At 64.5% G+C, this 45,599-nt stretch carries 55 protein-coding genes, 4 tRNA genes and 2 pseudogenes; 34 read left to right on the top strand and 27 right to left on the bottom strand.

Going from position 1 to position 45,599, the window contains the following annotated elements; translation table 11 throughout:
• Positions 1-28 precede the first annotated feature (28 nt).
• The 5 genes from M1248_RS31170 to M1248_RS31190 all read right to left on the bottom strand — a co-directional run bounded on the left by M1248_RS31170 (position 29) and on the right by M1248_RS31190 (position 3,990).
• Positions 29-793 (bottom strand): DUF222 domain-containing protein, encoded by a 765-nt coding sequence (locus tag M1248_RS31170; protein ID WP_317150694.1) that lies wholly within the window; start codon positions 791-793, stop codon positions 29-31.
• Positions 794-907: 114 nt separating this feature from the next.
• Complete coding sequence (locus M1248_RS31175) at positions 908-1,738, bottom strand: ABC transporter permease (protein ID WP_163732132.1); 831 nt, start codon at positions 1,736-1,738, stop codon at positions 908-910.
• Entirely contained in the window at positions 1,735-2,637 is a 903-nt protein-coding gene (locus M1248_RS31180; protein ID WP_317150695.1) for a glycosyltransferase family 2 protein, read from the bottom strand. The genes M1248_RS31175 and M1248_RS31180 overlap by 4 nt, the downstream gene beginning before the upstream one ends.
• The gene (locus tag M1248_RS31185; protein ID WP_163732126.1) at positions 2,630-3,478 is read right to left on the bottom strand and encodes an ABC transporter ATP-binding protein; all 849 of its coding nucleotides are present in this window, start codon (positions 3,476-3,478) and stop codon (positions 2,630-2,632) included. The genes M1248_RS31180 and M1248_RS31185 overlap by 8 nt, the downstream gene beginning before the upstream one ends.
• An 11-nt stretch (positions 3,479-3,489) precedes the next feature.
• Positions 3,490-3,990, bottom strand: a complete 501-nt coding sequence (locus M1248_RS31190; RefSeq protein WP_163732123.1) for a bacterial proteasome activator family protein — start codon at positions 3,988-3,990, stop codon at positions 3,490-3,492.
• Between the two features lie 318 nt (positions 3,991-4,308).
• Between M1248_RS31190 and M1248_RS31195 the strand changes: the two genes are divergently transcribed.
• The gene (locus M1248_RS31195; RefSeq protein WP_163732120.1) at positions 4,309-5,505 is read left to right on the top strand and encodes a cysteine desulfurase-like protein; all 1,197 of its coding nucleotides are present in this window, start codon (positions 4,309-4,311) and stop codon (positions 5,503-5,505) included.
• 12 nt (positions 5,506-5,517) lie between these two features.
• Here M1248_RS31195 and M1248_RS31200 read toward each other — a convergent pair whose 3' ends face one another.
• A complete protein-coding gene (locus tag M1248_RS31200; protein WP_163732118.1) occupies positions 5,518-6,501 on the bottom strand; it encodes an NAD(P)H-quinone oxidoreductase in 984 nt (327 codons plus the stop codon).
• 79 nt (positions 6,502-6,580) lie between these two features.
• Between M1248_RS31200 and M1248_RS31205 the strand changes: the two genes are divergently transcribed.
• The 3 genes from M1248_RS31205 to M1248_RS31215 all read left to right on the top strand — a co-directional run bounded on the left by M1248_RS31205 (position 6,581) and on the right by M1248_RS31215 (position 7,663).
• The gene (locus M1248_RS31205; RefSeq protein ID WP_163732112.1) at positions 6,581-7,093 is read left to right on the top strand and encodes a MarR family winged helix-turn-helix transcriptional regulator; all 513 of its coding nucleotides are present in this window, start codon (positions 6,581-6,583) and stop codon (positions 7,091-7,093) included.
• Between the two features lie 31 nt (positions 7,094-7,124).
• Positions 7,125-7,214 (top strand) — tRNA-Ser (locus M1248_RS31210).
• Between the two features lie 134 nt (positions 7,215-7,348).
• Positions 7,349-7,663, top strand: coding sequence for a hypothetical protein (locus M1248_RS31215; protein WP_317150696.1), 315 nt, complete (start codon positions 7,349-7,351; stop codon positions 7,661-7,663).
• Here M1248_RS31215 and M1248_RS31220 read toward each other — a convergent pair.
• Positions 7,660-9,042: a PLP-dependent aminotransferase family protein gene (locus M1248_RS31220; RefSeq protein ID WP_317150697.1), complete on the bottom strand. Its 1,383-nt coding sequence runs from the start codon at positions 9,040-9,042 to the stop codon at positions 7,660-7,662. The genes M1248_RS31215 and M1248_RS31220 overlap by 4 nt on opposite strands.
• A gap of 46 nt (positions 9,043-9,088) precedes the next feature.
• Here M1248_RS31220 and M1248_RS31225 point away from each other — a divergent pair, with 46 nt between their 5' ends.
• Both M1248_RS31225 and M1248_RS31230 read left to right on the top strand, forming a co-directional pair.
• Entirely contained in the window at positions 9,089-9,502 is a 414-nt protein-coding gene (locus M1248_RS31225) for a hypothetical protein (protein WP_163732107.1), read from the top strand.
• Entirely contained in the window at positions 9,502-10,410 is a 909-nt protein-coding gene (locus M1248_RS31230; RefSeq protein WP_317150698.1) for an NAD(P)-dependent oxidoreductase, read from the top strand. The genes M1248_RS31225 and M1248_RS31230 overlap by 1 nt, the downstream gene beginning before the upstream one ends.
• Here M1248_RS31230 and M1248_RS31235 read toward each other — a convergent pair.
• Positions 10,397-11,221, bottom strand: a complete 825-nt coding sequence (locus M1248_RS31235; protein WP_163732101.1) for a crotonase/enoyl-CoA hydratase family protein — start codon at positions 11,219-11,221, stop codon at positions 10,397-10,399. The genes M1248_RS31230 and M1248_RS31235 overlap by 14 nt on opposite strands.
• 17 nt (positions 11,222-11,238) lie before the next feature.
• On the bottom strand, positions 11,239-11,676 hold the full coding sequence (locus M1248_RS31240; protein ID WP_163732098.1) for a hypothetical protein: 438 nt from the start codon (positions 11,674-11,676) through the stop codon (positions 11,239-11,241).
• Positions 11,677-11,717: 41 nt separating this feature from the next.
• On the opposite strand from M1248_RS31240, the gene M1248_RS31245 reads away from it, so the two are divergent.
• Complete coding sequence (locus tag M1248_RS31245) at positions 11,718-12,299, top strand: TIGR03086 family metal-binding protein (RefSeq protein ID WP_163732095.1); 582 nt, start codon at positions 11,718-11,720, stop codon at positions 12,297-12,299.
• Here M1248_RS31245 and M1248_RS31250 read toward each other — a convergent pair.
• From M1248_RS31250 to hisC, 3 genes are read right to left on the bottom strand one after another with little or no spacing between them, the layout of a single operon-like run.
• Complete coding sequence (locus M1248_RS31250) at positions 12,296-12,796, bottom strand: DUF4334 domain-containing protein (RefSeq protein ID WP_317150699.1); 501 nt, start codon at positions 12,794-12,796, stop codon at positions 12,296-12,298. The two genes, M1248_RS31245 and M1248_RS31250, sit on opposite strands and share 4 nt — an antisense overlap.
• On the bottom strand, positions 12,756-13,220 hold the full coding sequence (locus tag M1248_RS31255) for a DUF4334 domain-containing protein (protein WP_317150700.1): 465 nt from the start codon (positions 13,218-13,220) through the stop codon (positions 12,756-12,758). The genes M1248_RS31250 and M1248_RS31255 overlap by 41 nt, the downstream gene beginning before the upstream one ends.
• Positions 13,217-14,272 carry a histidinol-phosphate transaminase gene (gene hisC / locus M1248_RS31260; RefSeq protein WP_163688602.1) on the bottom strand — a complete coding sequence of 352 codons (1,056 nt, stop codon included), beginning with the start codon at positions 14,270-14,272 and terminating at the stop codon, positions 13,217-13,219. The genes M1248_RS31255 and hisC overlap by 4 nt, the downstream gene beginning before the upstream one ends.
• Positions 14,273-14,366: 94 nt before the next feature.
• Between hisC and M1248_RS31265 the strand changes: the two genes are divergently transcribed.
• The 6 genes from M1248_RS31265 to M1248_RS31285 all read left to right on the top strand — a co-directional run bounded on the left by M1248_RS31265 (position 14,367) and on the right by M1248_RS31285 (position 17,689).
• Positions 14,367-14,458: transfer RNA gene (locus tag M1248_RS31265), tRNA-Ser, on the top strand.
• A gap of 16 nt (positions 14,459-14,474) precedes the next feature.
• Positions 14,475-14,547: transfer RNA gene (locus tag M1248_RS31270), tRNA-Arg, on the top strand.
• Between the two features lie 93 nt (positions 14,548-14,640).
• Entirely contained in the window at positions 14,641-16,107 is a 1,467-nt protein-coding gene (tnpB, locus tag M1248_RS33485; protein WP_410506769.1) for an IS607 family element RNA-guided endonuclease TnpB, read from the top strand.
• 102 nt (positions 16,108-16,209) lie between these two features.
• Positions 16,210-16,770 (top strand): DUF664 domain-containing protein, encoded by a 561-nt coding sequence (locus M1248_RS31275; protein WP_163688592.1) that lies wholly within the window; start codon positions 16,210-16,212, stop codon positions 16,768-16,770.
• A gap of 9 nt (positions 16,771-16,779) precedes the next feature.
• Complete coding sequence (locus M1248_RS31280) at positions 16,780-17,283, top strand: metallophosphoesterase family protein (RefSeq protein WP_163688591.1); 504 nt, start codon at positions 16,780-16,782, stop codon at positions 17,281-17,283.
• Positions 17,276-17,689 carry a hypothetical protein gene (locus tag M1248_RS31285; RefSeq protein ID WP_317150701.1) on the top strand — a complete coding sequence of 138 codons (414 nt, stop codon included), beginning with the start codon at positions 17,276-17,278 and terminating at the stop codon, positions 17,687-17,689. The genes M1248_RS31280 and M1248_RS31285 overlap by 8 nt, the downstream gene beginning before the upstream one ends.
• Position 17,690: 1 nt before the next feature.
• On the opposite strand, the gene M1248_RS31290 is transcribed toward M1248_RS31285, so the two are convergent.
• Positions 17,691-18,029 (bottom strand): winged helix-turn-helix transcriptional regulator, encoded by a 339-nt coding sequence (locus tag M1248_RS31290; protein WP_083126376.1) that lies wholly within the window; start codon positions 18,027-18,029, stop codon positions 17,691-17,693.
• Positions 18,030-18,118: 89 nt separating this feature from the next.
• On the opposite strand from M1248_RS31290, the gene M1248_RS31295 reads away from it, so the two are divergent.
• The 4 genes from M1248_RS31295 to M1248_RS31310 are packed head-to-tail and all read left to right on the top strand — an operon-like array spanning position 18,119 to position 22,608.
• Positions 18,119-18,985 (top strand): NAD(P)-dependent oxidoreductase, encoded by an 867-nt coding sequence (locus M1248_RS31295; protein ID WP_163688589.1) that lies wholly within the window; start codon positions 18,119-18,121, stop codon positions 18,983-18,985.
• The gene (locus M1248_RS31300; RefSeq protein ID WP_163688588.1) at positions 18,982-19,839 is read left to right on the top strand and encodes an NAD(P)-dependent oxidoreductase; all 858 of its coding nucleotides are present in this window, start codon (positions 18,982-18,984) and stop codon (positions 19,837-19,839) included. The genes M1248_RS31295 and M1248_RS31300 overlap by 4 nt, the downstream gene beginning before the upstream one ends.
• Before the next feature lie 37 nt (positions 19,840-19,876).
• Positions 19,877-20,710, top strand: a complete 834-nt coding sequence (locus M1248_RS31305; RefSeq protein WP_163688587.1) for an SDR family oxidoreductase — start codon at positions 19,877-19,879, stop codon at positions 20,708-20,710.
• Between the two features lie 20 nt (positions 20,711-20,730).
• Positions 20,731-22,608, top strand: a complete 1,878-nt coding sequence (locus tag M1248_RS31310; RefSeq protein ID WP_317150702.1) for an alkyl/aryl-sulfatase — start codon at positions 20,731-20,733, stop codon at positions 22,606-22,608.
• A 25-nt stretch (positions 22,609-22,633) separates the two neighbouring features.
• Here the strand turns inward: M1248_RS31310 and M1248_RS31315 are convergent, their stop codons facing one another.
• Positions 22,634-23,407 carry an SDR family NAD(P)-dependent oxidoreductase gene (locus tag M1248_RS31315; protein ID WP_163688585.1) on the bottom strand — a complete coding sequence of 258 codons (774 nt, stop codon included), beginning with the start codon at positions 23,405-23,407 and terminating at the stop codon, positions 22,634-22,636.
• 17 nt (positions 23,408-23,424) lie between these two features.
• On the opposite strand from M1248_RS31315, the gene M1248_RS31320 reads away from it, so the two are divergent.
• Both M1248_RS31320 and M1248_RS31325 read left to right on the top strand, forming a co-directional pair.
• Complete coding sequence (locus M1248_RS31320) at positions 23,425-24,027, top strand: histidine phosphatase family protein (RefSeq protein ID WP_317150703.1); 603 nt, start codon at positions 23,425-23,427, stop codon at positions 24,025-24,027.
• A 9-nt stretch (positions 24,028-24,036) separates the two neighbouring features.
• Complete coding sequence (locus M1248_RS31325; protein ID WP_317150704.1) at positions 24,037-25,065, top strand: phosphotransferase family protein; 1,029 nt, start codon at positions 24,037-24,039, stop codon at positions 25,063-25,065.
• 1 nt (position 25,066) lies between these two features.
• Here the strand turns inward: M1248_RS31325 and M1248_RS31330 are convergent, their stop codons facing one another.
• Positions 25,067-25,441 carry a lipopolysaccharide assembly LapA domain-containing protein gene (locus tag M1248_RS31330; RefSeq protein ID WP_163732048.1) on the bottom strand — a complete coding sequence of 125 codons (375 nt, stop codon included), beginning with the start codon at positions 25,439-25,441 and terminating at the stop codon, positions 25,067-25,069.
• A gap of 211 nt (positions 25,442-25,652) precedes the next feature.
• Here M1248_RS31330 and M1248_RS31335 point away from each other — a divergent pair, with 211 nt between their 5' ends.
• From M1248_RS31335 to M1248_RS31355, 5 genes are read left to right on the top strand one after another with little or no spacing between them, the layout of a single operon-like run.
• Positions 25,653-26,549, top strand: coding sequence for an ABC transporter substrate-binding protein (locus M1248_RS31335; protein WP_317150721.1), 897 nt, complete (start codon positions 25,653-25,655; stop codon positions 26,547-26,549).
• Between the two features lie 28 nt (positions 26,550-26,577).
• Positions 26,578-27,684 carry an ABC transporter ATP-binding protein gene (locus M1248_RS31340; protein WP_317150705.1) on the top strand — a complete coding sequence of 369 codons (1,107 nt, stop codon included), beginning with the start codon at positions 26,578-26,580 and terminating at the stop codon, positions 27,682-27,684.
• Positions 27,685-28,350: an ABC transporter permease gene (locus M1248_RS31345; RefSeq protein ID WP_163732041.1), complete on the top strand. Its 666-nt coding sequence runs from the start codon at positions 27,685-27,687 to the stop codon at positions 28,348-28,350. It abuts the gene before it with no gap.
• 5 nt (positions 28,351-28,355) lie between these two features.
• On the top strand, positions 28,356-29,117 hold the full coding sequence (locus tag M1248_RS31350) for an ABC transporter permease (RefSeq protein WP_317150722.1): 762 nt from the start codon (positions 28,356-28,358) through the stop codon (positions 29,115-29,117).
• 23 nt (positions 29,118-29,140) lie between these two features.
• Positions 29,141-29,740 (top strand): putative glycolipid-binding domain-containing protein, encoded by a 600-nt coding sequence (locus M1248_RS31355; protein WP_163732038.1) that lies wholly within the window; start codon positions 29,141-29,143, stop codon positions 29,738-29,740.
• Here M1248_RS31355 and M1248_RS31360 read toward each other — a convergent pair.
• The gene (locus tag M1248_RS31360; RefSeq protein ID WP_163732035.1) at positions 29,703-30,662 is read right to left on the bottom strand and encodes a prephenate dehydrogenase; all 960 of its coding nucleotides are present in this window, start codon (positions 30,660-30,662) and stop codon (positions 29,703-29,705) included. The genes M1248_RS31355 and M1248_RS31360 overlap by 38 nt on opposite strands.
• 93 nt (positions 30,663-30,755) lie before the next feature.
• Between M1248_RS31360 and M1248_RS31365 the strand changes: the two genes are divergently transcribed.
• Both M1248_RS31365 and M1248_RS31370 read left to right on the top strand, forming a co-directional pair.
• A complete protein-coding gene (locus M1248_RS31365; RefSeq protein WP_163732033.1) occupies positions 30,756-31,277 on the top strand; it encodes a tRNA adenosine deaminase-associated protein in 522 nt (173 codons plus the stop codon).
• Positions 31,278-31,299: 22 nt separating this feature from the next.
• Positions 31,300-31,749 (top strand): nucleoside deaminase, encoded by a 450-nt coding sequence (locus tag M1248_RS31370; protein WP_317150706.1) that lies wholly within the window; start codon positions 31,300-31,302, stop codon positions 31,747-31,749.
• A gap of 1 nt (position 31,750) precedes the next feature.
• On the opposite strand, the gene M1248_RS31375 is transcribed toward M1248_RS31370, so the two are convergent.
• On the bottom strand, positions 31,751-32,056 hold the full coding sequence (locus M1248_RS31375) for a DUF732 domain-containing protein (RefSeq protein ID WP_317150723.1): 306 nt from the start codon (positions 32,054-32,056) through the stop codon (positions 31,751-31,753).
• A gap of 182 nt (positions 32,057-32,238) precedes the next feature.
• Between M1248_RS31375 and M1248_RS31380 the strand changes: the two genes are divergently transcribed.
• A tRNA-Ser gene (locus M1248_RS31380) sits at positions 32,239-32,329 on the top strand.
• A gap of 289 nt (positions 32,330-32,618) precedes the next feature.
• Here the strand turns inward: M1248_RS31380 and M1248_RS31385 are convergent.
• Both M1248_RS31385 and M1248_RS31390 read right to left on the bottom strand, forming a co-directional pair.
• A complete protein-coding gene (locus M1248_RS31385) occupies positions 32,619-32,951 on the bottom strand; it encodes a hypothetical protein (protein ID WP_317150707.1) in 333 nt (110 codons plus the stop codon).
• A 56-nt stretch (positions 32,952-33,007) separates the two neighbouring features.
• The gene (locus M1248_RS31390; protein ID WP_317150708.1) at positions 33,008-33,220 is read right to left on the bottom strand and encodes a hypothetical protein; all 213 of its coding nucleotides are present in this window, start codon (positions 33,218-33,220) and stop codon (positions 33,008-33,010) included.
• A 357-nt stretch (positions 33,221-33,577) separates the two neighbouring features.
• Here M1248_RS31390 and M1248_RS31395 point away from each other — a divergent pair, with 357 nt between their 5' ends.
• On the top strand, positions 33,578-33,880 hold the full coding sequence (locus tag M1248_RS31395) for a MarR family transcriptional regulator (RefSeq protein WP_317150709.1): 303 nt from the start codon (positions 33,578-33,580) through the stop codon (positions 33,878-33,880).
• 89 nt (positions 33,881-33,969) lie between these two features.
• Here M1248_RS31395 and M1248_RS31400 read toward each other — a convergent pair.
• From M1248_RS31400 to M1248_RS31410, 3 genes and pseudogenes are all read right to left on the bottom strand, one after another.
• A pseudogene (locus tag M1248_RS31400) lies at positions 33,970-34,128 on the bottom strand (tyrosine-type recombinase/integrase); the annotation flags it as partial.
• On the bottom strand, positions 34,077-35,021 hold the full coding sequence (locus M1248_RS31405; protein ID WP_317150710.1) for an Arm DNA-binding domain-containing protein: 945 nt from the start codon (positions 35,019-35,021) through the stop codon (positions 34,077-34,079). The pseudogene M1248_RS31400 and the gene M1248_RS31405, both read right to left, overlap by 52 nt.
• On the bottom strand, positions 35,005-35,685 hold the full coding sequence (locus M1248_RS31410) for a helix-turn-helix transcriptional regulator (RefSeq protein WP_317150711.1): 681 nt from the start codon (positions 35,683-35,685) through the stop codon (positions 35,005-35,007). The genes M1248_RS31405 and M1248_RS31410 overlap by 17 nt, the downstream gene beginning before the upstream one ends.
• Before the next feature lie 113 nt (positions 35,686-35,798).
• Between M1248_RS31410 and M1248_RS33490 the strand changes: the two genes are divergently transcribed.
• The 3 genes and pseudogenes from M1248_RS33490 (at position 35,799) to M1248_RS31420 (ending at position 36,935) form a co-directional block, all read left to right on the top strand.
• Entirely contained in the window at positions 35,799-35,978 is a 180-nt protein-coding gene (locus M1248_RS33490) for a helix-turn-helix transcriptional regulator (protein ID WP_410506770.1), read from the top strand.
• An 18-nt stretch (positions 35,979-35,996) separates the two neighbouring features.
• Positions 35,997-36,365: pseudogene (locus M1248_RS33495) on the top strand (bifunctional DNA primase/polymerase); the annotation flags it as partial.
• A gap of 381 nt (positions 36,366-36,746) precedes the next feature.
• Entirely contained in the window at positions 36,747-36,935 is a 189-nt protein-coding gene (locus tag M1248_RS31420) for a hypothetical protein (RefSeq protein WP_317150713.1), read from the top strand.
• Between the two features lie 26 nt (positions 36,936-36,961).
• On the opposite strand, the gene M1248_RS31425 is transcribed toward M1248_RS31420, so the two are convergent.
• Both M1248_RS31425 and M1248_RS31430 read right to left on the bottom strand, forming a co-directional pair.
• Positions 36,962-37,780: a lysophospholipid acyltransferase family protein gene (locus M1248_RS31425; protein ID WP_410506771.1), complete on the bottom strand. Its 819-nt coding sequence runs from the start codon at positions 37,778-37,780 to the stop codon at positions 36,962-36,964.
• 20 nt (positions 37,781-37,800) lie between these two features.
• Entirely contained in the window at positions 37,801-39,249 is a 1,449-nt protein-coding gene (locus M1248_RS31430) for a wax ester/triacylglycerol synthase family O-acyltransferase (RefSeq protein WP_317150715.1), read from the bottom strand.
• Between the two features lie 258 nt (positions 39,250-39,507).
• On the opposite strand from M1248_RS31430, the gene M1248_RS31435 reads away from it, so the two are divergent.
• Positions 39,508-40,320, top strand: coding sequence for an SDR family oxidoreductase (locus M1248_RS31435; protein WP_317150716.1), 813 nt, complete (start codon positions 39,508-39,510; stop codon positions 40,318-40,320).
• 81 nt (positions 40,321-40,401) lie between these two features.
• Positions 40,402-42,003: a GMC family oxidoreductase gene (locus M1248_RS31440; protein ID WP_317150717.1), complete on the top strand. Its 1,602-nt coding sequence runs from the start codon at positions 40,402-40,404 to the stop codon at positions 42,001-42,003.
• Here M1248_RS31440 and M1248_RS31445 read toward each other — a convergent pair.
• Both M1248_RS31445 and M1248_RS31450 read right to left on the bottom strand, forming a co-directional pair.
• Complete coding sequence (locus M1248_RS31445) at positions 42,000-42,821, bottom strand: SDR family oxidoreductase (RefSeq protein WP_317150718.1); 822 nt, start codon at positions 42,819-42,821, stop codon at positions 42,000-42,002. The genes M1248_RS31440 and M1248_RS31445 overlap by 4 nt on opposite strands.
• A gap of 19 nt (positions 42,822-42,840) precedes the next feature.
• A complete protein-coding gene (locus M1248_RS31450; protein WP_317150719.1) occupies positions 42,841-44,028 on the bottom strand; it encodes a cytochrome P450 in 1,188 nt (395 codons plus the stop codon).
• A 112-nt stretch (positions 44,029-44,140) separates the two neighbouring features.
• Here M1248_RS31450 and M1248_RS31455 point away from each other — a divergent pair, with 112 nt between their 5' ends.
• On the top strand, positions 44,141-45,205 hold the full coding sequence (locus tag M1248_RS31455) for a hypothetical protein (RefSeq protein WP_317150724.1): 1,065 nt from the start codon (positions 44,141-44,143) through the stop codon (positions 45,203-45,205).
• A gap of 9 nt (positions 45,206-45,214) precedes the next feature.
• Here the strand turns inward: M1248_RS31455 and M1248_RS31460 are convergent.
• A partial coding sequence (locus M1248_RS31460) for a nitroreductase family protein (protein WP_317150720.1) occupies positions 45,215-45,599 on the bottom strand: 385 nt, incomplete at its 5' end.

Genomic DNA, 45,599 nt, shown 5'->3' on the forward strand with positions numbered 1-45,599 from the left:
GGCGGTCCGATGATGGACCACCCCGGACTTACACAGATGGAATGACACGCCCGCAGTCGGGGTTCTCGCATCCACACACCAGCCGGTCAGCTTTGTGCCCCAACGCGCCCAGGGCCGCGGCGCGGCGTTGGTCCAGGGTGCGCGGATCGTTCTCGCACACGGTGCGCGCGATCGCGTCTAACCGTTGGTCGAGCGCTTCGGCGTCGGTGACGATGAGCCGGCCCTCGATGAACGCCACACCTGACCCGTCGTCGGGGTCGTGGATATCGACACCGCAGCCGCGCGCGGAGTATTCGGTGCGCCGCACCGCGGCGGGGTCATACCGGTCGACCCAGTAGTCGATCTGAGTGTCGGTCTTGTGCGCCGAGAGCGATCCCCAGTCTTGGACCTGGGCGGCGATCTCGGTGTCGACTTTGGCCATCGCATCCGGATCACAGATCAGGCGGGTGCGGGCCACGATCGCTGACACCAGCCGGTAGGTGATCGCCCCGGCGGCGAACACCTCACCCACCCGCGGTAGGCGCTGGCGCAGCGCGTCGGCGATCAGCAGTTGATGCGAGGCCACCCCCAACGACACGTTCTGCGCCGCGGCCACCGACGCCGCGACCGCGCCCCAGTTGTCCAGACACCACTGCTCGCGCTCCTCAGAGCCATCGGCGGCCAGCATCCGCTCGAGTTCATCAGCACAGGCGAACAATCGGCGCGCGCAGGCGGCGTTCTCGACCCGCGCCCATGCGCCCACTGCCGCGACACCCCGGCTGCGGGTGGCTGCCTCGACGAGTTGATCGAACATGCATTCGACACTAACCGCGCCCACGACTCCGAACCACCAGCTCAACCCAACCTGTGGACAAAACCGCCATTGGGGATAACTGCCGAGCACGACCGCTCGGCCCGCACCCGAAAGCTAGACCCAGTACGCGACGCGCGACCGATATTGACGCATCGCAAACGCGGCGAGCGTCCACCCGATGATGGTCAGCACAATGACCACGACCCAGTGGTGCACCTCTTGATCCGCGCCGAGCAGTGGCGCCCGTACAATGTCCAGATAGTGCAGCAGCGGATTCAACTCGACGATCCGGGCGTAGTCACCCGCCCCCTGCTGTTGCAGCGTCGACTCGTTCCAGATGATCGGCGTCATGAAGAACAACAACTGGACCAGGCTGACCAGTAGCGGGCTGATATCGCGGTACCGGGTCGCCAGAATGCCGAAGCACAGCGATACCCACACGCAGTTCAAGATGATCAGGAACAAGGCCGGGATGACCGCCAGGTCGGGCCAAGTCCACGGTTTGGGATAGATGAACGCGATGATCACGAAGATGATCATGTTGTGGCCGAACAGGATGATCTGCCGCCACACCAATCGGTACACGTGAACGGACAGCGGCGTCGGAAGCTGTTTGATGAGGCCCTCGTTCGCGATGAAGACCTCCGCGCCTTCGAGAATCGACGCGTTGATGAGGTTCCAGACGATGAGGCCCAGAGTCACATAGGGCAGATGCTCTTCGAGCGGAAGCTTGAACAACTTGGAGTACAACAGCCCCATCGCGACCGCGGTGGCACCCGTCGCAATCGTGATCCAGAACGGCCCGAGCACCGACCGGCGGTAGCGCTGTTTGATGTCCTGCCAGCCCAGATGAAACCAGAGCTCACGCTTGCTGAAGCCCGCGACCAGGTCACCCCAGGCGCGGCCAAACGTCTTCGACTGTGCGGCGGCGTCGGTGAACGTCACTGTGCAGGCCTCCCGAACCTCTCCCTACGACCCATGCGCCGCAACCGAATCCATTCCATCAAAGCTGAAGGGTCGCGCCGGGACACCAGGAAGTACCAGCCGAACCGAACCCACTCCTGGAACACCAGCTTCCGCAGGCCCGGCTGCGACTGCAGGTATCCACGGTTGCGATAGGTGAAGAACCGCTTGGTTTTGTCGTCGGGGTACTGCGTGTGCATCCGTCCGCCCAGGATCGGCTTGAACTCGTCACCGCCCTGCGGGTGCAGATAGACCGCGTCCAGACAGGTGCCGAACGGGAGCCCCGTCCGCACCAGGCGACGGTGCAGTTCTGTCTCGTCGCCGCGCACGAACAGCCGCAGATCCGGTACGCCGGTGGCCTCCAGCGTGGACGCGCGGAACAGTGCGCCGTTGAACAGCGACGCAATGCCCTCAAGCAGATCGGTAGATGTCTCGGTGCGCAGCTCTGAGACCCGGCGTCGCCACACCAACCCGCGGCGCAATGGAAATGCCAGGCGCCCAGGGTCATTCATGTCGCACACCATCGGCGACACCTGGGCCAGCCCGTACTTCTCGGCACATGCCAGAAGTGTCCCGAGCACTTCGGAGTCGGCGGGCCGCCCGTCGTCGTCGGCCAGCCACACCCAGTCGCTACCGAGCGTCAGCGCGTGCAGCATTCCCAGCGCGAAACCTCCGGCGCCGCCGAGGTTCCGCCGGGACCCAATGTAAGTAGTCGGAAGCGGTTGTCCGGCAACGAGTTCACCGACATGCGGATCGTTGTCGTTGTCGATGACGATCAAGTGGTCCGGCGTGCGACTCTGGGTCGCCACCGCTTCCAGCGACTTGGCTAGTTCGTCGGGACGCCGGTGCGTGACCACGACGGCGCACACCGTGTCACTCATCGGACTTTGTTGTCTGCTCTTCGCGCGGGGCGCTCATCGCCGTCGCCGGCCAATCCGCGCGGTGTTCGTCGAGGACTTCGCGCACATGACGGGCGGCGTCCTCGCCCTCGTACGCGCGCACGACCTCCTCGATCCCGCCGGTCATCTTGATGGTGCCGTGGTCGATCCACATCGCGGTCTTGCACAGCCGGGCCAGGAATTCGTTCGAGTGGCTCGCAAACACCAGGATGCCCGAGCGCTCGACAAGGCTCTGCAGCCGCGACTGCGCCTTCTTCAGGAAGTCGGCGTCCACCGCTCCGATGCCCTCGTCGAGCAACAGGATCTCGGGGTCGATGCTTGTCACCACGCCCATCGCCAGGCGTACCCGCATACCGGTCGAGTAGGTACGCAACGGCATGGACAGGTAGTCGCCCAGCTCGGTGAAGTCCGCGATCTCGTCGACCTTGGCCAGCATCTGCTTACGTGTCTGCCCGAGGAACAGTCCGCGGATGATGATGTTCTCGAACCCGGTGATCTCGGGATCCATGCCGACCCCGAGATCGAACACCGGCGCCACCCGGCCGGTCACCGTCGCGACGCCGCGGGTGGGTTCATAGATCCCGGACAGCAGCCGCAGCAGCGTCGACTTCCCCGCGCCGTTGTGTCCGACTAGCCCGACGCGATCGCCGAGTTCCAGCGACATCGTGATGTCGCGCAGCGCCTCGATGACGACGACGTTGGACTCGTTGCGGCCGATCGCGCCGCCGGCCTTCCCGAGGAACGCCTTCTTCAAGGACCGCGACTTGGCGTCGAAGATCGGGAACTCCACCCAGGCGTTGCGCGTCGAGATGTGTGGGGCCACGTGCAGGGCTCCTAGAGGTACTGGCCGGTCCCGGCGCCGCCGCGCGGTCCAGCCATTCCTGGTGGCAGCGCACCCTGGCCCCGCATCTGCTCCAGCTGCTGGCGCGCCGCCATCTGCTGGGCGAACAGCGCCGTCTGGATGCCGTGGAACAGGCCTTCCAGCCAGCCCACCAACTGTGCCTGCGCGATGCGAAGCTCGGCGTCGGACGGGACCCCGTCCTCGGTGAACGGCAGCGTCAGGCGCTCCAGCTCTTCGCGCAGCTCGGGCGCCAGGCCTTCCTCGAGCTCAGCGATGCTGGTCCGGTGGATCTCGCGCAGCCGGGTGCGGCTCGCATCGTCCAGCGGTGCCGCACGCACCTCCTCCAGCAGCTGCTTGATCATCGTGCCGATCCGCATCACCTTCGCGGGCTGCTCGACCAGGTCGGTCAGCGATTTCCCGTCATCGTCCTGCGCGCCGGCGCGCGGATCCTCGCCGATGATCTCGATGCCGTCGTCGTCGTTGTTGGCTGTCATGTTCCTCTCCGCGCCAGTGGTCGCTGCGGTTTCGCCTCGTCGTCGCGGACCTATCGCCACGATCTGACGTACGTAGCGACACTAGCCCGTCAGTCTTGGCGAACCCGCAGTCCGGGCCCTGTGAATGGATTCATTCCGTGCTCCCGCACCCTTGGTCACGAAAGTGCTATGAGCACTCCGAACCCCGATGCCGCTGCACTAGTATGGCTCGCCAGGTGACCCGTTTCGGGCCCGGCTGGGTAGCAACGGGTGGTAAGCCGGGCATCGTGCGAGATCGTGTCCGGTAGTGCAATTCAAGGACGCTTAAGGTGGGCTGGCATGGCATACGACGTCGCCCGGGTGCGCGGACTGCACCCGTCTCTGGGCGACGGTTGGGTGCACTTCGACGCACAGCACGGCATGCTCATTCCCGATGCCGTCGCGAGGGCGGTCTCCACCGCCTTCCGGGGTTCGATGCCGACGTCGACCGGACCACATCCGTCGGCTCAACGCAGCGCCGCGGTGCTCACGGCCGCCCGCCAGGCGGTGGCCGATCTCGTCGGCGCGGACCCCGACGGTGTGGTGCTCGGCTCGGACCGTGCCGTACTGCTCACCAACCTGGCTGACGCCTCCGCCGCCCGCGTGGGTCTCGGCTACGAGATGGTGGTCACCCGGCTGGATGACGAAGCCAACATCGCCCCGTGGCTGCGAGCCGCCAATCGCTATGGCGCCAAGGTCAAGTGGGGCGAGGTCGACATCGAGACCGGCGAACTGCCGAGCTGGCAGTGGGAGGGCCTCATCACTGCGCCCACCCGGCTGGTCGCCATCACGTCGGCCTCGTCGACGTTGGGCACCGTCACCGATTTGCGGCCGGTCACCAAGCTGGTGCACGACAACGGCGGCCTGGTGGTGGTCGACCACTCTGCCGCCGCGCCCTATCGCCTGATCGACATCGACGAGATCGATGCGGACGTGGTCGCCGTGAACGCCCTCGCCTGGGGTGGGCCCCCGATCGGTGCACTGGTGTTCCGCGATCCGTCGATCATCGATTCGTTCGCCTCGGTCTCACTGAACCCGTACGCCCGTGGTCCGGCCCGGCTGGAGGTCGGGTCGCATCAGTTCGGCCTGCTCGCCGGCGTCGTCGCCAGCGTCGAATACCTGGCGTCCCTCGACGAGTCGGCGCAGGGTACCCGTCGTGAAAGACTAGCGACCTCAATGCAATCGGCGTCGTCGTACATGAGCCGGCTGTTCGACTACCTGCAAATGTCCTTGCGGTCGCTGCCCGCGGTCATGGTGATCGGGCAACCCGAAATACGGATCCCCGTCCTCAGTTTCGCGGTCAGCGACGTGCCTGCCGAGCGGGTGGTGCAGCGGCTGGCCGACAATGGCATCCTGGCTATCGCGAACGCGGGCTCGCGGGTGCTCGACGTGATCGGCGTCAACGACATCGGCGGTGCTGTCACCGTCGGCCTGGCCCATTACACGACGACCGCCGAAGTGGACCAGCTCGTCCGCGCGCTGGCGTCGCTGGGCTGACGGTAGCGAACGTCAATCTGCCACGCGCAGAAGGATTTTCCCCGACACATCGCCGGACTCCAGCAACTCGTGCGCTTCGCCGGCCTGCTCGATTCCGAACTCGGCGCCGATGATCGGACGTACCTCGCCGGCGGCGATCAGCGGCCACACGTTGGCGACGACTTCGGTCACGATCTCGCCCTTGCTGGCGGGACCGCTCACCGGACGCGACCGTAGCGCGGTCGCGATCACCCCGGCACGCTTGCCGAGGAGTTTCCCGATGTTCAATTCGCCTTTGACTCCGCCCTGCATACCGATGATCACCAGGCGGCCGTCGGGGGCGAGCGCGTCGACATTGCGGTCGAGATAGGCGGCTCCCATGATGTCGAGAATCACGTCGGCGCCGGCGCCGTCGGTTTCCGCGCGCACACGTTCGACGAAATCCTCGTCGCGGTATCCGATGACAATCTCGGCGCCGAGCTCGGCGCACAGATCCTGCTTGTTCTTCGCTCCGGCCGTCACCGCAACCCGGCAACCGAGCGCGACGCCGACCTGGATCGCGTGGGTGCCGATGCCGCTGGCGCCGCCGTGGACGAGTACGAGCTGACCCGCCGACAGGCCCGCGGTCATCACGAGGTTCGACCACACCGTGCACGCGACCTCGGGCAGCGCAGCCGCGTGCTGCAGTGGCACCGACTCCGGGATGGGCATCACCTGCGGCGCGGGGACCGCGACGTACTCGGCGTAGCCTCCGCCCGCCAGCAGGGCACAGACCGGCTGTCCGACGTCCCAGCCGGTGACCCCATCACCCAGCGCGGCGATGGTCCCTGACACCTCCAGCCCGAGGGTCTCGCTGGCTCCCGGTGGCGGCGGATACTTGCCCGCGGCCTGCAACAGGTCGGCTCGGTTGACCCCCGCGGCGCTGATCTTGATCAAGATCTCGTCTTCGCCGGGTGCAATGTCAGTAACTTCTTGCCAGGTCAACTGACCTTTGCTGGCTACCACGATCGAATGCATTCAAATAAGCCTACTAGCCTGCGATAACGCGTCTGTATGTTCCTGCCCCAGCAACGCATTGGGGATTTACCATTGCCGGATGGAGAGCATCATAGGGGGGCGTACAGCCAGTGATATGCCTGGATTGGACATCGCCGAACAGAGGTCGTGGCAACACTTCCTCGACTCGGCGCTACGGATGTACGCGACCCTCAACAGGTCGCTTTTGGACGAACATCAACTGACCCTCAACGATGTGCGGTTGCTCGACATCTTGGACAAGTCGGCGACGGGGTCATCACGGATGGGAGATCTGGCAGACGCTCTCATGTCGTTGCCCAGCCGCGTCACGCGGCAGATCCGCCGCCTGGAATTGCAGGGGCTGGTGCGGCGCGGTGCGAGTCCCGAAGACGGTCGCGGCGTGCTCGCCACCATCACCGACGAGGGCCGATCCGCGGTACGCGAGGCAATGGCGACGTACGGCGAGGGCGTGCGAGTGCACTTCCTCGGCCGATTGTCGCGTCCGCAGATCGCGGCAATGGGGGAGAACTGCAGGCGCATCAGCGTCGCGCTCAAGACTGCGGCGCCGCCGGCGAAGCTCGGCCGCGTCTGAGCCGTAACCGTCCACCAGTACGCTTGTCGACGGTGGCGTGGCAGAGCGGCCTAATGCACTCGCCTTGAAAGCGAGAGACGGCTAAAACCGTCCGGGGGTTCAAATCCCTCCGCCACCGCCATCTGGCAATCGAACATTCCTCCACCGGCCGCGTCGCAAGTTACAAATGTGTGGTATCGAGTCGAGTCGAGACCTTAACAATCCCATAGCGTTTCCACACTGGGCGAGTGCCGAACACGGCAGTAATCTTCGTCCATGAGCGCAACGGTGGGGGCCGTGATCGGAATCTCGGTGCTGGCCTTGTTATTTGTTGTGGTGGTGAGTTGGCTGATGTGGAGTAGCCGCATCAGCCAGCGCGGTTCGGCCGAGGACAAATATCGCCGAAGCTATATGGAACTGCACAGCCCGCGTAATCGTAAGGCGATGAGAGCGAGGCAGCGCCGCAATATGTGGGCGGCCGGGTCGACCGGCGCCGCCGGAACGGGCTATATCGGCACCGGTGGCTTCGACAACGGCGGTTGTGGCGGTGCCGGATGTGGTGGTGGTGGCTGCGGTGGTGGCGGCAGCTAACGAAGCGCCCGAGCCAATTCGCGCACGCCGCGTTCGATCTGTGACTCCGTGAGGTTCGCGTAGCCGAGCAGCAATCCCGGTGGCGCCGTGTCGGGTTCGGCATAACAGCGTGCCACCGGCTCGACCCTGACGCGGACCTTCTTGGCGTGCGCGACCAGGTCGTCCAGGGGAAAGGCGTCGGGAAACCGGACGGTGAGATGGACGCCGGCCGCGGCGCCCAGCACTGTCGCGTCGGGCAGGTGCCGTGCCAGCGCGTCTAGCAGCGCGGTCCGGCGGGTGTGATAGCGCCTGCGCATCTGCCGCAGGTGCCGGTCGTACTCACCCGATGTCAGGAACTGGGCGAAGGCGACCTGATCCATCACCGAACCTCCAGTGTCGGCAAGCCATTTCGACGAGATGACCGCCTTGGCCAGGTGTGGCGGCAACACCATCCAGCCGATGCGCAGACCGGGAGCCAGCGTCTTACTCGTCGACCCCACGTACACCACGCGATCGGGCGCGATGCCCTGCAATGACCCCACGGGCGCACGGTCGTAACGGTATTCGGCGTCGTAGTCGTCCTCGATTACCAGATGACCGGCACGGGCCCACTCCATCAGCGCGGTCCGCCGTGGTGCCGATAGCACGACGCCCGTCGGTGACTGGTGCGCCGGAGTGGTCAGCACCACTTCCGCACCGCTGCTCGCGAGGGCATCGACATCGAGTCCCTCGCCATCGATGGGGACAGGAATCGGCTCGACACCGTTGTGCCGCAGTATCATTCGATGTTGCCAAAATCCGGGATCCTCCATCGCCAGCGGAGTGGTCCGCAGCGTTTGGCCCAGCAGCGCGATGGCCTGTGTCACGCCGGAGGAGATGACGATGTGTTGCGGATCGGCCAGCACCCCGCGGGTGCGACGCAGATAGTCCGCGATCGCAATGCGTGTCTCGAGCAGACCCTGCGGCGTGACGTAGCCAAAGGCTTCGGACTCGAGACCGGCCAGCCCCTGCCGCAGCGCCCGCAGCCACGAGTGCCGTGGAAAGCTGGACAGGTCAGGCGATCCGGGAAAGAAATCGACGTCGAAGCGCGGTGGTTCCGCGGATCTGTAGGTGGGGGCGGTCGCCACGTCGACGGTGGCGACACGGGTTCCCGAGCCGCGCGTGCTGAGCAGGAAGCCTTCTGCGACCAGTTGGCTATAGGCATCCACGACGAGCCGACGCGACACGTTGAGGTCGGCGGCGAGCACGCGGCTCGAGGGCAGCCGGGTGTGCGGCGTCAGGCGGCCCGTGCGGATCGCGTCGCGCAGGCCGTTGGCGAGCTGGTGATGCAGTGAAGTCGGCGCCGTCCTGTCGATTTCGACCAGCAGCTCCGGACCAGAAGTGGTACCCGAAGTAGTCATCAAAGTGGCACCCATCTTGAGACCAGTCACGTATTAGCGTGACGGTATGACGACGACTCCCACCCGCACAAGAGGCGGCTTCGTCGAGGTGACGCTGATCGTCTTCGGGATCTATGCCCTGGGTATCGGGCTGTTCATGCTGTTCTTCCCGGGTCCGTTCTTCGACACGCTCGGCACCTTCGGCGTGCGCAACGATCACTACATCTTCGACAACGCGACGTTCGAGATCCCCCAGGGTCTGCTGCTGCTCGCCGCGGTGCGCCGGGTGTCGTGGCGGGTTCCTGCCCTGGCATTCGCGACACTGCACTGGGCGTTGCACTCGCTGAGCCACATCATCGACCCCCACCACGGCGCCGGTGACCTGATCGGGTGGATGGAGGCAGGGGGCCTGGTGTTCACGACGGTGATACTCGCCATCGCGTTGCGCGCCGCCATCCGCACGGAGAAGGGCGTGCGCTGATGCGGGTGCTGGTTGCCGGTGCGACGAGCGTGCCCGGTCTTCCGTTGTTGCGGGAGTTGAATTCTCGCGGGCACGAGGTGATCGGTGTGACCCGGACGTCGTCGAAGACGTCGCAGATTGCAGCGACGGGCGGCAAGCCGGTGGTTGCCGACGTGCTCGACGCCGACGAGATCGACAAGGTCGTCGCGGACGTCGGACCGGAGGTGGTGATCTCGCTGCTGACGACCCTGCCGAAGTGGGGCCCCAAGCGCCCCAAGGACTTCGAACCGGCACGCGAACTCTGGGGTGTCGGCGCGCCGAATCTCGTACGAGCCGCGCAACGGGCGGGAGTACGCCGCGTCGTCGCGGAGTCGGTGGTGTTCGCCTACGGCTATCCGAGGTCCGGACCTCGCGTGGTGGACGAAACCGATCTCTATCCGGGTCCGCCGCCGCCGGGCGGTGACGCTATGCTGGCCGCGCTGCGCGGTATGGAGCAGACTGTGCTGACCTCCGGCGAGCACAGCGATACAGAGGGAATTGTGTTGCGCTACGGCATCTTTTACGGGCCAGATGTGCCGCATGACGAACTCTTCGTCAAGCTGGCCAAGTGGTGGGCAATGCCGGCGCTGACGGGCGACGGCGTGGTTTCGTGGATACACATCGACGATGTCGCGAAGACCACCGCAGACGCCGTCACGAAGGGCCGAGGCGGTGAGGTCTACAACATCGTCGACGACCGGCCGCAGTCGTTCGGTGACTACGTGCGGGAGTTGTCGGCGAAGCTGGGCCGGCCGCGGCCGCTGCCGATCTCGCACAAGCTGCTGGGCCTCGTCGCGTCGTATCCGGCGACGGCATTCGGCACGACGTGGCTGCCGCTGTCGAATGCGAAGGCGAAGGCGGAGTTCGGCTGGACCCCTATTCCCCGGTGAAGTTGGGCGGCCGCTTCTCGAACGTCGCCGTGATCCCTTCGCCCAGATCCTTCGACGGCAGAAACGCCGAGTTCCACACCGCGACATAGCGCAGGCTCTCCGAGACCCTGGCGATGCGCTGCTGATCGAGCACGTCCTTGACACCGCTGACGACCAGCGGCGGATTCTCGGCGATCTCGGCGGCGGTCGCATGTGCAGCGGCCAGCGACGCCTCGGCGTCGTCATACACGTCGTTGACAAGACCGATCTTCTCGGCACGGGCCGCGTTGATGTCCTTACCCGTCAGCGCCAGCTCGCGCAGGTGCCCGTCGGACAGGATCAGCGGCAGGCGGGCCAGGCTGCCCACGTCGGCGACGATCGCGATCTTGACCTCGCGCACCGAGAACTTGGCGTCGGCGCTGGCGTAGCGCATGTCGACGGCCGAGATCAGGTCGACGCCGCCGCCGATGCACCAGCCGTGCACCGACGCGATGGTCGGGGTGCGGCAGTCGGCGACGGCGTTGATGGCGCCCTGCATGCGCAGGATCGTGGCGTGCAGTTCCGCGCGCGGACGCGCCGTCGCCCCGTCGGACATGACGCCGGACAGCATGCCGCCCATCGCCATCAGGTCGAGTCCGTAGCTGAAATTCGTGCCTGAACCCGTCAGGACGATCGCGCGCACGTCGCGGTCGGCGTCGAGCTTGGCGAACACCTCGGGCATCTCGGCCCAGAAGGCCGGGCCCATGGCGTTGCCCTTGCCGGGGCCGATCAGCGTCACCTGCGCGACGTAATCCTTGATGTCGACGGTGACGGATTCGTAGGTGTCGCCCATGGGTGCAGGCTAGCCACTCACGGTGGGGAGCCCGACACCACCTCGCTGACCGTGAGGTCGGGCATGAACTGGCACATGGCGCCGGCCATGAGCATCGCCGTCAGCTCCGCGGCTTCGTCGGTCACGCCGTCCTCATTGAGGATGGCCTTGACGACGGCCTTCTGGGTGGCCTCGTCGAGGCCGGTGTACTCGTCGCACGTCATCGTCTGCGCGTTCGCCGGGGCGGGCACGTCGGGGACGTCGTTACCCGGAAACCCGGGCAAGCCCGGAATGTCGGGAAGCTCGATGTCCGGCAGGCCCGGAATCGTCGGCTGACCCGTCTCGGTGTCTTCTGACGAGATCGGGGGCCCAGGCTCGGTCGTCATGGCGACGGTGCCCTCGGTGGTGCGTGAGCACCCGGCGGCCAGGCCCACCACGATCAGGGCCGATGCGCCCACCCGCACGTACGTCTTCATCTGGGCAACGATAGGCGCAAGCGCGACGTAGCGTGGGAGCCATGACGGACGATCTGCGTGCCGGACCGGATTCACCGCCTGCGGACGAACTGGAGAGTGCAGAAGCCACCTTCGCCGTGCTGCAGCACGTGCTGCACGGCATCGCCGCCGACGACCTCGAAAAGCAGACACCGTGCCGCGAGTTCGACGTGGCAGGCCTAACGGATCACCTGATGAATTCGATCACCGTGCTCGGCGGTGCGGCGGGTGCGGAATTCCCCGAGCGGGACCGGACGGACTCGGTGGAGCGGCAGGTGGTCCTCGCCGGACGGCCCGCGCTGGACGCGTGGAAACGGCGCGGCCTCGACGGCACGGTGCCTTTCGGGAACAGCGAGGCGCCCGCGACGGTGATGGCAGGCATCCTGTCACTCGAATTTCTGGTCCACGCTTGGGATTACGCTGCGGCCGTCGGCCGCGAGGTGAATACGCCCGATTCGCTGACCGACTACGTCATGGGGCTGGCGACCAAGGTCATCACCCCGCAGGGTCGCACCCGCGCGGGCTTCGACGATCCGGTCGACATTCCGGACGACGCCGGATCGTTGGACAGGCTGTTGGCGTTCACCGGCCGCCGGCCGGGTTAGACGCGTTCCAGGTAGAAGTACAGAAACTTGTCTCCGTCGAGGGCGCCCTTGCCGTTCATGATCCCCATGACGGCGTTGTCGTCGACGACCTTGAAGTGGTCGTGCACCGGCCTGCCGTCGTAAACCATCGAGGCGACGAGCTCGCCGCGGAACTCCTCCATCCAGAGGCTGGCCTCGCCGTTCATCGCCTCGGTGTTGGAGAACTTGTTGCCGTCGGCGTCCAGGCACACCAGTGGCTTGGCGTCGGTCGCCGACACGAACGTCTTGCCGAACCAGTTCAGGCGCTTCATGAACCCGTTGGCGCGGTGACCGGTGTCGAACTCCCCGCCCGCCCACTCGCCGATCATGAAGTCGATGGTCGCCGGTGCCAGCGTGGCCCAGAACTCGTCGAGTTCGGCATCGGAGATCCGATCCGTGCGTTCCTTCAGCGCTGCAAACGTCTTCCGAGCGTCGGTGTCAGACGCGCTCGAGGTAGAAGAAGAAATACCGGCCGCCATCGCGCGCACCCTTTCCGTTCGTGACTGCGATGACGACGTTGTCATCCACCTTTTTGAAGTGATCGTGAATCGGCATGGCGTCGTACACCATCGTCGCGGTCACTTCGCCGCGAAACTCTTCCATCCACAGGCTGGCTGAGCCGTTCATGACCTCGGTATCCGAGTACTTGTTGCCGTCCTCGTCGACGCACACCACCGGATCCACGTCGGTGGCCGAGCGGAACGTCGTGCCGAACCAGCGGTCACCCAGGAAACCCTCACCGCGATGGCCGGAGGGCAGTTCGCCGCCCCGCCATTCGCCGATCATGAAGTCGATGTCGACCGGTTCGAGCGTGGACCAGAACTGCTCCAGGTCCTCGTACGCGATCAGCCCCGTTTTCGAGGTGAGTTCACCGAACCGCTGACGGCTGGCCGGCTCGCTCATGCGTCTCGGATCCAGTTGCGGGCGAATTCCAGGAACATGTCGTTCTCGTGCGGTGCGGCGACGGTGACGCGCACCCCGTCCTCGCCGTAGGGCCGCACGATGATTCGGCTATCGGCGGCGGCGCGGGCGTACTCCTGCGCCCGGCCGGGCAGCGGCAGCCAGACGAAGTTGGCCTGCGACGGCGGCACCGTGTAACCCGCGTCGAGCAGCGCTGCCGTCACGCGGGCGCGTTCGGCGACGACAGCGTCGGTGCGGGCCAGCAGCTCGTCGGCGGCGTCCAGGCATGCGATGGCCGCGGCCTGCGAGACGCTGGTCGCGGTGAACGGGACGTATACCTTGCCGAGCGCGGTGATGATGTCCGGGTCGGCCACGGCGTAGCCGATGCGTAGCCCGGCCAGCCCGTATGCCTTCGAGAACGTGCGCAGCACAACGACATTGGCGTGGTTGTGCGCCAGCCCCAAGCTGTCCGGCAGCAGGCCGTCGCGGATGTACTCGACGTATGCCTCGTCGATGGCGATGAGAATGTCCGACGGCACGGCCTCGACGAACCTGGCCAGTTGCTCGGGGTCGACGACGGTGCTGGTGGGGTTGTTCGGGTTGCACACGAAGATCAGCCGGGTGCGGTCGGTGATCGCGGCCAGCATCGCGTCGAGGTCGTAGGTGTGGTCGGTCAGCGGCACCTGCACGGGGGTGGCGCCCGCTGTGCGGACCTGCAGCGGGTAGATCTCGAAGCTGCGCCAGCCGAACAGCACTTCGTCGCCGACCGTGGAGGTGATCTGGATCAACTGCTGGCACAAGCTGACGGACCCGCAGCCGACGGAGATGTGTTCCGGCGAGAAGTTGACGTGCTTGGCCAGGTGCTCGCGGAGCTCGACGTAGCCGTTGTCGGGGTACCTGTTGATGTTGTCGGTGGCCTTCTCGATCGCGGCCCGCACGCTGGGCAGGGGCCCGTGCACCGTCTCGTTGCTCGCGATCTTGATCGCGCCCGGCACGGTCTTGCCGGGGGTATACGCCGGTAGATCGGCAAGTTCGGGTCGCAGACGGGCGGTCACGCGATCAGTTTATGGGGACGCTCGGTGCGCCCCTGATCTGCTTTGCTTGGTGCCGTCGGGCCTGTGTACTCTGTCGGATCGGCGGTAAACGTCGGGAGGCGTGCCAGAGCGGCCGAATGGGACTCACTGCTAATGAGTTGCCCGGCTTAAACCGGGCCGGAGGTTCAAATCCTCTCGCCTCCGCCAACAACTGAATATGCATGCGCCCGTAGCTCAACGGATAGAGCATCTGACTACGGATCAGAAGGTTGGGAGTTCGAATCTCTTCGGGCGCGCTTTGAGGGTATGACGTCGGGTGATGCTTGACGTTTTGGCTTCGCTGATGGTTTACACCTACTTCGGCTGATCCTTGACACTCCCTAGAGCCCGTGTCGCGGGGACGTCGACTTGTCGGACTCGTCTGGAACAGTTCCTGGTGTGGAAAATCCGGGAGCGAAGTCTTGACCACTAGCGGACCGCCGGGCGCCCGAGCCCCTAGTTTGGTCAGGGGTTATCGGTTCGCGCTTGACCCGACACCTTCGCAAGAACAAGCTCTTCGGTCGCACTGCGGCGCGCAGCGGTACGCGTACAACTGGGGACTGCGCAGAGTCATCGCGAATCTTGAACAGCGAGCGGCCGAGCAAACATATGGCATCAGCGATCGGGATCTCACGCCGTCGTTGGACTGGTCGGCGTATGCCTTGCGCAGATTATGGAACGACGCCAAGGATGACGTCGCTCCGTGGTGGGAGGACAATTCGAAGGAGGCGTACTCGTCAGGGCTCGCCAACTTGGCTGTCGGCCTCCGCTGTTGGGTCAAGTCGCAATCGGGCGACCGCAGAGGGCCGCGAATGCGGTTTCCACAGTTCAAGTCCAAAAAGTGCCAGATGTCATGCCGCTTTACTACTGGTGCGTTTGGCCTCTCCGATGCCGACCGGCGTCACATAAAGCTTCCTCGCATCGGCCTGGTGCGAACTCACGAGTCGACTCGCAAATTGGCGCGACGCGTCGCGGAGGGAACTGCGCGAATTAAGTCCGCCACAATTTCGTATGCGCGAGGGCGATGGTTCGTTTCCTTCTCGGTCGAGGTTCGGATGGCCCCTTCGGTACTTGGGCTGCCGCGAGAGGTAGTTGGGGTGGATCTTGGGATCCAACACCTGGCCATCTTGTCTGAGCCAGTGCGGGGTATCTCCGACGCCGCAGGAATGGTTGCCAACCCCGCTCATCTCGAGCAGGTCAACAAGACGCTCCGTCGGTTGCAACGCAAGGCGACGCGAAGAGAGGGGCCCGACAGGCGCACCGGAAAGCCTCCGTCGCGCCGTTGGTATCGCGCCCAAGACAAAGTGAATCGACTTCACGCTCGGGTCGCCAACGCCCGAATCAATGCACTCCACAGATTGACGACCTCATTGTCCGAACGATTCGACCAAATTGTGATCGAGGATCTCAATATTGCGGGCATGCTGCACAACCGCAGGTTGGCGCGCCGGATTGCCGGGGCTGGCTGGGGCGAATTACGGCGACAACTTTCGTATAAGTCCCAGTGGCGCGGGGGCGAGCTCATCGTCGCCGACCGGTTCTACGCCAGCTCAAAATTGTGTTCGGGATGTGGCGCAACGAAAGCCAAACTGCGCCTCTCCGAACGTGTCTATCACTGCGAGACGTGCGGGGTCACGCTGGATCGCGACCTAAATGCTGCTCGCAACTTGGCTGCACTTGCCAGCCAAGCTGCAGGTGGCACGTCCTCCCCGAGTTGCGGGGCGACGCTAAACGAGCCCGCTGGAAACCCGCAGAAGGCCGGTCAAGTCGGCAGTGGGTACCGCCACGGGAAGCCCCGCGTGGGCAACGCTGCGTGAGTAATCACGCTGCTGCTGTGGAGCGCATCGCTTCAGATGGACTCCACGGTAACGGTTCGAATCCCTTCGGGCGCGCGCGCTCAAGGTGCCTACGGTGGCTGTATGACCGAAACCCCGTGGGAACCGCCGCTGGCCGGCACCGAGGTCGAGCATCTGGTCGGTGCGCTCGAGCGGCAGCGGGCGACGTTTCGCTGGAAGACCGACGACCTCGACGCGGCCGGACTGCAGACACGCATCGGGGCCTCTGCGATGACGCTCGGCGGTCTGCTCAAGCACATGGCGATCAACGAGGACTACATCTTCACCCAGAAGCTCACCGGCGAGCCGGTCGGTGAGCCGTGGCAGACGCTGTGGGACGGCACCGACGACTGGGAGTTCACGTCGGCGGCCGCCGACCCGCCGGAGGCGCTGTACGCGCTGTGGGAGGACGCGGTGGCGCGGTCCCGCACCCGCCTCGACGTCGCGTTGGCTCGGGGCGGACTCGACCAGCTGGTCCACGTCTCCGACGGTGACGGCAACCATGCGAGCCTGCGCCGCCTGCTGTGCGACTTCATCGAGGAATACAGCAGGCACACCGGCCACGCCGACCTGATCCGCGAGGCCGTCGACGGCCGGGTGGGTGAAGATCCGCCGCCGGGATGGCAACCGCGGTCGGGCCGCTAGATTGGGGCGGTGCGGCTTCTGCTCATCGCCGATACCCACGTTCCCAAGCGCGCCCGCGACCTACCCGCGCGGGTGTGGGACGAAGTCGCGCAAGCCGACGTGGTGATGCACGCCGGCGACTGGGTGGAGCCGTCCCTGCTCGACACCCTCGAAGCTCGCGCCCAGCGGTTGATCGCCTGTTGGGGCAACAATGACGGCGCCGAGTTGCGGATCCGGCTTCCCGAACGTGCGGACGTCACACTCGAAGGTGTGCGCTTCACCGTCACACATGAGACCGGGGCGGCGGGCGGCCGCGACGCGAGGATGGCCAAGCTGTATCCCGACACCGATGTGCTGGTCTTCGGGCACAGCCACATCCCGTGGGACACGACTGCGAAAACCGGCCTGCGACTGCTCAATCCGGGCTCACCGACCGATCGCAGGCGCCAGGAATTCTGCACGTACATGACCGCGACCGTGCACGACGGCACCCTCTCCGATGTCGTGCTGCACCGGTTGGGGCGCTATGCGTGACCGCCCCGCGCGCGTCGCCGACGTGCACGAGATCGCCGCCTCGATGCCGCACACGAATCGGATCGAAGGCCCCAAAGGCAACCCGATCTACCAGGTGGGCGGCAAGTCGTTCGTGTTCTTCCGCGCGCCTCAGCCCGACGCAGAAGATCCCGACACCGGTGAGCGGTATACCGACGTCATCATGATCTGGGTCGAGTCGGAAGCCGACAAGCTGGCGCTCATCCAGGACCCGGACTCGCCGTTTTTCACTACGGACCGTTTCGACGGCCATCTTTCGGTTCTCGTGCGCGCCAGCAGGTTATCGTCGATCGGCAGGGCCGAACTCACCGAGCTGATCCAGGACGCCTGGTTGTCGCGGGCATCGAAACGCCGCGCCGAACGGTGGCTGGCCGAACAGGACAGCTGACTCAGCCCGCCTCGGCGGCGCAGATCAGCTTGATGTGCTTGGTGGCCCAATCGCCAAGCGGTCCAAGTGCTTCCAGCAATTCCTCGCCGGCCGGGGTCATCGAGTACTCCACTCGGGGCGGCACTTCGTGATAGCTCTCGCGGTGCACGACGCCGTGACGCTGCAACTCCTTGAGGTGTTGGGTCAGCATCTTCTGAGAGATGCCGGGCAGGCTTCGATGCAGTGCATTGAACCGCTTGGGTCCTTCCTGGAGTTCCCACAGGATCAGCGGCTTCCACTTTCCGTCGACCACCGCCATCGCGGCGTCCAGGCCGCACGTGAATTTGCCTAGCGAAGCCACAGCTCACCCCCATTAGTTTCAATAAGGTAAGTATCCCACTTTTTAGTGGGTACTTGTCGGAAAGTGTGCGTCACGTCGACGATGATGCCATGACAACCGTGAGCTTTCTGGGTCTCGGCGAGATGGGCTCGGCACTGGCCGGTGGCGTCCTTCGCACGGACCATCCGACGATCGTGTGGAACCGCACCGCCACAAGGACCGCACCACTCGTCGACGCCGGCGCCGTCGCCGCGAACACGCCGGCTGCCGCCACAGACGCCGACCTGATCGTGGTGTGCCTGTTCGACCACGCGTCGGTGCACGACGTGCTCGATCCGCTTGCCGATCGCCTCACCGGAAAATCCATCCTCAACCTGACCACCACGTCCCCCGACGGCGCCCGCGAACTCGCCCGATGGTCCGCCGCGATCGGCGCCGATTACCTCGACGGCGGCGTCATGGCCACCCCCGAGATGATCGGCACACCCGCGGCCGGAGTCCTCTACAGCGGCTCGCGACGGCTTTACGACGACCACCGCATGATCTTCGAATCCTGGGGAAACACAGAATATTTCGGTGACGCCGCGGGGATGGCGTCGCTGTACGACCTGGCCCTGCTGTCATCGATGTACGTCATGTTCGCGGGGTTCTTTCACGGCGCGGCGATGGTCGGCGCAGCGGGTGTGCCGACCAAGGAGTTCGCGGCCCGGGCCGTGGACTGGCTGCACGCGGTGGTGCCTGCGATCGCCGAGTACGCCGACGTCATCGATGGCGGGGACTATTCGGTGCCCGGCCAGCAGAGCCTCGAGTTCTCGGATATCAGCGACATCGTGGAAGCCAGTCGTGCGCAGGGCATCAGCACCGAATTGGTGGACGTGGTGCAGCGCCTCATTCACCGGCAGATCGATGCGGGTCACGGCAGCGACGGCTTCGCGCGTGTCGTCGAGAGCATCAAGGATCCGGAGGCGGCGGCATGACGTCGGTGACCGTGTTGGGGCTCGGCCCGATGGGACAGGCGCTTTCGGGTGCCCTGCTTGACGCGAAGCACCGCACCACGGTGTGGAACCGCACCGAGGGCAAGGCCGACGCTCTGCGTGCCCGGGGTGTGGTGTGGGCGGCGACGCCCGCGGAGGCCGTGGCCGCCGGCGACGTCACGTTGATCAACGTCGTCGACCATGACGTGGTGGACGACCTGGTGGCGCAGGCGGGCGACACGGTCAATGGACGCGTGATCGTCGGCCTGAGCTCGGACACGCCGGAACGGGCGCGCCACACCGCCAAACTCGTCGCCGACCTCGGCGGCCGTTACCTCGACGGCGCCATCATGACGCCAACCCCGACGATCGGAACGCCCACCGGCAGCATACTTTTGGCCGGGCCGCAGCAGATATTCGCCGAGTTTCGGGAGGTTATCGACGCGCTGGGCACGCCGACGTGGCTGGGGGAGGACTACGGTCGCGCAGCGGCGTTCGACATGTCGCTGCTGGACGTGTTCTGGACGTCGGTCAGCGGGTTCCTGCACGCGTTGACGGTGGCGAGGGCCAACGGAATCGCGCCCGGCGAGTTTCTTCCGCACGCACTGGGCATCGTCGACATCCTCGGCCCTATCTTCGACGAGCTCGCCGAACGCATCGCCGACGATCGTCACGGCGACAGCAGCGCATCGGTGTCATCGGTGGCGGCATCGCTGCGCCATCTCGTCGGAGCCTCGCACGACGCCGGTGTCGATGCCGGTGTGCTCGAGGTGTTTCGGCGCTACGTGGACGCCGCCGTCGTCGACGGTCATGGCGCGGATGAGGTCAGCAGAGTGGCCTCGGCGATGACGCGGTGAGGGTTAGTCTGCGCTTCTCGGCGCGAGAGGGGCAGCCATGGCGAAAGCATCCGCACTCAACGGGAAAGTCGTCGTCGTCACCGGCGGAGCGCGCGGTATCGGACTGGCCACCGCGAAGATGCTGCATCGGCTCGGCGCCAAAGTGGCGATCGGTGACGTCGACGAGGCGGCGGTCAAGGAGAGCGGAGCCGATTTCGACCTCGGGTTCTACGCCCGGCTCGATGTCACGGATCGGCAGTCATTCACCACGTTCCTCGACGACGTCGAACGGGAGCTGGGTCCCGTCGACGTCCTGGTGAACAACGCGGGAATCTGTCCGGCGGGCGGCTTCCTCGACGAACCCGATCACGTCACGCAGCGCACGATCGACATCAACCTCTTTGGCGTCATCCTCGGCACCAAGCTCGCCGCCGAACGAATGGTGAGGCGGGGCAAAGGGCACATCATCAACATCGCCTCCGTCGGCGCGGTGAATCCGGTGCCCGGCATCGCGACCTACTGCGCCACCAAATTCGCGGTACTCGGCTATACCGACACGGCGCGGCTCGAACTGCGCGGAACCGGCGTGACCGCATCCGTCGTGATGCCGACGCTGACCAACACCGAGATGATCGACGGCGTCGCCAGCGCGACCGGACTCAAGAACGCCGAACCCGAGGACATCGCGAAGGGCATCGTGTCGCTGATCGCCAAACCGAAGCCTCACTTGACGGTGACCCGCGCGGCGGCGGTGTTGATCGGTCTGACACGGCGCTTGCCGCTACGCGTGTACGAAGCCTTGAACCGCGCAATGAACGCCGACCAAATCTTTACCCAAGCTGCGGGCACCGCGGCGCGGCGCGGCTATGAAGATCGCGCCCGCCATTCCTGACGGATGCATATCGTGGCGGCATGGACCTCAAGCCCCCCACCGCCGTCATCGAGTCCGCGCATCGCGAGCATCTGAGCACGCTGCCATTCGAGGACACCGCCGACTTCGACGCCGCCGACCGCGGATTCATCGCCGCGCTGGAGCCATGTGTCATCAAGGCCGCCGACGGCCGCGTCGTCTGGGACAACGACGTCTACGCGTTCCTGGACGGCGACGCACCGACTTCGGTGCATCCCAGCCTCTGGCGGCAGAGCCAGCTGGTGGCCAAGCAGGGCCTGTACGAGGTCGTCGAGGGCATCTATCAGGTGCGAGGGCTGGACCTGTCCAACATCAGCTTCGTCGAGGGCGACACCGGAATCATCGTCATCGACCCATTGGTGTCCACCGAGACCGCAGCGGCGGCGCTCGCCCTGTACAAAACCCATCGCGGCGACCGGCCGGTGGTCGCGGTCATCTACACGCACAGCCACGTCGACCACTTCGGCGGCGTGCTGGGCGTGACGTCACAGGCCGACGTGGACGCAGGCAGGGTCGCGGTGCTCGCGCCGGAGGGCTTCACCGAACACGCCGTGCAGGAGAACGTCTACGCGGGCACCGCGATGGCACGCCGCGCCGGGTACATGTACGGGGCGGCGCTCGACCGGGGTCCACAGGGGCAGGTGGGCTGCGGTCTGGGGCAGACGCCGTCGACCGGCGAGGTGGCAATCATCGTGCCGACGGTCGACATCACCACCACCGGTGAGAAGCACACGATCGACGGTGTCGAGATCGAATTCCAGATGGCGCCCGGTACCGAGGCGCCGGCCGAAATGCATTTCTATTTCCCGAAATTCCGCGCGCTCTGCATGGCCGAGAACGCCACCCACAACCTGCACAACCTGCTGACGCTGCGTGGTGCGCTGGTGCGTGACCCGCACGGCTGGGCGGGGTATCTGACCGAGGCGATCGACTCGTTCGCCGAACGTAGCGACGTGGTGTTCGCGTCGCATCACTGGCCCACGTGGGGTCACGACGAGATCGTCGAATTCCTTTCCGTACAAAGAGATTTGTATGCGTATCTGCACGACCAGACATTGCGTCAGCTCAATCAGGGTTTCACCGGTATCGAGATCGCAGAGGGCTTCGAGATGCCGCCCGCCCTGCAGAAGGCGTGGAATACCCATGGCTACTACGGTTCGGTCAGTCACAACGTCAAGGCCGTCTACCAGCGGTACATGGGGTGGTTCGACGGCAACCCCGGCCGGCTTTGGGCGCATCCGCCGGAGGCCATCGGTCCGCGTTACGTCGAAGCGATGGGCGGTTTGGACAATGTGGTGAAGATTGCGCAGCAGGCCTTCGATGATGGCGATTTCCGTTGGTCTGCAACGTTGTTGGACCATGCAATGTTCACCGACGAGAACCACTCTGCGGCGCGGCAGCTCTACGTCGCCACCTTGCAGCAGTTGGCCTACGGCTCTGAGAACGGCCCGTGGCGGAACTTCTTCCTGGCCGGCGCCACCGAGTTGGCGGACGGCAATTTCGGTACCCCTACCCAGGTCGCACCGGCCACACTGATGGCGCAGTTGACGCCTGAGCAGATCTTCGATGCGCTGGCGATCAGCGTCAACGGACCCAGAGCGTGGGACCTCGACCTCGCACTGGATGTGACCTTCCTGGATTCGGACACCAACTACCGGCTGACGCTGCGCAACGGAGTGCTGGTGTACCGCAAGGTGAATGCCGACGAGGCGACTGCGGGTGCCACCGTCAAGGTGGCGAGTAAGGTCCGGTTGCTCGCGCTTGCCGCAGGTGACCTGACCTCACCGGGTTTCGAGCTCGTCGGCGACGCTCAGGTGCTACAGCAGCTCACCGAATCACTGGACCGACCCGATCCGGGGTTCAACATCGTCACGCCGTAGCCCACGTTCGGCGCACTGAAACGGCTCATGGGATTCCGCCGTCGACCCGGACGATCGAGCCGCTCGTGTAGCTCGACGCGTCGGACGCCAGAAACAGTGCAGCGCCGATGATCTCGGCGGGCTGACCGAGACGCTTGAGCGCGAACCGTTGCGCGCCGGCAGTCGTGGCCTCGATGTCCCACGCCTTGCTGACATCGGTGAGGAACGGGCCAGGCATCAGCGTGTTGACCCGCACTGTCGGGCCGTAGGCGAGGGCCAGGCCCTCGGTTAGTGCGTTGAGTCCGGCCTTGGCCGCAGCGTAGGGGAGTTCGTGCGGCCCGGGACGCAGTGAGCCCGTCGAGCTCACGTTGATGATCGAACCACCGCCGGCGGCCACCATCCGTTCGCCGACCAACGCCGACAGCCGGAACGGGCCCTTCAGGTTGAGGTTGACGACCGAGTCGAACAGCTTCTCGGTCACCGAACTCAGCGACTCGTACAGCGGCGACATACCGGCGTTGTTGATGAGCACGTCGACCTTGCCGAAGCGGTCGTATGCCGCATGGACCAGGCCGTCGAGCTCATCCCAGCGCCCGACGTGCACTTGATACGCCATTGCGGCGCGACCCGTGACGGCGGTGATCTCCTCCGCCGTGGCTGCGCACGCGTCGAACTTGCGGCTCGCGATGATCACGTCCGCGCCGCACCGGGCGGCGGCGAACGCCATCTCCCGGCCCAGCCCGCGGCTGCCGCCGGTGACCAATACCACCCGGTCAGTGAGGTCGAATAGTTCGGCTACATAGTTGCTGTCGGAGCCCATGCACTTATGGTGACACGGTGCAGTTGCTACTCATCCGGCACGCGTTGCCGCACCGCAGCGAGCCGGGACAAGGCTCCGACCCTGAACTGTCCGAAGAGGGCATCGAGCAGGCCAAGCGGCTGCCTGATGCGCTCGGGCGTTTCCCGATCAGCCGCATCGTCAGCAGCCCGCAGATCCGGGCCCGGCAGACCGCACAGCCCGTCGCCGACGCTCTGGGATTGACCATCGATCTCGACGACCGGCTCGCCGAATACGACCGCGACCTTTCGCACTACACCCCCGTCGAGCAGATCTCCGAAGCGGACATGAAGCGCCTGGCCAGCGGAAACCTGCCCAGCGGAGTGGACCAGCCCGCGTTCATCGAGCGGGTGCGAGCCGGTGTCGGCGACATCGTCGCGGCCGCCGATCATGAGGACACGGTTGCGGTATTCACCCACGGCGGCGTCATCAACGCAGTGGCCCACACCGTGATGAAGACCGAGCAGCTGCTGTGCGTGCAGGTGGACTACGCCGGCGTCACGCGGCTGCTCTGGTCGTCGCGGCAGAACACGTTCTTCATGGCGGGGGTTAACTCGACCGAGCATGTGTGGGACCTGCTGCCCCGAAACCAGCAGTGGTAGACAAGTCCGGTGACCATATCGCTGGAGGGCCTTGACCTCGACGCTCTGGACCGTCACCTGCGCTCGGAGGACATCCCCCGCGAGGGCGAGTTGCGCGGCGAGTTCATCTCGGGCGGACGGTCCAACCTGACCTTCCTGGTGTACGACGACGCGTCCAAGTGGGTGCTTCGCCGGCCGCCGCTGCACGGGCTCACGCCGTCGGCACACGACATGGCCCGCGAATACCGGGTGGTGGCTGCGCTGGCCGACACCCCGGTCCCGGTGGCCCGCGCCGTCACGATGCGCAACGACGACTCGGTCCTGGGTGCGCCGTTCCAGATGGTCGAGTACGTGGACGGCCGCGTCGTTCGGCACACCAAACAACTCGAGGCGCTCGGCGACGAGAACACCATCAACGGTTGTGTCGATGCACTGATCAAGGTGCTCGCCGATCTGCATTCGGTCGACCCTGAGGGCGTCGGCCTCGGCGACTTCGGCAAAGCAAGCGGCTATCTCGAACGTCAGGTGCGACGCTGGGGCGGGCAGTGGGATCTCGTGCGGGTGCAAGACGATCCGTGCGATGCCGACGTCAAGCGCTTGCATTCGGCTCTGGCAGAAGCGATTCCGTCACAGAGCCGGAGTGCGATCGTGCACGGCGACTACCGCATCGACAACACGATGCTCGACGCGCACGACGCCACGAAGGTGCTCGCCGTGCTCGACTGGGAGATGTCGACCCTCGGCGATCCGATCAGCGATGCCGCGCTGATGTGCGTGTACCGCCACCCGATGTTCAACCTGGTGCACGCGGACGCGGCCTGGTCATCGCCGCTGATCCCGTCGGCCGATGAACTCGCGCAGCGCTACTCCGTGGCGGCCGGCGTCGCGTTGGACCATTGGGAGTTCTACATGGCGCTGGCGTACTTCAAGCTGGCGATCATCTCCGCCGGTATCGCCTATCGCGGCCGGGAAGGCGGCGGCGTCGCCGACGACACCGATCAAGTGGCAGAGGCCGTCGGGCCGCTGATCAGCGCGGGTCTGGAGACGCTGGCGCGGTGACTCAGAAGGGTTGCGACTTGAGGTTCTTTTTGGCCGCACGGCGCAGCTGAACGATTCTGGCGGTGCCGACCGCCACCGTCAGTAGGCCGCCGCATACCGCCGCCAACAGAATCGCCACGCCCACAGGCAGATTCCACTCCCAGCCGAAGAAGTTGATGGTCGTGGAGTTGGTGTTCTGCATGATGAACACCAGCAGCACGATCAGGATCACGAACCCGGTGATCAATGCCGACCACAGCGCGGCTGCGCGGGTGAATTTCACCGCGGATTCGGGCTTGACCAGGTATTCGCCGGGGGTGGCGACCGGATCCGGGGGCAACCCCTTTCCGGACGATGCCGGTGACGTCGGCAGGTCGGGTGTCGGATCGGTGGTCATGAGTCCATCTTGCCCTTTCCCGAGTCGAATGAAACCAGTATGGGTACTCACGCTGAGCTAAAGCGCGGCGTTGCCGCGTGCATGTCGATAGTGTCCGGAGATGCCTAGAGGCCGAGAGGGCTGGAAGTTGCCGCTGTCAGTGCCACTGCTTAAGTCCCCGCGTAGATGGAATCTGGCGATTCTGGCGGCCATACTGGCATTGATCGCATCGATGTCCTCGGCGTGTGGCAGCTCCAATCCGCTGGGCGGCGGAGAGATATCCGGAGACCTGAAATCGATCGCCGTCGGATCGGCCGACTTCACCGAGAGCAAGATCATCGCGGAGATCTACGCCCAGGCGTTGGAAGCCAACGGCTTCACCATCCGCCGCCAGTTCGGCATCGGCAGTCGTGAAACCTACATCCCTGCGGTGCAAGACCATTCCATCGATCTGATCCCCGAATACACCGGCAATCTGCTGCAGTACTTCGACGCGGAGGCGACGGCGACGACGCCCGACGCGGTGCTGCTGGCGCTGCTCAAGGCGTTACCCGGCGACCTGTCGATCCTGTATCCGTCACCCGCCGAGGACAAGGACACCCTCGCGGTCACCGAGGCGACCGCGCAGAAGTGGAATCTCAAGACCATCGCCGACCTCGCCATGCGCTCCCCAGAGGTGAAAGTCGGCGCACCGTCGGAGTTTCAGACCCGCGTCACCGGTCTGGTGGGCTTGAAGGACAAATACGGTTTGGACATCGCGCCGGCCAACTTCGTGTCGATCAGCGACGGCGGCGGTCCGGCGACGGTGAAGGCCCTGACCGGCGGCACGATCACCGCGGCCAACATCTTCAGCACGTCGCCGTCGATCGAGCAGAACAAGCTGGTAGTGCTCGAAGATCCGGAAAACGTGTTCCTGGCGGCGAACGTCGTTCCGCTGGTCGCGTCGCAGAAGATGTCGAACGAACTCAAGACCGTGCTGGACGCGGTGAGCGCCAAACTGACCACCGAAGCACTGATCGAGCTCAACACTTCGGTGGAGGGGAACCAGGGCGTCGACCCCGACGAGGCGGCGGCGAAGTGGATCAAGGACAACGGCTTCGATCAGCCAGTGCCAGAAGCCGGACGATGAGCGCTCGCGCGAAGAGTAGAAGGCACGGATGATCACTTTCGAGAACGTCACCAAAAAGTATCCCGACGGCACGGTCGCGGTCGACGATCTGACGCTCGAGGTGCCCGAGGGGACGCTCACGGTTTTCGTCGGACCCTCAGGCTGCGGCAAGACGACGTCGATGCGGATGATCAACCGGATGATCGACCCGACGTCGGGCACGTTGACGGTCGACGGTAAGGACGTCACCACGGTCGATCCGGTGCAGCTGCGCCTCGGTATCGGCTACGTCATCCAGAGCGCCGGCCTGATGCCGCATCTTCGCGTCGTCGACAACGTCGCCACGGTGCCCGTGCTGCGGGGCGAATCACGGCGCAGCGCAAGGAAATCCGCGCTGGAGGTGATGGAACGCGTCGGCCTCGATCCCAAGCTCGCCAACCGGTATCCGGCGCAGCTGTCGGGTGGTCAGCAGCAGCGCGTCGGGGTGGCGCGGGCGCTGGCCGCCGATCCTCCGATCCTGTTGATGGACGAGCCGTTCAGCGCCGTCGACCCGGTGGTTCGCGACGATCTACAAACCGAAATCCTGCGGCTGCAAAGCGAATTGCACAAGACGATCGTGTTCGTCACCCACGACATCGACGAGGCGGTCAAGCTCGGCGACAAGGTCGCGGTGTTCGGACGCGGTGGTGTGCTGCTGCAATACGCCGACCCCGCGTTCGTCTTGTCCAACCCCGCCAACGAAGATGTCTCGGCATTCGTCGGAGCCGATCGCGGATACCGGGCGCTGCAGTTCTTCAATGCGACAGGGCTGCCGCTGCACGAGATCACCCATGTCGCCGAAACCGACATCGACAGCGCGTCGTTGGGGCAGGGCGAGTGGGCCCTGGTGATCAAGGACGGCAAGCCCTACGCGTGGATCAACGCAGAGGGTGTCGAGTTGCACCGCAACGGCAAAGAGCTCTACGACTGCACCGTCGGCGGCGGCTCGTTCTTCCGGCCGGACCACACTTTGCGACAGGCGCTCGACGCCGCGCTGTCGTCGCCGAGCGGGCTGGGCGTCGCGGTCGACGAGGAGGGCAAGCTGATCGGCGGTGTACGCGCCGACGACGTGCTCGAGGCGCTCTCCGAGCAGCGCCGCGTTCCGGAGTTGGGCTAGATGCGCTATCTGCTCACCCACCTCGACGACCTGTGGACGTTGACGCTGATCCACCTCCGGTTGTCCTTGGTCCCGATCCTGTTGGGGTTGATCATCGCGGTGCCGCTCGGCGCATTCGTGCAACGGACCACTGCCTTGAGACGGATCACCACGCTGACCGCCAGCATCATCTTCACCATCCCGTCGCTGGCGTTGTTCGTCGTACTGCCGCTGATCATCCCGACGCGCATCCTCGACGAGGCGAACGTCATCGTCGCGCTGACGCTCTACACCGTCGCGCTGTTGGTGCGTGCGGTACCGGAGGCGTTGGACGCGGTGTCACCGGCGGTGCTCGACGCCGCCACCGCCGTCGGCTACAAGCCGCTGGTGCGGATGCTGAAAGTTGAGCTGCCGCTGGCTATTCCAGTGCTCATCGCCAGCCTCCGCGTCGTCGCCGTCACCAACATCTCCATGGTGTCGGTCGGTTCGGTGATCGGCATCGGCGGCCTCGGCACCTGGTTCACCGAGGGGTACCAGGCCAACAAGAGCGACCAGATCGTCGCGGGCATCATCGCGATCTTCGTGTTGGCGGTTGTCGTCGACACGCTGATCATGCTGGCCGGCAAGGCGTTGACGCCCTGGACACGCGAGGGCCGCCCGAGCCGGGTCAAGGCGGTGACCGGATGAGCCCTATGACGTTCCTGCAGGAGGCGTTGGCCTACATCTTCACGGCGGCCAACTGGGGCGGGCCGGCCGGGCTGACTGCGCGCATCCTCGAGCATCTGCAGTACACCTTCGTCGCGGTCTTCTTCTCGGCGCTCATTGCCGTCCCGCTCGGGATGCTCGTTGGGCACACCGGACGGGGCACCTTCCTCGTCGTCACGGGGGTCAATGCGCTGCGCGCGCTGCCCACGCTCGGCGTGCTCCTGCTGGGAGTTCTGCTCTGGGGTCTCGGTCTGATTCCGCCGACCGTCGCGCTCATGCTGCTGGGGATCCCGCCGCTGCTCGCCGGAACCTACTCGGGCATTGCGAACGTCGACCCCCAGGTGGTCGACGCCGCGCGGTCGATGGGCATGACAGAGAAGCGAATCCTGCTGCGCGTGGAAACACCCATCGCGTTGCCGCTCATCCTCGGCGGTCTGCGGACGGCGACGTTGCAGATCGTCGCGACCGCGACGGTGGCGGCCTACGCCAGCCTGGGCGGCCTCGGACGGTATCTGATCGACGGGATCAAGGTGCGCGAGTTCTACCTGGCGCTGGTGGGCGCGTTGCTGGTGACGGCGCTCGCGCTGATCCTCGATGCCCTGCTGGCGTTCTCGGTATGGGTTTCGGTGCCGGGCTCGGGCCGCCTGCTGAAATTTCGGGGCATGCCGCAGCCGTTGCTCGGCGACGAGGTGGCGCTGGAGTCGCGGTCACCGTCGAAACGTGACCCCCGGTTCGTCACGAACGGGTGAGGGCCGTCAATTACGGTAGATGAGTGAGTGATGCAGTCCGCTCAGAGGAGCAAGATGTTTGGCCGTCGATTCTGACCTGGCGTGCGCACGACGTTCCTCGGATGGAGTCGGTGCGAGTGCAGCTCACCGGCAACCGCATCAAGGCCTATGGCCGGATCGTCGCCGCCGCCACCGGCTCGCACCCGGCGTTCTCCGCCTCCTACGACTTGGTGACCGACGAGGCGGGCGCGACGAAGCGGCTCTCACTGACCGTCACCCTCGCCGAGCGCGAGCGGCAGCTGTCCATCGCGCGCGACGAGGAGAACATGTGGCTCGTCCAGCATCACACCGGCGAGACGAAGCGCTCCGCGTACGACGGTGCGCTGGACGTCGACCTGATCTTCAGCCCGTTCTTCAACGCCCTGCCCATCAGGCGCACGGGGCTGTTCGAACGCAGCGAGTCCGTTGCACTGCCGGTCGTGTACGTGCGGCTCCCGGAATTGTCGGTCGAGGCCGCGACCATCAGCTACAGCAGCGCGGCAGGCGACGGCATCAAGCTGCACTCGCCGGTCGCCGAGACCACGGTCACCGTCGACTCAACCGGTTTCATCCTCGACTATCCAGGCCTGGCAGAGCGGATCTGATCACCCCGCCGGCGCGACCCTCGGCGGCGAGTTCCTCGCGCCAGCGGTCCTCGCCGATGACGACGGTGACGATCTCGGGTCGGCCGAAGCTGTCGTAGCGCACGCGCGCGGCGTGACCCGCCTCGACGAGTTCGGTCAGGGGCTTCTTCGCGGCGAGCGCGCCGCGGGCCTGGTTGAGCAGGCCGAGAGTCCGGTCGAGGGCCGGCAGCAGCTGGTCGGCGTTGGCCTCACACATGGCGCGGACGAGGTCGGGCGCGGTCGCCGCCACCCGCGTCCCGTCGCGGAAGGAGCCTGCGGCCAGTGCGAAGGCCAGTGGCACCTCGCCCGCCGTCGTCGCGAGCGCCTCGGCCAGTAGGTGCGGCAGGTGCGAGATCGTCGCGGCGGCGGCGTCGTGCTCGTCGGACCGGGCAGGCACGACGACAGCGCCGCAATCCAGGGCAAGGTTCATCACCATGGTCCAGATGGTGGGGTCGACGTGATCGTCGACGCCGACGACCCAGGGCGCCCCGTCGAACAGCTTGACGTCGCCCGCGGTCCAACCGGACTGCGCGGTGCCAGTCATCGGATGTCCGCCGACGAAACGGTCGAGCAGACCGACGTTGCGGACCTCATCGAGGACGCACGACTTGACGCTGGTGACGTCGGTGAGGGGGCAGCCCGGTGCCAGATCGCGGATGCGGCTCAGCATCAGTGACAGCGCCGGCACAGGCACGGCGAGCACGACCAGGGCGTTGCGGTCGGCGGCGCGGGTCAGTGCCTCGTCGAGGTTCTCGGTGGCGTCGAAGCCGTCGGCAGTAGCGGCCGAGACGGCCTCGATCGAACGGTTGTAGCCGAAAACCTCGCGCCCGGCGGCCGCGGCGGCACGCATCACAGATCCGCCGATGAGGCCGAGACCAACCACGCAAACCGGCGTTTTCGTCACGCCATCAGCCTAGGCATCCTCCGGTGGCCGCAGGCGTCGGCCCGGCTGCCGGTTCCTGGTCAAGTCCCTGGTCGGGGACTAGCGTATGGCCCCATGGGAGCACAGCGCGCCGCGTCGCCGAAGCAGGCCGCCGATCGACCGGATGGCTTCGGTGTGGCTGTGGTGCGCGAGGAGGGTAAGTGGCGCTGCGCCGCGATGCGTTCGGCCGCGTTGAACAGCCTGTCCGCAGCCGAAACCGAGCTTCGTGAAATCCGCAGCGCAGGGGCTGTTTTCGGGTTGCTCGACGTGGACGATGAGTTCTTCGTGATCGTGCGGCCGGCGCCGGCGGGGACGCGGTTGCTGCTCTCGGATGCGACGGCCGCGCTGGACTACGACATCGCCGCAGAGGTCCTCGAGAAGTTGGACAACGACATCAGCGAGGACGATCTGGACCCCGAGGAGCCGTTCGAGGAGGGCGATTTGGGGCTGCTCGCCGACGTCGGTCTGCCCGAGGCCGTTCTGGGCGTGATTCTCGACGAGTCCGACCTGTACGCCGACGAGCAATTGGGGCGGATCGCGCGGGAGATGGGCTTCGCGGACGAACTCGCGGCGGTGCTCGAGCGCTTGGGCCGGTGAACCGGTCATCGGGCAGTAGCCGGTGACTGACGAGGACCTCGTCCGGACGGCCCTGGAGGCGGCGGCTGCGGCAGGACCCCGCGATGTCCCGATCGGTGCGGTCGTTTTCGCGGCCGACGGCACCGAGCTGGCCCGGGCGGCGAATGCGCGCGAGGAGACCGGTGATCCCACCGCGCACGCGGAAATCCTGGCGCTACGCGCTGCGGCGGCGGTGGTGGGCGACGGCTGGCGGCTGGAAGGGACGACGCTGGCGGTGACCGTCGAGCCGTGCACGATGTGCGCGGGGGCGCTGGTGATGGCGCGGGTGGCGCGGCTGGTGTTCGGGGCGTGGGAGCCGAAGACAGGGGCGGTCGGCTCGCTGTGGGACGTGGTGCGCGATCGTCGGCTGACACACCGGCCCGACGTTCGCGGTGGCGTGCTGGCCGCCGAGTGTGCGGCGCCGCTGGAGGCGTTCTTCGCCCGGCAGCGGTGACTCAGCTGTTGCCGGCGTACTTCGGGCAGAAGTACAGCGGAGCGCCGGCCATGATGTAGTTCGACAAACTTTCGTTCTTGGTCGTGGCGTCGAGGCGCTGAACGATGGTGTCCAAATCAAGGCCGCGATCGTATTGAGCGCAGACATCCTTCGCGAGGCTGGTCAACGTAGCGCAATCGCCCGGATACCCCGCACGGGCGAGGCTTTGGCAGTAGTCGGACTCAGGGCCGGCGATCGCGCTCGGCGCGTGGACGAGTGATGCGATTGCCCCGGAAATCGCCACGGCTGCGAGTGCAATGGTTTTCATCGCCACCTTTCTAGCGCCTGCATACCCAGTTGGGCGCCGACCACGCATGGCGGCCACGCGTCGATTCGGTCTCGAAAGCTCGACTTCTCCGACCCAGTGCCGTCATCAATTGATGACGCCGCCGGAAGGGACATTAAGGGACGGTTTGGGCACTCGGCACTCTCGTCGGTAAGCTGCCACGCGGTGGCGTGTCCGAGCGGCCTAAGGAGCACGCCTCGAAAGCGTGTGACGGGTAACCCCCGTCCGAGGGTTCAAATCCCTCCGCCACCGCCATAACGTCTGCTATGTAGACGCAGCTCAGAAGTTGTTTATGGGTTCGAGTTAAGACTTCACCGCAGATCTGTGCCCACATTTTGCCCACAATCTACGCATCGCCTCATGATTTCCTGCGCCCGAACATGACACAGAACTGGTCTAGCGACGGTGCATGGCATGCGGGTCTGGAAGGGCCTGCGATGTGGCACTCCTCTTCCTGCGTGGAAGGCCGCTATTCACGCCCTTCGGACCGAGCGGCTTTAGTCTGCGGGTATGTCGGGGGCGCCGTCGATGAGGCCGGTCGCAGCTAACCAGTCGGCCAGTGGCCCATGTAGCCCCAGCTGTGGGCGTTCTCGCCGATGCCGGGAACTGGCCACGCGCGCTGCACACGGGATGTGTCTGCTCGACGACGCCGGGACGCGCGTTGGCCGCCCGCAGCCGCAAGTTCTCGGCGGATGGCCAGGTGGAGCCGCTCGCGCTCGGGCCGCGAGAGCAGCAGGATGGTTCCGATGCCCAGACGGTCTACGGCAATATCCGACAGCATCGCATGCTGCGCAGGTTCACTCAGTTGTCGGAAGTCTTCGAGAATTGCCAGGCACAAGGCGGCATCCGCGAGCTCCTGATCATCAGCTGCGTCCATGCCGGCCCTCCTTGATCAGAGGGTACCGGACATCGGTCGTCGTCGCTGGTGACGTGCTATGCGTTTCCTGGCCTGTGCTCGGGGAGCAGCAGGTCGTCGATGTCGCTCGTATCGAAGGTGAGAACCCGAGCGTCCAGGACTGTGGCGGCGCCGGGACAGATCGCGGCCGCGACTGACTCGGCGAAAGTCTCGACCGTGCGGTGTGCATCCGGTTCGCGCTCTCCGAGGCTAAAACGGATCGACAGCTTCGTGGCGTCGACACTCGCCATGGGGTTCCGGCCCGATAGGTGTTGACTTACCCAGCGCAACGTCCCGCGGTGGACGGTGACATCTCGGGGGCAACGGATCTCGATGGAGGCGAATCTACGTGAGCGTAGTAGAGCGAAACTCTCGTCGTCCGTCACGGAGAGATCGACAAGATCGGGATCCGGTGAGTCGGAATTGGCTTGTCGGACAGCACGGATCTGGTCGGCCACTTCGGGTCCGCCAGGATCGTCAGTCTCGTTCATTACCAGCACGCCCACTTCGTATCACGACAGTCTGACAACCAATCTGAACGTTGCGACGCTCTCCGACACGGGCAATAATACGCGATACTCATTATGAGTATTACGTATTCTGTGCGCGTGTCATCGACGGACTTGACTGCGCTTCGGCATCGGTCGCGCAGCGCGTTCGGGCAGGACTACCAGCTGGAGGTGATGCTCAAAATCGCAGATACAACAGGCATGGTGAACCTCACCGACATTGCTGCCTCCCTCGACTTGACGACGTCTCAAGTCCAGTCGACCTGGAAGAGGCTGGTCGCAGTCGACCTGTTGGAGACGACATCCCGTGCCCATCGAACGAAGCTCTACAAGAGGCGCAAGGGGTCGCATGCATGGAAATGGGCACGAGAACTAGCCGGCGATCTGTGGGTGGCCGATTAAGACCGGGCACTTCCGAAGGTATCAGATGCAGAAGGTGCCGAATCGCATTGAGCGGTAACACTTTCACCCGTTCGGGAGTAGCGCGCATGAAGAGCTACGGCAACGGCGTCCAGATCGTCGTCGAACAGATCAGCGTAGGTATCCAGAGTCACCTTTGCGCTCGTGTGCCCGAGCATCCGCTGCAATGCCAACACGTTCACGTCGGCTGAAACAGCCAGGGATGCGCACGTGTGCCTGAGGTCATGTGGCCTGGTTGGATATCCGCTCGCTTGACGGCGCTAACGAACCATCCACCGTTGGACTTTGGCCGCGGCAAGTAACTGCCGTCCGGAGCCGGAAACACGAAGGCATTAATCGATTTTGACTCGCACAGCTTTGAGATCTCGTCAAGGACGAAGACCGGCACTGGCACTTCGCGTGGCTTCTTACCCTTAGTCGTGCCGACCGCATGGTCGACGCCCAGCTGCACAGCGTTCTCCGAGACCAACAGGCGACGTTTGAGGAACTGGACATCGCGGACACGTAGTGCAATGGCCTCGCCCCATCGCAATCCGCAGTAGGCCAGGGTGAGGACAAGGGCGCCATGTTCTCCGGACTCTGCCGCTAGGCGGTACACGTCATGGGCAGATAGGTAGACGTGTCGCCGGGCCGGCCGAGCAGGCAGGTTGTCGACGCCCTTCGCGGGGTTGACCGCCAGGCGACGAGACTTGACCGCGTCATTCAGGATTCCCGACAGCACGCCGTGTGCGCGGCGTACGGTCGTGGCACCCGAACCGTCGGCGCACATCTTGGAGATCCACGATTCCACCTCGACCATGTGGATGTCGGCTACACGGCGCCTGGCCCAGACGGGTGACACGTGCACCCTCCAAGCGGATTCGATCATCCGGTAGTTCGACGGCGCCGTGGAGTGCTTCTTGCGGTCGAGAAAATCCTCGGCGAGTTCGCCAACGGTGGTTCGGCCCGCCGTCTCCGGAATGAACACGCCAGTCTGCTTCTGAACCTCGACGGTGGCGGCGAAGGCCAGAGCGTCGCGCTTGGTCTTGAAGCCGCGCTTATCAGTCTGACGTCGATCCGGTTTGCGATACCGCACGCGCCAGCGGGCACCGGCTTCGGTGTTGTACCTACTTACGGTAGCCATCGAGTGCCTTCTGGATAGCGGTCCGGAGTTCCTCCTGCATCGCCCGGCTGACCTGCCCTCTTTTTTGGGCGTTGGCGTCCTCGCCAGCCCGCCGATCGCGTTCTTCGGTGAAGGTGCGGCGCCAGAGGTCGGCGGACAGGATGGCCAGTGTCGACGGCGCGATGTTCAGCGCCTTGGACATTCGTTCCTCGGTTGCTCCCTGCCTATGGGCCAGCCGGGCGGTCAGGCCAACATCCTCGGATTCGATTGCGTGAGAGATCTTGCGGTCACGGGGGCTGCGTTTCCACTTCAGTTGCGGCGGAGCGATATCACTTGCAGACGTGGCCCTCTCAACCCTCTGACCCGCGAACAAGTTCACGACGTCGGAGTCGAACAGCCGCAGTGAGTCGTTGATCTGAATCTGGCTGACGCTCTCGACGAGACCCGGAAGGGTCGCGTCGGTGCACCCGGCGTCGGACAGTGCGAGCACGAACGCGAGCAGGGTGTTGATGCTCGGCGAAGCGACCCGGCCGGCCTCGAAGTCGGCAACTCGGGATTCCGACCACTTCAGGCCCCGTGCACGAGCGGCCCGGCTCACTTGGTCCAAGGTCAGCCCAGCATTGATCCGAAGCTCGCGGGCGTTGGTGCCGATCACGTCGGCCAGAGCCAGTCCCGGGAATGACATGGCTTCATGCTACCGGAAATTACGAGAGTTGACGCGGAATGTTTTCTGCGGTAGACAGCTGATCAACCTTCGCGATTACACGAGAGATGAGGTATCCGGAGATGACCGTTTCGATGGCGACTCCTGAAGAAGTGGCTACAACCCTTCACACCACCAAGGCCGGCCTGGCGCAGATGCGATACAGGGGTGAGGGTCCGCAATTTGTCCGGGTCGGCCGGCGACGAATTCTCTACCGCTGGGAAGACGTTGAGGCCTGGCTCGCGGCATCGACCTGCACGAGAAGCGACCAGTAGGCACCGATGTCAACTTCCATGCGCGACTGGGCGATCACATACGCCCACAGGGGTATTCCTATCTTTCCGCTGATTCCCCGCGAGAAGGTGCCCCTCCTACCCGTCAGGCAGGGTGGCCGCGGGTTCCGTGACGCCACCACTGACGTGGACCAGATCGACAAGTGGTGGCGGGCATGTCCGGATGCGAACATCGGCGCTACACCACTGGTCGGCAACGTTCTGCGTCAGGCCGTGATCGATATCGATCTTCAGAATGGTGGCGGCACCTCGTGGGAGCACCTCGTCAGCGTGCACGGTGTGCCTCCGGTGACGCTCACCGCGCGGACTGGTCAGGGTGGCCGGCACCTGTGGTTTTGGTTGTCGGAACGTGGGCGGTCGAAGATTGCACAGGGAATCGACTGCAAGTTCGGTGACACGGGCTATGTCGTCATGCCCCCCCGTACATCCCATCACTGCGCGGATGTACAGCTGGGAGTGCACGGAAGCTGTCGCTATTGCGCTCGATTGGATTCGCCGTCTTATCCGCCGACCACCTCCGCAGAGGTCAACCCAGTGTGCGCACCGCCACGCAACGAACGGGTTGGTGAGGTTCGTGGCGGCATCTCGGCCCGGCGAGAGGAACAGCCGCTTGTTCTGGGCTGCGTGCCGAGCTTCGGAGAACGGCACACTACCGAAGCTGCACACCGTACTTGCAGATGCAGCCCTCGCGGCGGGGCTGGCCGAAGACGAGATCGACGCAGTATTCCGGTCCGCGGAAGGACGAACGGGATGAGTGACATACAGCTAGTGGCGGCGGAGCCCGATGATCTGCCTGACATGGAATTGCCGCCGGGCGAGTTGCCGGATCTATGCGACGACCTGGTCGAGGAAGCTGCGGAGGCCGAGCCGGGGCCACGGTCAACGGCGACCATCGCGTACCGGTGCTCAGAGGCCGGCGTTGGCGAAGATTCGGCGTGAGCTTGCCAGATTGTGCGTAGTCATCGTCATCCGAAGAACGGGAGCCGCCGCTCGCGCCCTAGATCGTCGAGGGCGTCCTGCATCACCGAACGAACGTATGCGTCGACGACGTCAAAGTCTGGGTCTTCCCCGAACTGGCCGACCACATCGATCGGCGGCAGTACCTGCGTGACGATCTTGGCGGGAAGAGGCACGTTCGGGGGTATGAAGGCGCTAACGCCGAAGGGGAAACCGACGGTGATCGGCAGGATGCCAACTCGCAGACGTCCGAGTCCCAACCGCTTGGCCAACCCGGTCCCGCGGGTGAGAAAGAGTTGGGTTTCTTGCCCACCGATGGACACCATTGGCACGATAGGCGCGCCAGCTTCTAGCGCCGTGCGGACATAACCCTTGCGGCCGTTGAAATCGATCACGTTCCCGCCGCGCGTGGGGCGGTAAGCGTCGTAGTCGCCACCCGGGAAGACCAGTACGAGGCCACCCGACTTGAGCGCTTTGGCGGCGTTGTCTCGGGATGCGTGAATGACTCCGAGCCGGCCCAATAGATTCTTGAAAGGTCCGACGAAGACTTGATTGTGAGCAAGAGTGAACAACGGCCTTTTGTATCCGAAACGGTCATAGAAGGCTGATCCGAAAATCACGACGTCAGGTGTAAGTGATCCCCCGGAATGGTTGGATACGACGAGCGCGCCTCCCGTGCGCGGCAGTCCTTCCAAACCGCGCACCTCGGTCCGGAAGTATCGCTTGAGGACAGGCCAGCCTTTATTTTTAAGCTGCTCAACGAAAGTGGCGTCCCACTGTGTTAACTCGCACGCTTCGTCGGTCCGACCGGCCTCCACCAGCTTCAGTTTCGAGGTGCGGTCGCCCGTCATGGAAGGTTCCCGGCGGGTCGATCAGCTGCGCTTGCCAAAGCCATCGCGGTCACGACGGGCGTCAAAGGTTTGGAAAAGCCTGCGGCCACTCGAATTTCGGCGAAAGCGTGGATGATGGCGTCGGTTGCTTCGTGAATGTCATTAAGAGTTTTGTCATCGGCGAGCACCGCGATATTGAGCTGGTCGACGTAGCTCCACACAGTGATGTTGACGGCGGCGCCTGCCGACAGCACGCCCGTCGAATAGAACTCGTAGACCGATGCGCCACCGATCTCTCCCCGCCGACGCGGGCCCGGCACATTGGACACCGGGATGTTCATGACGCTGTTGGACTGTGCCCGCGCTGCTTGCCGGCGGAATGCAGTAGGCGCGACCGCAGTCGGGATGTAGTTCATGATGCGGCTATAGATGTCCGGACCGATCGCCTGGTGATCTTCTTTGGCAACTCTCGTCGACGACGCCACGAGACGTGTTCGCTCAAGGGGGTCATCAATGTGCACAGGCAGGGATACGGGCAATCCGCTGAGCGCGTTGCCACTGATGCGATCGACAGACCGGTCGGTGCTGATAGGGACGTTGGACAGTAAGGGACGATCGGCGCGTCCGTCGTAGCGCAATAGCAGGTCGCGGAGCGCCCCAGTCACCGTCGCTAGCACCAGGTCGTTGAAGGTCACACCGAGCTGCTTGGCGGTCTCTTTTGCCTCAGCCAGCGGCAGCGTCGCGCTAGCGAACGTGCGAGCCGGTGACACAACATGATTCAGGAATGAGGGCGGAGGATTGAACATCTTCGCCGTTTCCGGTCGGTTTCGGGCTCTAGCGCGCCGCCGAACTTCCGACAGCCCGGTCGTGGCGTCACTAACGAGCTTTGGCAGCGCTGCCACTTGCGTGACGTGATCCCGCATAGCGTTGCGCAGCAGCGTTCGACGGTTAGGTGGCGCCAAAACGGGCGAGGGATTCGCGGCCGTCTGCAGCTCTAAGCCCATGAGTCGTGCCATGAGGTTGGCAGAAGCCACGCCGTCAGCGAGTGAGTGGTGCAACTTTCCGATAAGTGCAGACCGGTTGTCGGAAAGCCCCTCCGCGAAGTGAAATTCCCACAGCGGGCGGTCTCGGGTCAGCGGCGTGCTAGCGACTTCACCGATGACTTTGTTGAGCTCACGGCGGCCACCGGGGCTGGGCACTGCGATACGACGAATGTGGTAGAGCAGATCGAGATCGCAGTCTTCCACCCAGCTGGGATGGTGCAACATCCAGGGAGTTTCGAGCAGCCGCCAGCGTAGCGGGTCAAGAAGGTGAAGGCGCTGTTGCAGGGATCGGCGAATCGACTCGAGCGTGGGTGCGGGACGGCCGTCCTCAGTTCGCAGCACGAGCACTTTCATTGTGTGCATGTGAAGGTTGGGCGCTTCCCCGTATAGCAGCACGGAGTCCATGCCATTCAGTCGCTTCAACTTGCCCCCTTACCCGCACAGCGCAAGCAACTGCTTCGCTGTGCTATACGACTGTACAGCACCTCAAGCAAAACCGACAATTACTCCCGATAAGCCAAACTGCAGGAGAGCGGCAGTGCCTCCGTCGCCAGACGTGATCTTCTTCTGTCCGGCTTCTCGACGCGAACGGCTTCATTCTCGGCGCCCCCGTTTGAGGCTAACGATGCCGCCAAGTGAAGAGGTTGTACAGTCGTACAGCCCAGGGGTACCGTGCTGACCATGACGCTTTCTCCCGAGACCGTGGGCAGTGCGCCGGGGCGTGGACGTATGCTGGGCCGCCGCGTCGCGGTGGTTGGTGCTGGCACCAGAGATTCCGAAGACCCCGACGCTCCTATCGGAAATGGACGTGCGATCGCGGTGCTGTGCGCCCGCGAGGGCGCCGACGTCGCCTGTGTCGATGTCGACCGCGAAGGCGCCGAACGCACGTCGGATCTTTGCGAGCAGGAGGGTACTCGCGCGGTCACGGTAGTCGCTGACGTGCGAGACGCCGCCCAATGCGACCGTCTGGTCTCCGAAGCCGTGGAAGGGCTCGGCGGACTCGACGGAGTGGTTGCCAACGTCGGATTCGGCGCTGGGCAGGGTCTGGAAGGGACGACTCCCGAGTTGTGGGATGACCTTTTCGCCTTGAACGTGCGATCTCATTTCCTGATTGCCAGGGCAGCCATCCCTGTCATGGCGGATGACGGTTCATTTGTGTTCATCGGATCGGCAGCAGGACTGCGGGCGGGTACGCGATTCCCGGCCTATGACGCCTCTAAGGCCGCATTGTTCGGATTATGCCGTCACGTCGCATTAGAAGGCGCTGCCCGTGGGATACGAGCGAACCATGTGATCCCGGGTCCGGTGGACACTCCGCTCGGACGCTACGGAAGCGCGAATGTCCAGTCGCGCTCCCAGATTCAGTTCCCGTTGGGACGACAGGCAACGGCGTGGGACATCGCTTACGCGACGGTGTTCATGTTGAGCGGCGAGGCCAGCTACATCACCGGCGAGTCTCTCGTGGTGGCCGGTGGACTCGGCCAGATCCGCTGACTTCTATATCGAGGTCGGCAAACTGTGTGTTGTACGCTCGTATGGCGCGCGTCTGTTTCACAGTGACTATCGAGGAATTGCATGACGACCTATGACTACATCATCGCAGGTGCTGGCTCTGCGGGCTGCGTCCTAGCCAATAGGTTGTCGTCAGACGCTGGTATCACGGTCCTTCTCCTGGAAGCAGGTGGTGGCGACCGCAGTCCGCTGTATTCGGTGCCTAAGGGCGCGGGCAAGCTGTTCGAAAGTCCGAAGCACATGTGGCACTACGAGACAACGCCTTTCGGGCCCAAGCTGCGGCCAGAACGGTGGCTGCGCGGCAAGGTTATCGGCGGGTCGAGCTCCATCAACGGGATGATTTATAACCGCGGCGGGCGAGCAGATTGGGACAATCTCGAACGACTGGGAAACAAGGGCTGGGGCTGGGATCAGATGCTTCCCATCTTCCGCGGGTTCGAGGACAGCGAACTCGGTGTTTCCTCAACGCGCGGTGTCGGCGGTCCAGTGCACGTCTCGGTGCCTCGTGATCCAGACCCGTTGTGCGAGGAAATGATTGCGGCTGGCACGGCGATCGGTTTGTCTCGGGTGCAGGACATCAATGAGTCCGACGAAGAGCGGATCGGCTATGCCATGTCGACGATCAAGAACGGACGCAGAGTCAGCGCCTCGACTGCCTTCTTGAAGCCGGTGTTGCGTCGGCCGAATCTGACGGTGCGTGCCCACACCACAGTACGACGGGTCATCTTTGAGAATGGCAGAGCTGTTGGCGTCGAGGTTTCGCATCGCGGCGGCACTTCGGTGATACGCGCTGCCCGCGAGGTCATTCTCAGCATGGGCAGTCTGAACACCCCGAAAGCGCTAATGCTCTCCGGGATAGGGCCGCGCGAGGTGCTAAGGCCGGCTGGGGTCAAGGTCTATTTCGAACGCGATAATGTCGGCCGCAAGCTTCGCGAACATCGCTGCGCCACGCTGCGCCTGCAGCTCAACGAGGACCTCGGCTACAACCGTCAGTTGTCGAGCAGCCTGGCTCAGGCCATGACCGGTGTCCGCTACTTGGCAACTCGCAAAGGGCCTTTGGCTGCGCCGTCATTCGACGTCGTTGCGTTTGTGAAGTCTCAAGCTGGCATCGACCGTCCCGACGGCCAACTCATGCTGGGACCCTGGACGATTCCGCCGTACAACACGGGCGAACCAGTCGCGATCGAACGTCAAGCGGGTGTGTCCTGCCTGGGCATGGTGTTGAGGCCGACCTCCGAAGGATCCTTGGAGATCACCTCACCCGATCCCGATGCCGCATTGCGCATCAACCCGAACTATCTGGGCACCGAGCATGATCGTGGTGCGGCCGCTAACCTCCTGCGCAGAATGCGAGCGATCTTTGAACAGGCTCCCATCGCGCGACGCTTTAGCCACGAGACCTATCCCGGTGGCGACGTTCGCAGCGACGAGGAGCTGATCGATGCCGCGTTCGACGGAGGCTACTGCGGCTATCACGCCGCTGGGAGCTGTGCGATGGGGCCCAGCGACGGCGATGTTGTCGATGACCAACTCCGGATGCGGGGCATCGATGCGCTGCGAGTGGTCGACTGCTCTGTAATACCAACCATGGTGGCTGGCAATCTAAATGGCCCCATGATGGCCATGGCGTGGCGCGCAGCTGACCTCATCATGAACGGTGATTAAGGAGTCGTCGCCCTCAACTTCGCCGAGAAGCCGGTATGGACGGGCAGCGTCGCCCCATTAGTGAAGCGCGCATTGTCGCTTACGAGAAATAAAACGGCTTGGGTGATATCGACGGGATCAACAGGCGGCACCGGACGGAGATTCTCCGCCATCATTGCGCTGTCTGTAGCGATCTCATAGACAGATTCTGCGGACTTGTGGGAGATCGTTGAGGTCGTGACACCGCTGGGGTCGACCGCATTGACGCGGATGCCGTACCCGGCGTAGGCGAGCGACGCCGATCGAACTAGTCCGTCTACACCATGTCTGGAAACGGCGGCGGCGAACGCCGCCGTGCTTCCGTCATCACCGCTTCGGCCAAGCGAGGCTTGCATCGGGTTGACGAGTACCACAGATCCGCCGCGTCCGTTGCGGATGATCGAAGGCACCGTGGCGGCCATCGTGTGCCAGACGCCACGTAAGTTGACGTCGAGGATGTCGCGGAACAGCTCATGGTCGAAAGGCTCGTCGCCACAGATGCCCGTCTGGGCTCCGGCGGTCACGACCACATCAATCTCACCGACTTCGTCTATGCCCGAGTTGATTCCGTCCCGGATCGCGGAAGGATCCCTGACGTCGGCGACGACTGTGCACACCCGGGCGCCAGCCTTACGCACAAGAACAGCCGTGTGCGCCAAATCCTCGGCTGTGGCCACTGGGCGGCGGATGGACGCGACGTCGATGCTCGAGTCCAGGGCGATGATGTCGAAGCCCTTTGCGGCCAGCGCCACCGCGTGACTTCGGCCCTGCCCGCGTGCAGCACCAGTGACCACAGCCACGCGGTGGGTCGGATTCATATCAGCCGACGACCGCCGGCATGCTGTCCCAGCCGCGCACAGTCGAGGTGCGCGAACGTCGGGCAGCGGTCATGTCGATATCCCACTCCGGCCAGCGCTTCAAAACTTCCTCAAGTGCGACACGACCCTCCAGTCGGGCTAACGGGGCTCCAACGCAAAAGTGTGCTCCGCGGCCAAAGGTGAGGTGGCCGCCGGGCTTTCGGTGGATGTCGAATCTGTCAGGGTCCTCGAAGTGACGCTCGTCGCGGTTCGCGGAGGCCAGCATCATCAGCAATGCGCTGCCCGCAGGTATGACCTGCCCTTGGAAACTCACGTCTTCGGACGCGACGTAGCGCGCCACGTGCGGACCCGGTGGCTCGAAGCGAAGGAGTTCCTCGATTGCCGGTGGGATCAACCTGTGATCCTCGGCCAATTCTTTGCGTTGGTCGGGATGCTCGGCCAGCACTTTGCCCATCCAGCCGAACAGTCGACCCGTGGTCTCAACCCCCGCCCCTGCGACAACAGCGAGGAAGACGGTCAGTTCTTGCTTTTCCAGCTTACGGGTCGTACCGGTCTCGTCTTCGAACTCGACGTTGAGCAGTTCGGTGATCAGATCCTCGGCGGGGTTCTTCTCGCGCCACTCGACATACTCACCGAACATTTCACCGGTGAAATATCGATCCTTCTTGATCTGCATCGGTTTGCCGGCTTCGTTTCGAAGTACTTGATTGGCATGTGCACGCACCGCGGGCTGCTCGGCATCGGGAATGCCGGCAAGCATGCCTATGGTGCGCATGGGCAGCTCTGCTCCGAGGTCTTCCACGAAGTCGAACCGATCACCACCGACCAGTGGATCAAGACACGCGACGCAGAAGGCGCGGATCTTGTCCTCGATCGCACGCATCTTCTTCGGGGTGAAGGCCCGCGACACGATGGCCCGGTGGATTGTATGCAGGGGAGGGTCCTCGTTGATGAAGATTCCGGGCGGCATCACCGGATCGGCCATGACGACTTCAAGGATGTCGCCCTTGGCGGAGCTGAGACGTGCGGTGTCCTTGAGGGCCGCATCCACGTCGGCGTAGCGGCTGACGCCCCAGAAGTTGTGCTTCTCGTTGTAGTAGACGGGGGACTCGTCGCGCAGACGGCGGTAAGTCGGGTAGGGATCCAAGTCGATATCGAAGTCCCAGGGGTCGTAATACAAGTCGCTCAACTTCGGCTCCTCGGCAGCGGTAGGTCACACGCACCCAGCGTGTATGCTGTACGACTGTATAGGAGTGGGCGTTCGGCGGGCAACCACACCCGCAAGAGATCCTTTCGGAGGGCTGATGGAGAAGCTGCGGGTAATCCAGTGGACAACCGGCAAGGTTGGGAAGCTCAGCACGCGAGCGATACTCGATGACCCCAGGCTCGAACTCGTCGGCTTGTACGCGTACTCACCCGAGAAGTCCGGCGTTGATGCAGGCGCGCTTTGTGGACGTCCCGATACTCGGGTGCTCGCCACGACCGATATCGATGCGCTGATCGCTCTAGGTGCTGACACGGTGTTCTACACCCCGTTCATGGCGGATGTTGATCACGCTGTGAGGCTGTTGGAGAGTGGACTCGACGTCATCAGCACAAATCTGTTCCTCAACGTCGGTGGCATTCAAGGTGAAACGAAGCAGCGACTTGCCGACGCATGCGAGCGGGGCGACAGTTCGCTGTACATCACCGGTGTCAATCCGGGGTGGATTAACTCCATGACCGCTGGGTTGACGGCGGAGTGCCGCGACATCCGGAGTGTGTCGGTCTTCGAATCGGCCGATGTGTCCGTCTACGAATCGCCGGAGACATGGCAGGCGCTCGGGTTCTCACTGCCAGAGGCCCCGCCCGCAGTGGTCGAGATGGCCAAGATGTGGCTCAGCACCTTCCACGACTCGGTCCACCGGATGGGGGTGGCACTCGGCTACGAGATCGACGACATGGAGTTCTTCATCGAGCATGCCACGGCGTCGGCGCGGGTCGACCTCGGCTGGTTCTTGATGGAGAAAGACACGATCGCCGCGGTCCGCGCCGGCTGGAACGGAAAGGTGAAGGGAAGGACAGTGGTGAAGTCGAACGTCGACTGGTATCTGACCAAGAAGCTCAATGAGGGTTGGGAATTCGACGACGACCACTACCACGTAGTCGTTGAGGGGGAGCCCGATGTCGACGTTCGTATCCGCTTCCTCCCGCCGCAATCGTGGACCAATAACGACTGGGACACCATGACTGCGATGCCTGCGGTGAGCGCTGCCTTCGATGTGGCTTCTGCCCCAGCGGGGATTCTCACCCTCAAAGACGTCGGATTGCCCTCTGCACCTGCAGGAGTATGGAACGCCGAGAGACTCGAACTCGTCGATGGGTGATGGGAAAGCTCAAGATTGCCAACTGTTCCAGTGGGTCACGAGTTCGGGTGCCAGCCGTTGCGCCGGCTTGAAATCCACACCCTTGGTGTAAGCGATGGGGAACATTCCTACCTGGCTGTGCGTGTCGTAGGGGATGCCGAGAACCTCGGCGGCAGCGCGTTCGCCCGCCCCGAAGAGGTGCAGCGTCGTCCAGCACGTGCCCAGGGCACGCGATCGAAGGGCCAAGCAATAGCTCCACACGGCGGGCATCACCGAGGCCCAGAATGTGGCGCTCATCGCGGACGGGCTGCGATCGACGCGCCCCTTCAGGCACGGAATGAGCAGGACGGGCGCGTCCTGGGGACTGCCCCCAGTTTGGTTGACTCCTGACCTGTGAGGATTCGTCCTTGCTGGA

This window comes from Mycobacterium sp. 29Ha, from assembly GCF_032883055.1.
Taxonomy (GTDB): domain Bacteria; phylum Actinomycetota; class Actinomycetes; order Mycobacteriales; family Mycobacteriaceae; genus Mycobacterium; species Mycobacterium gallinarum.

Bases quoted from the DNA above. Each gene is read 5' to 3' on its own strand.
- M1248_RS31170 (WP_317150694.1), bottom strand. From the start codon at position 793: ATGTTCGATCAACTCGTCGAGGCAGCCACCCGCAGCCGGGGTGTCGCG.
- M1248_RS31180 (WP_317150695.1), bottom strand. From the start codon at position 2,637: ATGAGTGACACGGTGTGCGCCGTCGTGGTCACGCACCGGCGTCCCGAC.
- M1248_RS31190 (WP_163732123.1), bottom strand. From the start codon at position 3,990: ATGACAGCCAACAACGACGACGACGGCATCGAGATCATCGGCGAGGAT.
- M1248_RS31195 (WP_163732120.1), top strand. From the start codon at position 4,309: ATGGCATACGACGTCGCCCGGGTGCGCGGACTGCACCCGTCTCTGGGC.
- M1248_RS31200 (WP_163732118.1), bottom strand. From the start codon at position 6,501: ATGCATTCGATCGTGGTAGCCAGCAAAGGTCAGTTGACCTGGCAAGAA.
- M1248_RS31205 (WP_163732112.1), top strand. From the start codon at position 6,581: ATGGAGAGCATCATAGGGGGGCGTACAGCCAGTGATATGCCTGGATTG.
- M1248_RS31215 (WP_317150696.1), top strand. From the start codon at position 7,349: ATGAGCGCAACGGTGGGGGCCGTGATCGGAATCTCGGTGCTGGCCTTG.
- M1248_RS31220 (WP_317150697.1), bottom strand. From the start codon at position 9,042: ATGACTACTTCGGGTACCACTTCTGGTCCGGAGCTGCTGGTCGAAATC.
- M1248_RS31225 (WP_163732107.1), top strand. From the start codon at position 9,089: ATGACGACGACTCCCACCCGCACAAGAGGCGGCTTCGTCGAGGTGACG.
- M1248_RS31230 (WP_317150698.1), top strand. From the start codon at position 9,502: ATGCGGGTGCTGGTTGCCGGTGCGACGAGCGTGCCCGGTCTTCCGTTG.
- M1248_RS31235 (WP_163732101.1), bottom strand. From the start codon at position 11,221: ATGGGCGACACCTACGAATCCGTCACCGTCGACATCAAGGATTACGTC.
- M1248_RS31240 (WP_163732098.1), bottom strand. From the start codon at position 11,676: ATGAAGACGTACGTGCGGGTGGGCGCATCGGCCCTGATCGTGGTGGGC.
- M1248_RS31245 (WP_163732095.1), top strand. From the start codon at position 11,718: ATGACGGACGATCTGCGTGCCGGACCGGATTCACCGCCTGCGGACGAA.
- M1248_RS31250 (WP_317150699.1), bottom strand. From the start codon at position 12,796: ATGGCGGCCGGTATTTCTTCTTCTACCTCGAGCGCGTCTGACACCGAC.
- M1248_RS31255 (WP_317150700.1), bottom strand. From the start codon at position 13,220: ATGAGCGAGCCGGCCAGCCGTCAGCGGTTCGGTGAACTCACCTCGAAA.
- M1248_RS31275 (WP_163688592.1), top strand. From the start codon at position 16,210: ATGACCGAAACCCCGTGGGAACCGCCGCTGGCCGGCACCGAGGTCGAG.
- M1248_RS31285 (WP_317150701.1), top strand. From the start codon at position 17,276: ATGCGTGACCGCCCCGCGCGCGTCGCCGACGTGCACGAGATCGCCGCC.
- M1248_RS31295 (WP_163688589.1), top strand. From the start codon at position 18,119: ATGACAACCGTGAGCTTTCTGGGTCTCGGCGAGATGGGCTCGGCACTG.
- M1248_RS31300 (WP_163688588.1), top strand. From the start codon at position 18,982: ATGACGTCGGTGACCGTGTTGGGGCTCGGCCCGATGGGACAGGCGCTT.
- M1248_RS31305 (WP_163688587.1), top strand. From the start codon at position 19,877: ATGGCGAAAGCATCCGCACTCAACGGGAAAGTCGTCGTCGTCACCGGC.
- M1248_RS31310 (WP_317150702.1), top strand. From the start codon at position 20,731: ATGGACCTCAAGCCCCCCACCGCCGTCATCGAGTCCGCGCATCGCGAG.
- M1248_RS31315 (WP_163688585.1), bottom strand. From the start codon at position 23,407: ATGGGCTCCGACAGCAACTATGTAGCCGAACTATTCGACCTCACTGAC.
- M1248_RS31330 (WP_163732048.1), bottom strand. From the start codon at position 25,441: ATGACCACCGATCCGACACCCGACCTGCCGACGTCACCGGCATCGTCC.
- M1248_RS31335 (WP_317150721.1), top strand. From the start codon at position 25,653: ATGTCCTCGGCGTGTGGCAGCTCCAATCCGCTGGGCGGCGGAGAGATA.
- M1248_RS31340 (WP_317150705.1), top strand. From the start codon at position 26,578: ATGATCACTTTCGAGAACGTCACCAAAAAGTATCCCGACGGCACGGTC.
- M1248_RS31345 (WP_163732041.1), top strand. From the start codon at position 27,685: ATGCGCTATCTGCTCACCCACCTCGACGACCTGTGGACGTTGACGCTG.
- M1248_RS31350 (WP_317150722.1), top strand. From the start codon at position 28,356: ATGACGTTCCTGCAGGAGGCGTTGGCCTACATCTTCACGGCGGCCAAC.
- M1248_RS31365 (WP_163732033.1), top strand. From the start codon at position 30,756: ATGGGAGCACAGCGCGCCGCGTCGCCGAAGCAGGCCGCCGATCGACCG.
- M1248_RS31375 (WP_317150723.1), bottom strand. From the start codon at position 32,056: ATGAAAACCATTGCACTCGCAGCCGTGGCGATTTCCGGGGCAATCGCA.
- M1248_RS31385 (WP_317150707.1), bottom strand. From the start codon at position 32,951: ATGGACGCAGCTGATGATCAGGAGCTCGCGGATGCCGCCTTGTGCCTG.
- M1248_RS31390 (WP_317150708.1), bottom strand. From the start codon at position 33,220: ATGGCGAGTGTCGACGCCACGAAGCTGTCGATCCGTTTTAGCCTCGGA.
- M1248_RS31405 (WP_317150710.1), bottom strand. From the start codon at position 35,021: ATGGCTACCGTAAGTAGGTACAACACCGAAGCCGGTGCCCGCTGGCGC.
- M1248_RS31410 (WP_317150711.1), bottom strand. From the start codon at position 35,685: ATGTCATTCCCGGGACTGGCTCTGGCCGACGTGATCGGCACCAACGCC.
- M1248_RS33490 (WP_410506770.1), top strand. From the start codon at position 35,799: ATGGCGACTCCTGAAGAAGTGGCTACAACCCTTCACACCACCAAGGCC.
- M1248_RS31420 (WP_317150713.1), top strand. From the start codon at position 36,747: ATGAGTGACATACAGCTAGTGGCGGCGGAGCCCGATGATCTGCCTGAC.
- M1248_RS31435 (WP_317150716.1), top strand. From the start codon at position 39,508: ATGACGCTTTCTCCCGAGACCGTGGGCAGTGCGCCGGGGCGTGGACGT.
- M1248_RS31440 (WP_317150717.1), top strand. From the start codon at position 40,402: ATGACGACCTATGACTACATCATCGCAGGTGCTGGCTCTGCGGGCTGC.